40 protein-coding genes, 8 tRNA genes and 1 riboswitch are annotated in these 48,670 nt (G+C 32.9%); of the genes, 35 read left to right on the forward strand and 13 right to left on the reverse strand.

Going from position 1 to position 48,670, the window contains the following annotated elements; all coding sequences use genetic code 11:
• A partial coding sequence (locus BMX60_RS04315) for an ABC transporter ATP-binding protein (protein ID WP_091349535.1) occupies positions 1–1,588 on the reverse strand: 1,588 nt, incomplete at its 3' end.
• Complete coding sequence (locus BMX60_RS04320; RefSeq protein WP_177159699.1) at positions 1,585–3,234, reverse strand: ATP-binding cassette domain-containing protein; 1,650 nt, start codon at positions 3,232–3,234, stop codon at positions 1,585–1,587. The genes BMX60_RS04320 and BMX60_RS04315, both read right to left, overlap by 4 nt.
• Before the next feature lie 282 nt (positions 3,235–3,516).
• Here BMX60_RS04320 and BMX60_RS04325 point away from each other — a divergent pair.
• The 3 genes from BMX60_RS04325 to rnhA all read left to right on the forward strand — a co-directional run bounded on the left by BMX60_RS04325 (position 3,517) and on the right by rnhA (position 4,351).
• Positions 3,517–3,590: transfer RNA gene (locus BMX60_RS04325), tRNA-Gly, on the forward strand.
• Positions 3,591–3,607: 17 nt separating this feature from the next.
• Positions 3,608–3,684: transfer RNA gene (locus tag BMX60_RS04330), tRNA-Met, on the forward strand.
• 175 nt (positions 3,685–3,859) lie between these two features.
• Positions 3,860–4,351, forward strand: coding sequence for a ribonuclease HI (gene rnhA / locus BMX60_RS04335; protein WP_091349539.1), 492 nt, complete (start codon positions 3,860–3,862; stop codon positions 4,349–4,351).
• On the opposite strand, the gene BMX60_RS04340 is transcribed toward rnhA, so the two are convergent.
• Positions 4,343–4,900 carry a hemerythrin domain-containing protein gene (locus BMX60_RS04340; protein ID WP_091349540.1) on the reverse strand — a complete coding sequence of 186 codons (558 nt, stop codon included), beginning with the start codon at positions 4,898–4,900 and terminating at the stop codon, positions 4,343–4,345. The two genes, rnhA and BMX60_RS04340, sit on opposite strands and share 9 nt — an antisense overlap.
• 128 nt (positions 4,901–5,028) lie before the next feature.
• On the opposite strand from BMX60_RS04340, the gene BMX60_RS04345 reads away from it, so the two are divergent.
• From BMX60_RS04345 to BMX60_RS04360, 4 genes are all read left to right on the forward strand, one after another.
• Positions 5,029–6,273 (forward strand): aspartate aminotransferase family protein, encoded by a 1,245-nt coding sequence (locus BMX60_RS04345; protein ID WP_091349542.1) that lies wholly within the window; start codon positions 5,029–5,031, stop codon positions 6,271–6,273.
• An 18-nt stretch (positions 6,274–6,291) separates the two neighbouring features.
• Positions 6,292–6,726, forward strand: a complete 435-nt coding sequence (locus tag BMX60_RS04350) for a type II toxin-antitoxin system RatA family toxin (protein WP_091349543.1) — start codon at positions 6,292–6,294, stop codon at positions 6,724–6,726.
• 112 nt (positions 6,727–6,838) lie between these two features.
• The gene (ndk, locus tag BMX60_RS04355; protein ID WP_091349545.1) at positions 6,839–7,237 is read left to right on the forward strand and encodes a nucleoside-diphosphate kinase; all 399 of its coding nucleotides are present in this window, start codon (positions 6,839–6,841) and stop codon (positions 7,235–7,237) included.
• A gap of 81 nt (positions 7,238–7,318) precedes the next feature.
• The gene (locus BMX60_RS04360; protein WP_091349546.1) at positions 7,319–8,095 is read left to right on the forward strand and encodes a CheR family methyltransferase; all 777 of its coding nucleotides are present in this window, start codon (positions 7,319–7,321) and stop codon (positions 8,093–8,095) included.
• Positions 8,096–8,198: 103 nt separating this feature from the next.
• On the opposite strand, the gene BMX60_RS04365 is transcribed toward BMX60_RS04360, so the two are convergent.
• The 7 genes from BMX60_RS04365 to BMX60_RS04395 form a co-directional block, all read right to left on the reverse strand.
• Positions 8,199–8,274, reverse strand: a tRNA-Lys gene (locus BMX60_RS04365).
• Between the two features lie 4 nt (positions 8,275–8,278).
• Positions 8,279–8,354: transfer RNA gene (locus BMX60_RS04370), tRNA-Gln, on the reverse strand.
• Between the two features lie 8 nt (positions 8,355–8,362).
• Positions 8,363–8,448, reverse strand: a tRNA-Tyr gene (locus tag BMX60_RS04375).
• A gap of 15 nt (positions 8,449–8,463) precedes the next feature.
• Positions 8,464–8,539: transfer RNA gene (locus BMX60_RS04380), tRNA-Thr, on the reverse strand.
• Positions 8,540–8,547: 8 nt separating this feature from the next.
• Positions 8,548–8,624: transfer RNA gene (locus BMX60_RS04385), tRNA-Asp, on the reverse strand.
• Position 8,625: 1 nt separating this feature from the next.
• Positions 8,626–8,702, reverse strand: a tRNA-Pro gene (locus BMX60_RS04390).
• Positions 8,703–8,761: 59 nt separating this feature from the next.
• Positions 8,762–8,971, reverse strand: coding sequence for a hypothetical protein (locus BMX60_RS04395; protein WP_091349548.1), 210 nt, complete (start codon positions 8,969–8,971; stop codon positions 8,762–8,764).
• Positions 8,972–9,052: 81 nt separating this feature from the next.
• Here BMX60_RS04395 and BMX60_RS04400 point away from each other — a divergent pair, with 81 nt between their 5' ends.
• Entirely contained in the window at positions 9,053–9,673 is a 621-nt protein-coding gene (locus BMX60_RS04400) for a hypothetical protein (protein WP_091349550.1), read from the forward strand.
• A gap of 82 nt (positions 9,674–9,755) precedes the next feature.
• Entirely contained in the window at positions 9,756–10,127 is a 372-nt protein-coding gene (locus BMX60_RS04405; protein ID WP_091349551.1) for a hypothetical protein, read from the forward strand.
• A 35-nt stretch (positions 10,128–10,162) separates the two neighbouring features.
• Here BMX60_RS04405 and BMX60_RS04410 read toward each other — a convergent pair whose 3' ends face one another.
• Together BMX60_RS04410 and BMX60_RS04415 are read right to left on the reverse strand one after the other, a co-directional pair.
• Positions 10,163–10,381 (reverse strand): small, acid-soluble spore protein, alpha/beta type, encoded by a 219-nt coding sequence (locus BMX60_RS04410; RefSeq protein ID WP_091349553.1) that lies wholly within the window; start codon positions 10,379–10,381, stop codon positions 10,163–10,165.
• 153 nt (positions 10,382–10,534) lie between these two features.
• Positions 10,535–11,164 carry a YhcN/YlaJ family sporulation lipoprotein gene (locus BMX60_RS04415; RefSeq protein ID WP_091349554.1) on the reverse strand — a complete coding sequence of 210 codons (630 nt, stop codon included), beginning with the start codon at positions 11,162–11,164 and terminating at the stop codon, positions 10,535–10,537.
• A gap of 169 nt (positions 11,165–11,333) precedes the next feature.
• On the opposite strand from BMX60_RS04415, the gene surE reads away from it, so the two are divergent.
• The 19 genes from surE (at position 11,334) to BMX60_RS04510 (ending at position 37,380) form a co-directional block, all read left to right on the forward strand.
• Positions 11,334–12,107, forward strand: coding sequence for a 5'/3'-nucleotidase SurE (gene surE / locus BMX60_RS04420; protein WP_091349555.1), 774 nt, complete (start codon positions 11,334–11,336; stop codon positions 12,105–12,107).
• Positions 12,108–12,178: 71 nt separating this feature from the next.
• Complete coding sequence (deoC, locus tag BMX60_RS04425) at positions 12,179–12,865, forward strand: deoxyribose-phosphate aldolase (protein WP_091349557.1); 687 nt, start codon at positions 12,179–12,181, stop codon at positions 12,863–12,865.
• A gap of 114 nt (positions 12,866–12,979) precedes the next feature.
• The gene (locus BMX60_RS04430; protein WP_091349559.1) at positions 12,980–14,080 is read left to right on the forward strand and encodes an N-acetylmuramoyl-L-alanine amidase family protein; all 1,101 of its coding nucleotides are present in this window, start codon (positions 12,980–12,982) and stop codon (positions 14,078–14,080) included.
• Between the two features lie 65 nt (positions 14,081–14,145).
• Positions 14,146–15,258 carry a DnaD domain-containing protein gene (locus tag BMX60_RS04435; protein WP_091349560.1) on the forward strand — a complete coding sequence of 371 codons (1,113 nt, stop codon included), beginning with the start codon at positions 14,146–14,148 and terminating at the stop codon, positions 15,256–15,258.
• Entirely contained in the window at positions 15,258–16,256 is a 999-nt protein-coding gene (locus BMX60_RS04440; protein ID WP_091349562.1) for an ATP-binding protein, read from the forward strand. Before BMX60_RS04435 ends, BMX60_RS04440 begins: the two co-directional genes overlap by 1 nt.
• A gap of 18 nt (positions 16,257–16,274) precedes the next feature.
• The gene (locus tag BMX60_RS04445; protein ID WP_091349563.1) at positions 16,275–18,821 is read left to right on the forward strand and encodes a DnaB-like helicase C-terminal domain-containing protein; all 2,547 of its coding nucleotides are present in this window, start codon (positions 16,275–16,277) and stop codon (positions 18,819–18,821) included.
• A gap of 32 nt (positions 18,822–18,853) precedes the next feature.
• A riboswitch (M-box (ykoK) riboswitch) is annotated at positions 18,854–19,030 on the forward strand.
• A gap of 97 nt (positions 19,031–19,127) precedes the next feature.
• The gene (gene mgtE, locus BMX60_RS04450; RefSeq protein WP_091349566.1) at positions 19,128–20,483 is read left to right on the forward strand and encodes a magnesium transporter; all 1,356 of its coding nucleotides are present in this window, start codon (positions 19,128–19,130) and stop codon (positions 20,481–20,483) included.
• Between the two features lie 159 nt (positions 20,484–20,642).
• Positions 20,643–21,935 carry an asparagine--tRNA ligase gene (asnS, locus tag BMX60_RS04455; protein WP_091349567.1) on the forward strand — a complete coding sequence of 431 codons (1,293 nt, stop codon included), beginning with the start codon at positions 20,643–20,645 and terminating at the stop codon, positions 21,933–21,935.
• Between the two features lie 136 nt (positions 21,936–22,071).
• The gene (gene tdh / locus BMX60_RS04460; protein ID WP_091349570.1) at positions 22,072–23,139 is read left to right on the forward strand and encodes an L-threonine 3-dehydrogenase; all 1,068 of its coding nucleotides are present in this window, start codon (positions 22,072–22,074) and stop codon (positions 23,137–23,139) included.
• 13 nt (positions 23,140–23,152) lie between these two features.
• On the forward strand, positions 23,153–24,328 hold the full coding sequence (locus BMX60_RS04465; protein WP_091349571.1) for a glycine C-acetyltransferase: 1,176 nt from the start codon (positions 23,153–23,155) through the stop codon (positions 24,326–24,328).
• Between the two features lie 82 nt (positions 24,329–24,410).
• Positions 24,411–26,207 (forward strand): beta-propeller domain-containing protein, encoded by a 1,797-nt coding sequence (locus BMX60_RS04470; RefSeq protein WP_091349574.1) that lies wholly within the window; start codon positions 24,411–24,413, stop codon positions 26,205–26,207.
• Positions 26,208–26,331: 124 nt separating this feature from the next.
• Positions 26,332–28,173, forward strand: coding sequence for a 1,4-alpha-glucan branching protein GlgB (gene glgB / locus BMX60_RS04475; RefSeq protein ID WP_091349577.1), 1,842 nt, complete (start codon positions 26,332–26,334; stop codon positions 28,171–28,173).
• A 112-nt stretch (positions 28,174–28,285) separates the two neighbouring features.
• Positions 28,286–30,454 (forward strand): hybrid sensor histidine kinase/response regulator, encoded by a 2,169-nt coding sequence (locus BMX60_RS04480; RefSeq protein WP_091349580.1) that lies wholly within the window; start codon positions 28,286–28,288, stop codon positions 30,452–30,454.
• Between the two features lie 79 nt (positions 30,455–30,533).
• Positions 30,534–31,616, forward strand: coding sequence for a tRNA 2-thiouridine(34) synthase MnmA (gene mnmA / locus BMX60_RS04485; protein ID WP_091349582.1), 1,083 nt, complete (start codon positions 30,534–30,536; stop codon positions 31,614–31,616).
• A 19-nt stretch (positions 31,617–31,635) separates the two neighbouring features.
• On the forward strand, positions 31,636–32,658 hold the full coding sequence (locus BMX60_RS04490; protein WP_143055898.1) for an LCP family protein: 1,023 nt from the start codon (positions 31,636–31,638) through the stop codon (positions 32,656–32,658).
• A gap of 103 nt (positions 32,659–32,761) precedes the next feature.
• Entirely contained in the window at positions 32,762–33,223 is a 462-nt protein-coding gene (locus BMX60_RS04495; RefSeq protein WP_091349587.1) for a VanZ family protein, read from the forward strand.
• A 366-nt stretch (positions 33,224–33,589) separates the two neighbouring features.
• Positions 33,590–35,449, forward strand: coding sequence for a polysaccharide biosynthesis protein (locus tag BMX60_RS04500; RefSeq protein WP_091349618.1), 1,860 nt, complete (start codon positions 33,590–33,592; stop codon positions 35,447–35,449).
• A gap of 45 nt (positions 35,450–35,494) precedes the next feature.
• The gene (galU, locus tag BMX60_RS04505) at positions 35,495–36,406 is read left to right on the forward strand and encodes a UTP--glucose-1-phosphate uridylyltransferase GalU (RefSeq protein ID WP_091349590.1); all 912 of its coding nucleotides are present in this window, start codon (positions 35,495–35,497) and stop codon (positions 36,404–36,406) included.
• Positions 36,407–36,417: 11 nt separating this feature from the next.
• Positions 36,418–37,380, forward strand: a complete 963-nt coding sequence (locus tag BMX60_RS04510; RefSeq protein WP_091349594.1) for a polysaccharide biosynthesis tyrosine autokinase — start codon at positions 36,418–36,420, stop codon at positions 37,378–37,380.
• A gap of 62 nt (positions 37,381–37,442) precedes the next feature.
• Here BMX60_RS04510 and BMX60_RS04515 read toward each other — a convergent pair whose 3' ends face one another.
• Positions 37,443–39,560: a SpoIID/LytB domain-containing protein gene (locus BMX60_RS04515; protein WP_091349597.1), complete on the reverse strand. Its 2,118-nt coding sequence runs from the start codon at positions 39,558–39,560 to the stop codon at positions 37,443–37,445.
• Positions 39,561–39,760: 200 nt separating this feature from the next.
• Here BMX60_RS04515 and htpG point away from each other — a divergent pair, with 200 nt between their 5' ends.
• The 7 genes from htpG to BMX60_RS04550 all read left to right on the forward strand — a co-directional run bounded on the left by htpG (position 39,761) and on the right by BMX60_RS04550 (position 48,366).
• A complete protein-coding gene (gene htpG, locus BMX60_RS04520) occupies positions 39,761–41,629 on the forward strand; it encodes a molecular chaperone HtpG (RefSeq protein ID WP_091349600.1) in 1,869 nt (622 codons plus the stop codon).
• 97 nt (positions 41,630–41,726) lie between these two features.
• Complete coding sequence (locus tag BMX60_RS04525) at positions 41,727–42,338, forward strand: hypothetical protein (protein WP_091349604.1); 612 nt, start codon at positions 41,727–41,729, stop codon at positions 42,336–42,338.
• A gap of 96 nt (positions 42,339–42,434) precedes the next feature.
• Positions 42,435–43,421 carry a UDP-glucose 4-epimerase GalE gene (gene galE, locus BMX60_RS04530; RefSeq protein WP_091349606.1) on the forward strand — a complete coding sequence of 329 codons (987 nt, stop codon included), beginning with the start codon at positions 42,435–42,437 and terminating at the stop codon, positions 43,419–43,421.
• A gap of 7 nt (positions 43,422–43,428) precedes the next feature.
• Positions 43,429–44,430 (forward strand): LacI family DNA-binding transcriptional regulator, encoded by a 1,002-nt coding sequence (locus BMX60_RS04535; RefSeq protein WP_091349608.1) that lies wholly within the window; start codon positions 43,429–43,431, stop codon positions 44,428–44,430.
• Positions 44,431–44,593: 163 nt separating this feature from the next.
• On the forward strand, positions 44,594–45,769 hold the full coding sequence (locus BMX60_RS04540) for a galactokinase (RefSeq protein WP_091349610.1): 1,176 nt from the start codon (positions 44,594–44,596) through the stop codon (positions 45,767–45,769).
• Positions 45,770–45,782: 13 nt separating this feature from the next.
• Positions 45,783–47,312: a UDP-glucose--hexose-1-phosphate uridylyltransferase gene (locus tag BMX60_RS04545; RefSeq protein ID WP_091349612.1), complete on the forward strand. Its 1,530-nt coding sequence runs from the start codon at positions 45,783–45,785 to the stop codon at positions 47,310–47,312.
• Positions 47,302–48,366 (forward strand): aldose epimerase family protein, encoded by a 1,065-nt coding sequence (locus tag BMX60_RS04550; protein WP_177159700.1) that lies wholly within the window; start codon positions 47,302–47,304, stop codon positions 48,364–48,366. The genes BMX60_RS04545 and BMX60_RS04550 overlap by 11 nt, the downstream gene beginning before the upstream one ends.
• Positions 48,367–48,670 lie beyond the last annotated feature (304 nt).

Raw genomic sequence — 48,670 nt, forward strand, 5'->3', positions numbered from 1 at the left:
AAATTACCTTATCATAGGATATTTTTGTGTCATCAAAAAGTACATGGCTTACATTAACTACAGTGATATTTTCTAAACTTAATAAAGTTTTCTCAATCTCTCTAGCTACTTTTTCATCAAGACTGGCAAATGCTTCGTCTAAAAAGATGATATCTTTATTGGCAAGAAGACTTCTGGCAATAGCTATTCTACTTTTTTCACCGCCAGATATATTCTTACCATTGTCGTAAATTATTGTATCTAATTTATTTGGTAATTCTTCTACAAACTGGGTAAGCCCTGACCTTCGAATAGCTAAGTTAATCTCTTCATCACTATAATCTTTATAAAGGGTTAGATTATTTCTCAGCGTATCTTCAAAGAGAAAAACTTGCTGCTCTACATTTGCAATGATGTTAAAATAACTTTCTTTAGTTATATCTTTCAAGTCTAAATTATCAATAGTTATTACACCGTTAGATGGAAGAAAATATTTACGTAATAGTTTTAGTAAAGTGGATTTACCTCCACCACTGGGACCAACAATTAGATATTTCCCACCCTTTTTAAATTTTAAATTAATATTCTTTAAGATTAGATGATCATCGTATCCAAAGGAAACATCCTTTAATTCTAAGGTATCATTAAAAGAAGTAAGTACAATCTTCTCCTCGTATTGATTGTTATTTTTAAGGGTTTCTTCCATTTTTTTAAATAAAGATTTAACAGAAAATATTTTTGGCAACCATTCGGCAACTTGCATTAGAGGGTTAATGATTTTATCCATATTACTAATTATTAATACTACTCCACCGGCAGTCATATGACCTCTAATAGCCATAAAAATTACTACTGCGGCAATGCCAAAAAAGGAAAGAAGAACTGTAAAATGTTGGATTGCCAAGAAAAATGTATATATCTTATCAATAACATAACCTTTATATTGGATATCTTTACTTTTATTATAGAAATTGTCCTTAACTTTAGAACTAAGGTCATTGGCTTTAATAATAGAAAATGCTCCAAGAACTTCTCTAATATAGGAAGTATAATCTTCGAAAAGTTTAGATCTTTGAGCTTGATGTCTTTGAAGAGGTTTGCTTAAAAATATTGTTAAAATAGTACTTAATAAAGTAATGATAACTGCTAATAACAAGGCGAAGGGGCTTACAGAGTAAATAACAATTACAGCTACTAGGAAAGAAATAACATTCATGCAAACTTGAAAAATACCTTCAATATAATTGTTTTCAATTATATTCATATCATTAGTCATTGCTGAGATATACAAACCATTATTATCCCTTTGAAATTCACTAATATTTTTTTTGAAAACACTATTCATAAAAGCAAACTTAAGGGAAGAAAGTGTTTTGTATTTGTATAACCCTTTCGCAAAGGATAAAGCAAGATTGATAGGTAACAATGATATAGCTAAAAAAACTAAAATCTTTGCTTCATTAAAAAATAACATTTTATCTCCTGCTAATGCAGTATCAACGACCCTCATCATAAATATCGAAATGAATCCTTCAATAATAGAAGAGGCAGCACCGATTAAAACAGCTAAAATCAAAAATGGCCATTTGTTAAATACTGAATTTTTCATACGGCAATCTCCCCCCGAAAATATTCTTCACTGGTATATTTATTGATTTTCCCGTTAACTATTTCTAGAACATAATCGTATTTTTCTGTAATTCCTTGATAATAGCGATGGGAAATGGCGATAACGGTACTATCTAAAGAGAGAATAGTATTTTCGATACTCCTACCTAATTCTTCATTTAAACTTGAAGTCCCTTCATCAACGAACAATATCTCTGAATCTTTAATAATTGCCCTTGCTATCGAGATCCGCTGCCTTTCACCACCAGACAAATTTTTACCATTTTCTAAAATCATCTCATTTAAACCTAAAGCCTTTTTATTTATAACATCTTTTAAACCGGCGGCATCAATAGCTTTAACAATTTTCTCTTCTTCATAGTCTTTATAAAGGGTAATATTATTAATTATGGTATCTTCGAACAAGAAAACATCTTGATAGATAAAGCCAACCTTTTGATTGAGGCTATCTTCATTTATCTCTTTATAATCAATACCGTCAACGGTGATCATTCCTTGATAATCATCATAAATTTTAGAAAGTAATTTAATAAGGGTAGATTTGCCAGCTCCACTAGCACCTTTAATTAAGTATTTCTTTCCTTTTTCAATTGTAAAACTTACACCACGAAAAACTTCTTTACCTTCATAGTTAAAATATAAATCTTTGACTTCTATCAGGGATTGGAAGGAAAATTCTTTATCTCCAGAAGAGGCTGGAAGGATATCTTCATCGGACTTAGTTATTTTATTGTAGATATTGACTGAGGATTTGAGTTCATTTAACAATGGCAATAAGCGAACCATACTCCATACAGAATTGCTTGATAATTGAAACATAAATATCAGTCTTGTTAGGGACATATCGGTAGAGTGGAGGTTTAACAAATATATTAGTATAGAAACAACCACAAAATATCCCATCAAATTACTAACCCTAGCTTGGCCTTCGGTAAATACAGTATATTGGTACTTCCTTTTCTCTAGATTCTTTATTTTAAGTAGAGTTTTCTTTAGGAATCTATCTTCTATATTATTCAATTTTAAAATTTCTAAGCCGTTAAAGGTATTAGCAATATCTATTGAAAATTCTTCATTACTATTAGAAACTTTTTCTTGTAGTTCAACAGTTTTCTTTTCAAATAATTTTATAATTAAGAGTAAAAGCAATGAAATAAAAAGTATACCTATTGCAAACAAAAAGTCCATAAATCCTAATATAATTATTACGGCAACGAAGGTACCACCGGTAAATATAACATTGATTAGTTTTAAGAAAAAATTATTTTCAAAGATGTTAATATCATTGATTAAGTTAGATATATATGAGTCCTTTGATTTCATATTAAAGGTTTTATATGATGACTTCATGATTTTATCAAAGGCCTTAACTCGAACATCTAAAAGAGTATCCCGCATAAAAGAAATTCTCATAAAACGGGAGATAAGATACAGGACCGAACCTAAAGTAACAGCACCCAAAGAAACAAATACTACCTTAGTAAAGTGCTCTATAGTGGCAATTTCAATACTTCCTATCATTAAAGCCAAAGTAAAGTTAATAATCAATTGATCTGCTATAGGTATCATACAAGCTAAGATGTATAAAGCGAATCTGAATTTTCTCTTTAACAAAAGTTCCTTCACATTTCTCACCATCCAATCTTTAAAATTTTAATTATAAATTTAAAAATTTAAAACTTTACTTTAATTATACACATAAATCTTAAAATTTCAAGAGTTATTTTGAATATTTTTATTTATAAATTTAATAATTTTAAGTTTTTAATTAAAAATGTTAAAAAATAATAACACAGTGCTTTGTATTTGTAATGAATAAAAATTATTATACTAATTATAAAAAACTCTTGACTTGAAAATGAAAAAAGTATATAATTTATATTGCTGTGAGAGTTAAATAAGTTTTATGCGGGTGTAGCTCAATGGTAGAGCCCTAGCCTTCCAAGCTAGTTACGTGGGTTCGATTCCCATCACCCGCTCCAATTTTATTAATAAATATGGCGGCATAGCTCAGTTGGCTAGAGCATACGGTTCATACCCGTAGTGTCCGGGGTTCAAATCCCTGTGCCGCCACCAACAGGTATATTACATCCCTTAAGGGATGTTTTTTATTTTGTAACATAAAAATTTAAAAAGGGAATAGATTTAATTATGTAAAATAAAGAAAAGAGTCCCTAAAAAATAGAAGGGACTTTTATTTTTCGCAAAAAATGGTAAAATATATCTTAATAAAAGAAGGAGGGGGTTGTAGATGAAAAAAGTATATATTTATACCGACGGTGCATGTTCTGGAAACCCTGGACCGGGAGGATATGGGACAATATTAAAATACAATGAACATGTAAAAGAGTTATCGGAGGGTTACAAACTTACTACTAATAACCGAATGGAACTCTTAGCAGTTATTAAAGGGTTCGAAGCTTTAAAAGAACCTTGTGATGTAACTGTTTTCTCAGATTCTAAGTACATAGTTGATGCAATAAATCAAAAATGGGTATATAAATGGAAAAATCAAGGATGGATGAGAAATGGTAAGGAAAAAGCCTTAAATTCTGATTTATGGAAAAGGCTTTTACAATTGATGGAACCTCATAAAACCCAATTTCTTTGGGTAAAAGGACATGCAGGTCATCCTGAAAATGAAAGATGTGATTTTTTAGCTACAGAAGCTATAAAAAAACCACATCTTTTGGATGATGAAGAATTTATGAAAGAAAGATCAAAGGAAAATAGTTTATTTTAAACCTAGTTTTCTTTCAAATTCCTTTACCATATTTGTATATTTGAAAATAGCATTTTGACTGGTTTCTCTTTTTTCATATTCTTCTACCATCTCATGAAATTTCCTTAAAGTTTCAGGTTTAAGCTGTTTTTCTGCAAACATGAAAAGGGCATTATCTTCTTTATCAATATGACGATGTAAAAGGTCTGTGTAGCAGATGGCATTGGCGATTATATCTAATCTAGCTTCATCATCACCTTCTTCATGTTTTTTTAGAGCGTCTTCTAAATTCTTGATAAATAACCTACCTAAATCGTGTTCCGCATACATCCCACTTAACGGCGCTTCAACTAAATCTTTACCTAATTCTTCTGTCATTATTTGAAATAAGAATTCTTCTTCCTTACCATGGTGATGTTTATCGGCAAAATTTCTAACAAAGTCGATACAATCTCTAAACAACATATAATCTACTTTGTTATTTAAAACTTCTACACAAGCTGCCCTTATTATCCTAAGCATTCTCTTTATGTACTTATGTTCATCAATCATCAATTGAATACCATTCATACCTTAAACCTCCTATTTTTAATTTTATTATACACATAGTTTTCTTTTTCTATTATGATATTTATCACAAGTTTATTGTTTTTCAGGATTTAATTTATTTTAAAAATATATTGAGGGAGGAATTAAAAATGGATTATTTAGAAAAAACCCTTTATAATTATGAAAATTACGTAAACCCTGCTATGGCTAGGCTATTTCGCTTTATGGGCCTTGCTACAATTGAGGAAAAGGCTGAAGGAATCTACATAACGGATAATAACGGAAAAAAATACATAGATTGTATTGGTGGATATGGTTCAATTAACTTAGGTCATTGTAACAGAGAAATAATTGAAGCATGTAAAGAACAAATGGACAAAATGCCACTATCTTCTAAGGTCTTGATAAACTCTAAGCTTGCAGAACTTTGTGCTTTACTAGGTGAAATTACCCCAGAAGGTTTACAATACTCATTTATCTGTAACAGTGGAGCAGAGGCAGTAGAAGGAGCCCTTAAATTAGCTAAAATAGCTACTGGAAAAAGTGAAATTATTGCAACAAAGGGCGGTTTTCATGGTAAAACCTTAGGTTCTTTAAGTGCTACTGGTAGAGAGCTCTTTAGAAAGCCCTTTGAACCACTATTGCCAGGTTTTAAACATGTTCCCTTTGGTGATTTAAAGGCTGTGGAAGAAGCTATAACTCCAGACACTGCAGCGGTAATCATTGAAATTATTCAAGGGGAAGGGGGAGTTATTGTACCCCCTGAAGGATATATTGTAGGTTTGAGGGAACTATGTACTGAAAAGGGAGTATTATTGATAGTAGATGAAGTTCAGACAGGGATGGGTAGAACAGGAAAAATGTTTGCCTGTGAACATTTTAATATAATCCCAGACATCCTTTGTCTAGCAAAGGCGTTAGGTGGAGGGGTAATGCCAATAGGTGCATTCGTTTCTACAGCGAAACTATGGGAAAAATTTATTGAAGCTCCCTTATTACATACATCTACTTTTGGAGGTAATCCACTAGCTTGTACTGCAGCTATTAAAACAATAGAAATTCTCAAACGGGATAATATTATAGATGAGGTTTGGGAAAAAGGTCAATATTTTATCGATAAACTATTAAAACTACAAGAAAAATATCCTAATGTTATTAAAGAAGTTAGGGGAATGGGGCTTCTCATAGGTTTAGAGTTTAGCAAAGAAGGAATTGGTGGTATGTTAATGTCAGAAGTTATTGATAGGGGACTATTAGTAGCTTATACATTAAATAACGAAAAGATTATCCGGATTGAGCCACCATTAATTATAACTAGAGAAGAAATAGACAAGGTTGTGGAAATTTTAGACGAAGCTTTTGCCACTGTAGCTATGTTTGTTGAAGAATTATAAAATTTAGGAGGGGTAAAAATGCCTTTTGTAGAAACTAGTATAACAGTTAAAGGTAACATAGAGGAGATTTATCCAATAGTTAAGGATATGGAAAGTTATCCTAACTTTATGGAAAGTGTTAAATCGGTGAAAGTTATAGAAAGGGATGGAAATACCACCTTAACTAAATGGGAAACAGAGCTTAAAGGGAAGCCTTTCAATTGGGTAGAAAGGGATACCTTTTACGATGAAGATTATAGAATAACATATCAATTGGTTTCAGGGGATTTGAAGAAATTTGAAGGTCAATGGACATTGACAGAAACAGAAAAGGGAGTAGAAATTCACTTAACAGTAGATTTTGAATTTGGTGTTCCTATGATAGCTTCATTACTTAATCCTATAGCTAAATTAATTATCAAACAAAATTGTGATTCGATGCTTACCGCCATAAAACAACAAATTGAGGGTTAATTTGTCCTAATAGTTTATACCAATCGCAAAAATATTGCCCTTTATAATAGGAATAACCCTATTACAAAAGGGCAATTTATTTAATATAATCTTTTTAAGGATGGTGATGAAATTGGAGAGAAGTTTTGTAATGATAAAGCCTGATGGCGTTAAAAGGGGACTGATTGGGGAAATTATCAACAGGTTTGAAAGAAAAGGCTATATTATAAAAGATTTAAAAATGATGACTATACCAGAAACTTTAGCTGAAAAACATTATCAAGAGCATCAACAAAAACCTTTCTTTAATGAACTAATTCAATATATTACATCAGGGCCTGTAGTGGCGATGATATTAGAGGGAGAAAATTGTATTTCAGGGGTAAGGACAATTGTTGGCAGCACTGACCCAACAAAAGCAGCCCCTGGGACCATTAGGGCAGATTATGCTACTAATATCCGCTATAATGTTATTCATGCCTCTGATTCACCAGAAAGTGCCCAGCGGGAAATAGACTTGTTTTTTAAGTAGTATATTTTAAGTAATATATAGAAGGAATTCCTGTTATTTTGCCGAATTAAATAATAATCAAAATAACAGGAGGAGTAGCAGATGTTGTTAGAAAGAGAATATGTACAATTCTTAGAAAAAATCTACAAAAAAACAGGGCTGAATCTCAACCTATACAAAGAAAAACAAATGAAAAGAAGGATTGACACCTTAGTTCAAAAATATAATAAGAACACCTATGAAGATTATTATAACTTGATTTTAGGAAACAGGGAATTGTTTGACGAATTTATGGATAAAGTGACTATCAATGTCTCTGAGTTTTTCCGGAACTTAGAAAGATGGGAAGTATTGAAAAAAGAAATAATCCCAATCTTAAGGCAATATAATAAGGGAAAATTGAAGGTTTGGAGTGCCGCTTGTTCTACCGGTCAAGAGCCTTACTCCCTTACAATGCTTTTAACCAATCTAGAGATCCCCCACGAAATTTTAGCAACAGACCTAGATAAAAAAGTTCTAAGTAAAGCTAAAGAGGGAAAATATGATATTAAAGAAATTTCTGGGATACCTGAAATTTACCACCAATATTTAGTTAAAGAAAAGGATCAATTCAGGATAAATCCTAGTTTAAAAACAAATATCACCTTTAAAGAGCATAATCTTCTAACCAATGACTACCCAAAGGGTTTTGATTTAATCCTCTGTAGAAATGTAATGATATATTTTAAAGAAGAAATTAAAAAAGAAATTTATAGTCAGTTTAATCAATCATTAAATAGAGGGGGAGTATTATTTGTAGGAAGTACAGAGCAAATTTTCTTCCCGCAAAAGTTAGGGTTTAAATCAATTCAAACCTTTTTCTATCAGAAAATAGAATAAAAAAACACCTAATAGGGTGGAAAAGATAAGGTGTTGGTATTACCAACACCTTATTAGTAGATAAAATAAAAAAAGACCTAAATTTAGGTCTTTATATTCAAAATGGTGAGCCATCCGCGACTCGAACGCGGGACACCCTGATTAAAAGTCAGGTGCTCTACCGACTGAGCTAATGGCTCATAGTGGCTGGGGTAGCAGGACTCGAACCTACGAATGCGGGAGTCAAAGTCCCGTGCCTTACCGACTTGGCTATACCCCAACATTAGATGGTGGAGAGGACTGGATTCGAACCAGTGAAGGCGGAGCCAGCAGATTTACAGTCTGCCCCCTTTGGCCAACTCGGGAACCTCTCCATGTTAAAGAAAAAATGGAGCCGACGATGGGACTCGAACCCGCAACCTGCTGATTACAAGTCAGCTGCTCTGCCAATTGAGCTACGTCGGCATATTTAGTGGCGGAGCTGACGGGATTCGAACCCGCGATCTCCTGCGTGACAGGCAGGCATGTTAGGCCTCTACACCACAGCTCCATGGTCGGGGCGAAAGGATTTGAACCTTCGACCCTCTGGTCCCAAACCAGATGCGCTACCAAGCTGCGCTACGCCCCGACAACAATAACAAGTATAATACAAGACCAAATCAATGTCAAGTGTTTTTTTGAAAAAAATTAAAAGTTTTTTATAGCATCCCAGAAATTTGACCAAATTTCTCTATTAAATAAGGATGTAAAATTACCTTGATTATCTTTAGTAATTAAATAAATTCCTATTTGGAGACCAATAATAAAAAGGAGAGCTGCTATTACTGGAAACCAAGTATATTTAAAAAATTTAACAGTTCCTTGACTAACTACCACTTTAACTTTTTTCCGAACCACTTTACCCACACCTCCTGCTACTTAAATTATACATTATTATAATTATATATTACAAGAAATATTTAATAAGGGGAAAAACATATGAAAAAATTTTGTTCTATAATTATTTTATTGTTTTTATTAAATTTAAATACAGAATATATTGAGAGGGAAGAGATACCTAAAGATTTAGGCTTAAATGTCCTTGAAATTTATAATTATAAAGAAGAAATACTTATTTTCTTTGATGGGTACCACCAAAATGGTGTGATTTATTTCGGGGATTTTAAAGATATCCACTTAATCTACGATTTCAGTGATTTAGATTTTATATTGGTAAGGGATAATACTAGTAATGTAAAAAATCTCAATTTTTACTTTATAGGGCAAAGAACTAATATTGAATTACAAGATGAAGACAACAACCTAATAATTATTGATGAAAATACTATATTTTTAGAATTAAAAAGATTTAAGTTTATTATATCTAATGATTTAGTTTCTGTCCAACACCTTTACAAATATGATCCCCAATTCTTTATACTCAGTCAATTAACAGATATTACTAAGGTAATAGAAAGTTTTAGTGTTGAACAAATTTTTATTGTAAGTGAAGAGTATCCTTCAGAAAATAATCCTTTAGTTTCCTTGATACCTAAAGGTTATTATGTACAATTTATTTGCAATGAAAGTTCATATAAATATCAATTTAAGATGTATTAAAATAAAAACCCTACCTTTTAGGTATTTTTTAGCAAATTTTTAATAGTAATTTAATAAAAAAGGAAAAAGGTAGGGGAGAAAAATGATATTAAAGTTATTAAATGAATATGAATTAAGAATTGCAGAATACGATCAGTATTTAGTGGTTTTTTTCAAACAAAATCCAGATGTAATAATTGGTCGTCTAAAAGTAAAAAATACCCTTGAAAGGGAAGAACAAAAAGAAAGATTTAAACTAATGCCTGCAGATTTAGTAGATGATCGAATCTTAAGCCTCTTTGATGGAATACTGTATACAGGAGGGATAATATCTCCAGTAAGATGTATATATTGCCATAAAAAACTATATTTTGATGAATATACCTTAAAAAATAACTATACTATAGAGTGTTGTTATTGTCACAATGAAAATAAGATCCAGTTTTGTAATTCAATTAGTGACGTAATATTATAAAATAAAAGGGGAAGGGGAGAGCCCTTCCTGTAAAATTATAGCTTACCGTTTTCCATTAAATATTTTTCCGCATTTTTAATCATTACTTTAACCATAGCACCACCAATTTTACCGCCAATTTTCCCACACTCGTAGGAAGTCATATTAGCCCAACCTTGAGTTTCGATTTTATTTCTAATTCCCAACTGTTCAGCAATTTCATATTTAAACTGATCAAGGATTTCCTCTGACATAATTTTATTTCTCTTAGCCATAAATATCACCTCCTTTACTATTAGTTTTAGCATTAAATAATTTGCTATGTTAGTATATCTTTCTATAATAAGTGAAGGCTGCCAATAAACTTTAATAGGTGGAGTTGTTAGTCTCCACCTATTTTTAATCAATATCCTATACCAAACTTTTTGTTAACGTCCCATCCTTGGTGTCATATCTCTAATGATTTGAGCTATTTCATCTAAAGACTCACTGATTGGTCTGCCTTGCTGAATATTTCTTGAAATGTTTTCTATCCTATTGGTGATTTCAGGATCTGCTGTAACTAACGCTTCGCTGATTTCTGGGAATTCCCTTTCTACTTTATCAGCAATTTGTCTTTTCATTTGTTGTCCAGCAGCATTATCCCTATTTCTTGCCTGTTGTTCATTTCCACCCTCTATCCTTACACCAATTAGAGCCATATTTCCCATAACTACTGCAGTGGCTCTATCAACATTCTCCATCCTTGTTACCATTTGGGCTATCCTTTCAGCAGTATCATCAGCTCTATTATTTGCCCTTGGAGCAGGTGTAGGTGCTGGAGCCGGTGTTGGAGCTGGTGGTGCTGGCCTCATATTAGGAGTTTGTGGAACATTAGGATCGTATGGAGATGGATTTACTGGCGGTCTGTATGGATCTGGAGTTTGATCAGGTGGAACATTTGGTGCTGGAACAGGACTTGGTGCAGGAGCAGGACTTGGTGATGTTCTACATCCTACAACGGTAAATATCATCGCAAATACTAATAAACCAACCAAATAAAATTTGGTTTTATTCAAATAAAACACCTCCTTAAATTTTTTTTGCTTCTTCGTTAATATCTTTCCACTTGCATAAACAATATATACTTGACAAAATTAGTAGTTTTATACCTAAAAATCTATAATTTTACAAAAAAATTTTTTAATGATAAGATTATTAAAAGAGAAATTTGTAGAGGTGAAGGAAATGAATGTAATGATAACCAATGATGATGGCATTTATGCCAAAGGCATAGATGCTTTAGTAAAAGAGTTTTCAAAAAAAGGACACAAAGTCTTTGTAGTTGCACCTGAAAGGGAGCGAAGTGCCGTTAGTCAAGCAATAACTCTACATAAACCTTTAAGAATACAAGGGGTAGATAAATGGAAAGATATTGAAGCCTATGCGGTAAATGGTACTCCAACCGATTGCAGTAAATTAGGATTAACAGAATTAATAAAGGAACCAGTGGATGTAGTGGTTTCAGGAATCAATAAAGGCCCTAACTTAGGAACCGATGTTTTGTATTCTGGAACTGTTTCAGCAGCAATTGAGGCAACTATTATTGGGGTACCTGCTATTGCCATATCTTTAGTTGGACATAATAATGAACTTGACTATACCTTTGCTGCACAAGTTGCAGAAAAATTGGCTGTGGAACTATTAAAACAGGGAGTACCTAAAGATACTTTATTAAATGTCAATGTCCCCCATTTACCAAAAAATGAAATTAAAGGTGTTGCCATAACTTCTTTAGGACAAAGGAGATATGATAAACTCTTCCATAGAAGGGAAGATCCTAGAGGAAACGTGTATTATTGGATGGTAGGAGAGGTACAGGATTATATAGAAGATCAAAATACCGATGTGGCAAAAATTAAAGAAAATTATATCACTATATCCCCTATCCATTTTGATTTTACAAAATATAACTTAATAAATATGTTGGAAAATTGGCAGTTAGATGAAAAATTGTTTTAAAAACTATTGGAAAAAATCTCGAAAAGATATATAATAATGTTAGATGTCAGACAACTAATGGAGGGATTTTCATGGAAAAACACTTTGATAAAAATTTGGCTTCAATGATTGATCATACTTTACTAAAAGCACAAGCAGCAAAGGAAGAAATTATTAAATTATGTCAAGAAGCAAGGGAGTATGGTTTTGCTACTGTATGTGTAAATCCCTGCTACATAGAATTGGCTAAAAAAGAATTAACAGGAAGTAATGTGGGAATTACTACAGTAATTGGTTTCCCCCTTGGAGCTTCTACTACTGAAGTTAAGAGATTTGAAACAAAAGATGCATTAGATAAAGGGGCAACTGAAATCGACATGGTTTTGAATGTGGGAATGATGAAATCTGGGGATTATGATTATGTTTTAAATGACATTAAAGCTGTGGTAGAAGAGGCAAAAGGAAGGGGTATAGTAAAGGTAATCTTAGAAACCTGTTATCTCACTGAAGAAGAAATTGAAAAAGCTTGTCAGTTATCTATGGAAGCTGGGGCAGATTTCGTAAAAACATCTACTGGTTTTGGTACAAATGGTGCAACTGTAGAACACATTCAATTGATGAGAAAAACTGTTGGAGAAGATAAAGGAGTAAAGGCATCTGGAGGAATAAGAAACAAAGAAGTGGCTGAAGCAATGGTTAGAGCAGGTGCTAACCGTATCGGTGCCAGCAGTAGTATAGCTATTGTAGAAGGTAAGGAAGCTTCCCAAGGTACATATTAATTCCAAAGATAAACACTTAATAATCTCCTTAAATATAAAGGAGATTATTATTTTTTGTCGAATAATATATAAGGTTAAAGTTTATTATTAAAATCTAATTAGAAGGTGTAAACGATGAGAAACAGAAATTTATTCACTAGAAAAAGACCAACAAATAAGAAGAAGTTATTAACACTATTTTTCCTTTTAATATCTTTTAGTATATTTATTTTTCTACTATCTTTTTTAAACTCTCAAGAAGAATCTACTTCTTCTTTAAAGCGAAAATTAAAAATTCCTACTGACAGTAAAAATGTAGTACAGGAAATTCCTAAAACCGGGCTACCTCAGGAAAATTATTTTCTAGGAGTAACTGGTTTTCAAGAGGGAACAAATAACTTTATTAGATTTAACTTTACTAACCTAGAAAAAAGTGAAGTAAAGGTAGTAGACTCTAAGGAAAATATTAAAATTACAGTTACTAATGTACAAAACGCCGCAGAATTTTCTAATGGCTCCCATTTATTAAGCCATGTGACAATAGATGTCAAAGGGCAAACTATAACCTTCCTTTTAGATAAAAGACCTTTAGAGGGAAGGGGACAAAGGTATTTAATACAACAAGCCCCCCAATACATCCAATTTAAGCTTTTATCACCAGGCTTAGAAGGAAAAAGGATTGTCATAGACCCCGGACACGGCGGTATTGATCCAGGAGCCGTTGGTTCAACGGGGATAACAGAAAAAGAGGTGGTATTACCTATTGCACTTAAGCTTAAAGGGTTACTTGAAGAAAAAGGAGCAGAAGTGATTTTAACAAGATATTCCGATGAACGTCCTTTTCCAGGTACTTATCACAATGATTTAATAAAAAGGGTTGAATTTGCTGCCAACTTTAATGCAGATATGTTCATTTCCCTTCACAATAATGCCAATGATATAAAAAGTGTAAGGGGTATTGAAACACTGTACAATGCCAATACCTTTAATGGTTTACAGTCCAGAGAATTAGCTATCTTAGTACAACAACATTTAGTATCAGCATTTGGTGCTAGGGATCGGGGAGTGGTAAATCGCAATAGTATTCAACTTAGGGGAAAAAATTTCATATCTGTCCTTCCTGAAATCTTGTTTATTACTAATCCTGAAGATGAAAAAATAATTTTAAGGGCAGATTTTGCAGAAAAAGCGGCCCAAACTTTGTTTAATGCCATTAAAGAGTATTATTCAAACTAGACACTCCTAAGCTCCTTAATGTATAATTGAATTTCTAAAAGAGTTTTGGGAGGTTGAAAATAATTATGTTTATAACTAGGGGCAATTATAATGGGGATACAATAGTCAAATATCAACTATTAGAATTATATCAACCTTTATTGGGCTATGAGGCTATAGCCCTTTGGATATATTTAAAACATTGTATTAACAATAATTTAAACATGTCCTTTAAGGAAATTTATCAAAAATTACAAATGTCTGAGACAACTGGGACCATAGCCTTTAAGCTACTACTTAAATATCAGTTAATAAAACAAGAAAAGGATAAACTGGTTTTGTTAGAGCCCATGTCTTCAAACCAGTTTATTAAGTTTGTAAAAGATAATGAAAATATTGATATCGAAACGAAAAAAAGATTTTTTACTTTAGTAGAAAGTTATCTTGAACCGAAAGAAGAAGTTCTATTAGGTAATGAAGAAACTCCTTTTATCGAAAATAGTGATGAAATTACAGTAATTCAGCGTGAAGATGAGTTAGTAGCTCGCTTTATTAAAGAATGTAAATTTCATCCCACTAAACAATTGAGACAACTATTTGATGATTGGTTTTATCATATAAAAGATTTTAGGCTTTTAGAGGAATTATTAATTAGAACGAAAAATAAAATTGAAACTGATGGAATCAAGGGTTGTCCTAGTAAATATGCCGATAAAATTGTTAAAGAATGGCTATTGATGGGAATTAAAACTTATGAAGATTTAAATAAAAAAGATCAAGCATTTAAACAAAATTGGGAAGTTTATCGTATGGTAGAAAAGGAGTTAAATAAAGGGTATGATACTTTAACTCCTGAAGAAAAGAATATGATAAATCTTTGGTTAAAAGGTGATAAATCCTTAGAAGCCTTAAGTCCTACATTGATCCAAGAAACGATAAAACTGATAATAAGACATGGATTTTATAAGGGTAAAGGTTCTCCCACTGTTGCCTTTGTTAATAAAATAATCAATAAATTACAAAGGGCTAAGGTCAAATCATTACAGGAAGTGGAACAGTATCTTTTACCAAAAAGTAATAATAAAGAACCCTTAGAAAAGAAAAATTTCACCCACGAACACAGCAAATCTGACTTAGAAGAAGCTATTAGAAAAAAAACACTATTATCTTATGGCCTCAATGGGGAGGGAAATAATTGATGGAAGAATTGTATAATAAAATGTTAGATAGTGATAATTTTTTAATCAGACAAAAAATTGTAGCAAGCCATCAGAAAAATATTGAAAAACTTTATCAACAATTTCCTGACCTGAAAAAATTAGATACAGATATTGCTAATCTTCAAAAAGAGTATGCCATAGAATTAGCAAAAAAAATTAAGGGAGAACAATCCAAAGACCTTAAAACTCTACAGGAAAGATTAGATATCTTAGTTAGTCAAAAAAATCAATTCTTAAAAAACAATAATATTCCAGTTAACTATAAAGAACCCCAGTGGAAGTGCGGAAAGTGTCAAGATAGGGGAAAAATCTATACTTCTTTAGGAGTAAAGCCATGTGATTGTCAAGTTGATGATTCTTTGGTTTTCAAAAAAAGAAGGGCAGGTCTTACCCCGAAAATCCAAAACTCCACCTTTGAAAACACTAATTTTTTAAAATACTTACCAAATGATAGGAAAAATGCAGAAACTGTATATAAGGTAATTCAAAACTACTTAAATAAATTAGTTACTTATATTAAAAAAGGACAAGCCTTTCAAGAAGGAATTTTTATCCATGGCCAAACGGGATCAGGTAAAACCCATCTTTTAGGTTGTATAGCAAATTTTCTTATAGAACAGCAAATTGATGTTCTTTATGTGGTATATGCTGACCTCCTAGACAAAATTAGAGAAACATACAATGAAGAAGCTACAGAAACAGAGAGTGCCATATTGCGTAGGGTTACCTCAGTTTCTGTATTACTCATTGATGATTTAGGGATGGAAAAAAATTCTGAATTTGCCCAAAAGTATTTAGCCCAAATAATTGATCATCGTTACCGCAATATGTTACCAACAATTATAACTTCAAATTTCACCTTAACTGAGTTAAAAGAAAGAAGTAAAAATGATATGTATGGTGAAAGGGTAATTTGGCGGTTAGTGGAAATCAGTCATTTATTCCAGTTAACTGGAAACTTACGGAACACACTTTAATGGGGAGGAGGGTAAAACTTGAATTATGAAGCTATTTTAAATGAAATAAAGGATAAAATAGATATTGTAGATTACATTGGACAGTTTACAGAGCTAAAGAAAAGGGGAAACCTTTATCAAGGAAAGTGTGTTCTTCACAATGACAAAGATACCCCCTCACTAACGGTTTATGATGAAACCCAAAGTTTTTATTGTTTTGGTTGTAAAGCTGGTGGAGGAGTTTTAGACTTTGTAAAGGAATATTATAATTTTGATTTCAATGAAGCATTAGAATTCTTGGCGGAAAAAGCAGGGATTCAATTATCCCATATTGATTTATCAGTATATCGTAAAAAAAAGGCGAGGGTTCAACAAAATCAAGTACAACTAGAAGCTTCTAAAGAAGTTATGATCAAAACGGCAAATGTGGGTAAAGAGTACCTGAAAAGTAGGGGTATTACAGAACAAACGGTAAATGATTTTGAATTAGGATATGATGATAAAAACAATTCTATAGTAATTCCCATCCACGACGGTATGGGTAAAGTAGTGGGGTTTAGTAATCGGTTTTTAGATGAAGGGGTAGAACCTAAATATAAAAACTCTAGGAATGATGAAGTTTTCAACAAAGGGGAACTTTTATATAATCTCCATAGAGGTAGAAAACACCTAACCGATACCCTTTACGTAGTAGAAGGTTATTTCGATGTCATGAGTTTGTGGCAAAGTGGTTTTTTAAGTTCAGTAGGGATAATGAAGGATGTCCTTACAGAACAGCAAGGGAAAATAATTGCTAAGCTATGTAAAGGTAAACAATATAAAGCTGGAAAAACCATTATTTTAATTCCCGATAATGATTCTACTGGTATAAAAAGTGTTGAAAAAAATAAAAAAATATTATTAGATGAGGAACCTACTTTAGACATTCGGGTAGCCATACCAGAACATCCCTATAAAGATGTCAATGATATCTTAAAGGCTGAGGGAGAAGAGGGAGTTCAAAGGCTTTTAGAAAAGACCGTCTACGCCGATTACTTTATTTTAAAACATCTACTAAATGAGCAGAAAACCGTTGAAAAGGAATATTTAGTTGCTAAAGAATATATCACTCAAAATGTCTATAATGAAATGGTAGCAGAAGATTTAATTAAGTATCTGGCGGAGCGTTGGTCAAAAACAGTTTTACAGGTTAGAGAATATTTAGAAATCACAAAGGGAAAAACTAAAGGTAAAATGCCCCACAATACCTTTGTTGAGAAACAAGTGTTGGGAATACTATTGGAACACCCAGGAAAAATTGATGAAGTTGCCGATGTTTTAATTCCCGACCTCTTTTATAATAATCAAAATAGATATATCTACGAAATTATTCTCAATCAATATCAAAAAACAGGGGAAGTATCACAACTACATTTATATTTAGAACTGCAAAAAAGAGAAGCTGTAGATAATATTCAAAACTTATTTACCGAACTAACTTCAAATGCTCCACCACCTTCAGAACTCCATAAAGGAGTAGGAATTCTAAAAGATTTATACCTAAAGCGTAAGCTTTATAAAGCTGTAGAACAAATCGGAGATTTAGTTACTGAAAATGAAGAGGCATCTGTAGATAGTATTGCTTCTCAAGCTCAAGAACTAATTTTCCAAGCCACTGATATCAATACAAATCAAAAAACTATCTATGATATTAATGAACTACTTGCAAATAGGTTAGAAGAATATGTTAAGCGAAAGGAAGGATTAACTCCTAGGGGACTTCAGACAGGGTTTATGTCCCTAGATAGCTTAACAAATGGTTTTAAAAATAAACACTTAATAATTTTAGCTGCTGCTACTTCTACCGGTAAAACTGCCTTTAGTTTAAATATTGTAAGGAATGTAATTAAGAGAAAACTCCCTGTAGCTTTTATCAGTCTTGAGATGAGTGCAGAAGAAATTATGGATAGATTGATAATCCAAGAGTTAATGATCGATAACCAAAGGTATGAACGGGGAGAATTAGGTGATAAAGAATTTACAGAATTTGTTCAAAACCTTAACCTTTTATATAACTTGCCATTAAGAATCAGTGATGAAAGGGGTATAAATGTTTCCCAAATAAGGGCTAGATTAAGGAGAATGAAGGCCCAAATGGGAGGATTAGGCTTAGTTGTTATCGATTATCTTCAAACTATAGCCATCCCCGAAAATGCTGCTAACCAAACTACCGCTAGGGCAGTAGGTGAAATAGTCCTTCAGTTGAGGAATTTAGCTGCTGAACTAGATACTCCAATCATCCTGCTTTCTCAGATAAACCGTAGTTATTCCCAAAGACAAGATAAAAGACCTCAAGTTTCAGACCTTAGGGAATCTGGAAATATTGAGGAATTTGCCGATATGATAATTTTCCTATATCGCCATGCCCGAACTAGTCTTCAGGCCTTTGAAGAAGCAAAGGCTGAAGGAAGGGAAAATGAAGTAGAAATTATCGTAGCTAAAAACAGGACTGGTAAGACTGGAACTACTACTTTGATCTTTGATGACAGATATTTACGCTATATTGATCCTTTAGGAGAATCTTTAGAAAAAAGTGCTCCTAGGTAGTTGACAAATTATTTACAAGTGGTAAACTAAATATGTAACCTCGTTAGGTGAGGCTACTATATGAACATAGGCTACTGCCCAGAAATGTCTAGAGACACCAATGGGTAGAACAGGCACTGCCGAAATAAGGCATGCTTAATGTAGCTGAGTGTTATGTATTAACTACTCTACGTCATATAGTGCTGAAACTCAAACGTATGAGGTGGGTTAATTATGCTATGCATTTATTGCCTTCCTCAAATTGAGGAAGGCTTTTTTTAATAACACATAAGAAACTATGTGTATATTTTGAAAGGGGTGAGTTAAATGGCATTAGAAAAACAAGCATGGGAGAAAATATTACGCTATTTAAGGATAAGGGATAAAGAACGAACGGATCTACTAGACGATCTACTACCCCAAGATTTAGCAGAACAAATTTATAGTTTACCAAATCAAGAGAAAATAGAGATATTTGGTTTATTGAACAATGAAGAAGCAGCAATAATTTTAGGTGAAATGGAACTAGAACAACAAGCAAAAATAATTTCTCTGTTATCACCTAAAATTGCAGCAGATATTTTATCTGAAATGCCTTACGATGATATGACTGACCTTTTAGGTGAACTAAAAGAAGATCTGAAAAACAAAATTTTAGGCTACATGCAAAGTGATGATGCTGAAGAAGTAAGGGAACTGCTAGAATATCCAAAGGACTCTGCTGGTGGTATTATGACCACAGAGTTTATCGCCTTCAAAGAAACTTTAACTGTAAGAGAAGCTATTAAAGGATTAAGGGAACTAGCACCTTCGGCAGAAACAGCCTATTATATCTATGTCATTGACGAAGATGAAAGGTTAGTGGGGGTTGTTTCATTAAGGGAGTTAATTATCGCCGATGAAAACGAGATTTTAAGGGAAATAATGAGAACCAATGTTGTAAGTGTAGAAGCAGAAACTGACCAAGAGCAGGTTGCTCAAATGGTACAAAAATACAACTTCCTAGCAATTCCCGTTACTGATAAAGATAATAAACTACTAGGTATAATTACTGTAGATGATATCATGGACGTTATAGAAGAAGAAACAACTGAGGATATCTACCACTTAGTAGGTACTTCAGAAGTAGAAGGAACTACCTTAGTTGAAGCAAGACCTTTCTCCATTGCAAGAACCCGTTTACCTTGGTTAATTATATGTCTCTTAGGTGGATTGTTTTCAGGAAGTGTAATCTCCGTTTATGAAGAGACATTAGATGCCATCGTAACTTTGGCATTCTTTATCCCAGTTATTATGGATATGGGTGGAAATGTTGGTTCCCAATCTTCCACAGTTTTTGTGAGGGGAGTAGCCACTGGCGAAATTCCACCAAATAAGATGTTTAAGTATTTCTTAAAAGAAATTAAAGTGGGCCTTATTATGGGGATAATCTGTGGTATAACCATTGCTTTGGCTGCATCTTTATGGCAAGGTATGCCTATCTTAGGCTTAGTGGTAGGGATTTCTATGTTCTGTACAGTTACTTTGGCGGCAACTATCGGTACATTAATACCTCTAATCTTTACGAGATTCGGTATTGATCCTGCTGTTACAGCCGGTCCCTTTGTAACTACTATAAAAGATGTAACAGGGTTAATGATTTACTTCTATATCGCTACAGCTTTTATGGATTATTTAATGTAATTAAAAAGCACCTTCTGGTGCTTTTTCTATTGACATTAGTATGTCAAATATATACTATAATAGTATAAATTATCCAGGGAAAAATCCTGTGAAAGTTGTATTAAACTAAATTAAGTGATATAATTTACAGAATAAAACTTTGTAGTTGGAGGGTAGATTATGGTAGAAACAAGAATAGCTGATATAGCTAAATTTGAAGGACAAGAAGTAATAATTAAAGGGTGGCTTTATAACAAAAGGTCTTCTGGAAAAATCCTATTTTTACAAATCAGGGATGGTTCTGGGTTCATTCAAGGGGTAATGGTAAAAAACGAAGTAGGTGAAGAAATTTTCGAAAAAGCTAAAGAAATTACCCAAGAATCTTCCATTATCGTTTATGGTACAGTAAAAAGGGAAGAAAGGGCACCAAGTGGTTTTGAGTTAATACTAAAGGATGTTGAATTGGTTCACTTAGCCCCTACATATCCCATTGCCAAAAAAGAACATGGTGTGGATTTCCTAATGGATCATCGCCATCTCTGGCTCCGTTCTCCAAGACAAGTAGCTATTATGAGGGTGAGAAATACCATTGTCAATGCTACCAGGGAATTTTTTGATAAAAATGGTTTTACTTTGATCGATGCTCCTATTTTAACCCCATCTGCCTGTGAAGGAACTACTAACCTATTTGAAACTGAGTATTTTGATACTAAAGCATATCTATCTCAAAGTGGACAATTATACATGGAAGCTGCTGCTATGGCTTTAGGAAAGGTTTATTGTTTTGGACCAACCTTTAGAGCGGAAAAATCAAAAACTAGGAGACATTTAATTGAGTTCTGGATGATTGAACCAGAAATGGCCTATGTTGAATTTGAAGAAAACTTACAAATCCAAGAACAGTTTGTTTCATATATTGTAGAAAAAGTCTTAGAGAAAAACCTAGCAGATCTTAAAGTATTAGATAGAGATATTTCTAAGTTAGAAAATATTAAAGCACCTTTCCCCCGAATTACTTACGATGATGCCATTAAGTTGTTACAGGAAAAAGGTGAAGATATAAAATGGGGCGATGATTTTGGTGCACCCCATGAAACTATTATTGCTGAATCCTTTGATAAACCGGTATTTGTGACCCATTATCCAACTGAAATTAAAGCCTTTTACATGAAACCCCATCCTCAAAGACCAGAAGTGGTATTGGCAGCAGATTTAATTGCACCAGAAGGTTATGGTGAAATTATTGGTGGTAGTGAGAGAATTGCTGACTTAGATCTGTTACTAAAGAGGATTGAAGAACACAATCTCCCTAAAGAAGCCTATCAATGGTACATTGATTTAAGGACTTATGGTTCAGTCCCCCATTCTGGTTTCGGTCTAGGTTTAGAAAGAACTGTAGCCTGGATTTGTGGACTAGATCATGTCAGGGAGACAATACCTTTCCCCAGATTATTAAACAGACTTTATCCATAAGATGGAAACCGTGGGAAACCACGGTTTTTTTGTATATTCTCCTTCCTTAAAAAATATATAAAAATTAGAAGGGTTTTAATCTTCTGTGTTGAAAATATATTATGTACAATTATCCTCGGGAGGAGGTATCGGCGATATGTCTGAAATGATGAAGGTTGTGATGAAAACTAAAGGGGAAAGGGGAGCAGTATTAACTGTCAAGGAAATTCCTAAAATAGGGCCTAAGGAGGTATTAGTTAAAGTTTTGGCCACCAGTATATGTGGTACTGATCTTCACATATATAAATGGGATCAATGGTCGCAAAAACGAATAAAACCACCTTTAGTGGTAGGCCATGAATTTGCCGGTGAAGTGGTAGAGGTGGGTAGTGAAGTAGAAAATATCAAGGTGGGAGATGTGGTTTCTGCAGAAACCCATATCGTTTGTGAAGTTTGTGAACTGTGTCGGACTGGAAATGCCCATTTATGTGCAAATACTAAAATATTAGGGGTAGATACCCAAGGTACATTCGCTGAATACGTAGCTTTACCAGCAGTTAACGCTTGGGTAAATCCTAAAGGAGTAGATCCTGCTTTTCTCTCAATCCAAGAACCTTTAGGTAATGCTGTCCAAACTTTATTAGCGGGAGAAATTATTGGTAAAACCGTTGCTGTAGTAGGTTGTGGTCCTATCGGCATTTTTGCAGTTGCTGTGGCTAAAGCTGTGGGAGCAGCTAAAGTGATAGCCTTAGAAGTTAATGACTATCGCTTAAACTTAGCTAAAGAGCTGGGAGCAGATGTAATAATTAACCCTAAAAATGAAGACCCTATAATTAAAGTATTAGAAGAAACAGAAGGCTTAGGGGTAGATGTGGTAGCAGAAATGTCAGGAAACCCCACAGCTTTAAAGCAAAGTCTAAAATATGTTAAATTAGGAGGTAGAGTTTCTCTCCTTGGAATACCTGCTGAAGAAGTTTCAATAGATATCGCCAATGATGTTGTTTTTAAAGGGATCAACCTTCAAGGTATAGTGGGAAGGAGAATGTACGAAACTTGGTATCAAGTTAAAGGTTTAATACAGTCTGGAAAATTAAATCTCGCCCCTGTTGTCACCCATCGACTACCTTTGGAAGAATTCCAAAAAGGCTTTGAACTTATGGAATCTGGACAGTGTGGTAAAGTAGTCCTATATCCAGACATTAAAATTTTAGAACAGTATAAATAAGGAGGAAGAAATTATGAACCTATCCTTTTTAGAAGAAAAAATAGCTGAATTAAAAGAAGCAGGAGTCTATAGGAAATTACCGGTATTAGAAGGTCCTAACGAGGCTGAGATAATTTTGAATGGTCAGAGGGTAATTAACTTATCTTCCAATAATTATCTCGGTTTTGCCAATCATCCAAAACTTAAAGAAGCAGCTATAGAAGCAGTAGAAAAATATGGTGTCGGTGCTGGTGCAGTTAGAACCATTGTCGGTAATATGGATCTTCACGAAGAATTAGAAAAGTTATTAGCTCAATTCAAAAGGGAAGAAGCGGTAATGGTATTTCAATCAGGGTTTAACTGTAATGCCGGTACCATTCAAGCTATTGTAGAGAGGGGAGACTTAATTGTTTCCGATGAACTGAACCATGCCAGTATCATAGATGGTTGTCGCTTAAGTAGCGCCGATAAGACAATCTATAAACACTGTGATATGGAAGATTTAGAAAGGGTACTTCAGGAAAATAGAGAAAAATACCGGAATGTATTGATTATTACCGATGGGGTATTCAGTATGGATGGAGACATTGCCCCATTACCAGAAATAGTTAAATTGGCAGAAAAATATAATGCTTTAACCTATGTCGATGATGCCCACGGTTCTGGAGTATTAGGGGAAAGTGGACGGGGAACAGTAGATCACTTTAACCTTCACGGGAAAGTTGACTTTACCATCGGTACCTTATCGAAGGCTATTGGAGTTATTGGTGGTTATGTTGCAGGTAGTGAAGTGATGAAAGATTGGTTACTACACCGAGGTAGACCCTTGCTCTTTAGTACATCTCTACCACCAGCAGCGGTGGCACCTATTATAGTGGCGATAAAAGAACTTATGAGAACAACGGAATATACTGAAAGATTGTGGGATAATGCCCGTTACTTTAAAGCTGGTTTACAAGAACTAGGATTTGACTTAGGTAAAAGCCAAACTCCAATTACCCCTGTGATAATCGGCAATGAAGCTAAAACGATGGAATTTAGTCGCAAACTCTTAGAAAAAGGGGTATTTGTATCTGGAATTGTATTCCCTACAGTTCCAAGGGGAACCGGTAGAGTTCGTTGTATGGTAACAGCAGGGCATACTAAAGAACAATTAGATAAAGCTATTGCTGTTTTTAAAGAAGTGGGACATCAGATGGGAATAATTTAGTTAAAAAATTTATCTAGGATGGGAACTTTTATAAAAAACAAATCGTCTAAAGGGTACCAATAAATGTAAGGAGGAGAATAAAATGAAAAGGAGCTTGTCCTTATTAATCATAACAATACTTCTTTTATCTGTTGCAGGTTGTACTGAACCCACCAGTTCCCATACTAGTAATCCCTTACCAACGGTAAATAATTTGGCTAACCTTAATAGATTGCTTAAAAACAGTCAGCGCTATTGGGGGATTAGATTTGGTGCAGAGATTGCTTTAGATACTGCTGAAAAACAATCAAACACCAGAGACCACTCGTCAACTAATGTTCAAGTAAAAGGTATTGACGAAGGAGATATTATTAAAATAGATGGTGAATATCTGTACGGAATTGTAGGTAGCGAAATAGTAATTGTTCGCCTTTATCCAATTGAGGAAGGGGAAATAGTAGGGAAAATAACTTTCAAGGAAAATTTCCTTCCCCAAGAATTGTATATTGATGGAGATAAACTAGTAGTAATAGGATATAAATACGACTATTCAACATATGATAGGCCAGTTTTCCACGGCAGATGGTTTTATTATAGTGATTTTACTCAAGTTTATGTCTATGATATATCTAACCACGGAAAACCAAAGCTCACTAGGGAATTAGAAGTAGAAGGTCATATTTTATCTACTAGGTTGAAAGATTCTTACCTTTATTTGATTACTAACAAATACCTATGGTATACGGAAATTTCAGGAAACCCTGCTCCTAGGTATAAAGACTCAGCTAAAGGGGATGAAGAAGAACAAAAAAAATTAGAAGAGATCTACTATTTCCCACAAGGAGAACTTTCAGGTTTTATCAATATAGTAGCCCTATCTATTCAAGATGACAAAAAAGAAGCTACGATAGAAACCTTTTTAGGTAATGGGCAAAATATCTACATGTCCCATGAAAATTTATACATCGCCCTTACCACTGATAATTCTACAATAATTCACAAATTTGCTATAGATAAACAAAATATTTCTTATAAAGGTCGAGGTAAAGTTTCAGGTTGGGTATTAAACCAATTTTCTATGGATGAATACGAAGGTTATTTCCGCATAGCAACTACTAGTCATCGGAATGAATCATTAAACAACCTTTACGTTCTTGATCAAAATATGAAGACAGTAGGTAAACTGGAAAATTTAGCACCTACTGAACGAATCTATGCCGCAAGATTTACCGGTGAAAAGGCATATCTTATAACCTTTGAAATAATCGACCCCTTATTTGTCATTGATTTACAAAATCCCAGAGCCCCTAAAGTGTTAGGTGAGTTAAAGATTCCGGGGTTTAGCAACTATCTACATCCCATTGATGAAAATCACCTCTTAGGAATAGGAAGGGATACAACGGTAACAAATATTTGGGGAAGGGAAATGGCTATAGAACTAGGTATAAGACTAACTATTTTTGATGTAACAGATCCTAATAATCCTAAAGAAAAATTTGTAGAAACTATTGGAGGCAGAGGAACCTATTCAGAAGCTTTATACAATCATAAAGCAGTATATTATCATAATAATCGTTTAGCATTTCCAGTTTGGGAAACAAAAGAAATTGTCAACTCTCCATCTGGAAGGGATTCAGCAGTATCAAGTATAGATTATAATATTTCTTTTATTGGAGCATATATCTATGAAATAAGTACTGATAATGGATTTAAATTAGGAGCTAAAATTTCTCATTTTACAGCAGAACAGATGGAAAATCTCCATGAAAAATGGTATATTGATTCTAGTATTAAGAGAATTGTCAGCATAGAAAATTATCTCTATTCAATTTCAGATACTGAAATTCAAATTCACGATATTTCTAATTATCAAACAGTTAAAACCATAAAAATTCAATAAGACAAAAGTTTAAAGCAAAGGGAGAAAATTTAATGGCATGCTTTATCTTATTTAAAAGATAAGGCATGCCTTAAATTCAATTTACATATATATAATAATATATTTTTTCGAGAGGTGATAGGATATGGAAAATATGATAAGGGCTATTAATTTATTCCATCAAGGAGAAAACTTTGAAGCATATAAATTTTTTGGTGCCCATCTTAATGGGGAAGGGGTTACCTTTACTTTATGGGCACCTAGGGCTAGAGCAGTGGAGGTTGTCGGTAATTTCAATAACTGGGATGGAAATAACCATAAAATGAATAAAATTTCAGAGGGTGTTTGGCAAATTTTTATCCCTGGTTTAAAAGAATGGGAAATATATAAATACAAAATTTTAACAGAGGATGGAAATACGATCTTAAAAGCAGATCCCTTTGCTTTTTATTCAGAATTAAGGCCAAATACTGCCTCAGTTATAGTAAATTGGAAAAATTATCAATGGGGAGACGGTAGATGGCAGGAAAGGAAAAATAAAATCGATGTATACCAAGGACCCCTTTCCATATATGAAGTCCATTTAGGGACTTGGAGAACTAAAAATGGTAATTTAATGAACTACCGAGAAATAGCCCATGAACTTGTTCCCTATGTTAAAGAAATGGGCTACACCCATATAGAACTTATGCCGGTAATGGAACATCCCTTTGATGGTTCTTGGGGTTATCAAGTAACTGGTTTTTTCAGTCCTACCAGTAGGTATGGTTCAATTAAAGACTTAAAATATTTTATCGACTACTGTCATCAAAATGAACTTGGTGTAATTTTAGATTGGGTACCTAGCCATTTTTGTCGGGATGACCATGGATTAAGGATGTTTGATGGTAGCCCTTGTTTTGAAAATGAAAATCCGAAAAAGGCAGATAACCCTCAATGGGGAACTAGTAATTTTGATTATGGAAAAGGAGAAGTTGTAAGTTTTCTGATATCCAATGCCCTTTATTGGTTAAAAGAATTTCACGCCGATGGTTTAAGGGTTGATGCTGTAGCTAATATACTTTACTTAGATTTTTGCAAGGGTCCCCAAGATTTTATTCCCAATAAATATGGGTCCAATGAAAACCTAGAAGGAATAGAGTTTTTAAAAAAATTAAACACAGTGGTTAAAAACCACAGTCCCAATAGTTTAATGATAGCTGAGGATTCTTCCACTTTCCCTAAAGTTACAGGTACTGTTGAAGAAGGGGGATTAGGTTTTACATACAAATGGAACCTTGGATGGATGAATGATACATTAAATTATATGGCCCATCCTTGGCCAAGGAAGGCTGAAAAACATCATCAAATGACCTTTTCTCTAACTTACAGTTTTTTTGAGAAATTTCTTTTGCCTTTATCCCATGACGAAGTTGTCCATTGTAAAAAATCCTTGATCGATAAAATGGATGGAGATTATTGGCAAAAATTTGCCGCTCTTAGGACATATTATGGTTTTCAATACACCCATCCAGGGAAAAAACTATTATTTATGGGGGGAGAATTTGGGCAATTTATTGAATGGCGAGATTACGAAGAATTGGAATGGCATTTACTAAGGTTTGACCTCCATAGAAAACTACAAATTTATGTTAAAGATTTAAACCATTTTTACCAAAAGGAAAAAACCCTTTGGGAATTAGATTACGGATGGGATGGTTTTCAATGGCTAGAGGCTGATGACAAAGAAAACAGTATTTATGTTTATCAAAGAAGGGATTTGGAAGGAAATGTTTTAGTGGTCATCTGTAACTTTACCCCTATAGTACACCATAGTTACAGTTTTGGAGTAATAACTAATGGAGTATATGAAGAAGAATTTAATAGTGATTTAGAGAAATATGGAGGATCAAACTTATATAATGGTATTCCCCTTACTACTTCAAATAACATTTTGACTGCCTTGATACCACCACTTGCCATTATTTGTTTAAAGTTGAAAAAATAGCATTACTCAGTTTCGGTATAAAAAAATTTCGAGAATAGATTAATTTGATGCAGGAAAATTTAAAAAATTGTAGAATATTACAGTGGTATTTTATTAGTAGGGGTGTATCACAGTGGAAATAAGTGAATCAAAAATTAAAAGATGTTGGAAAAATTATTATCTTTTTTTAATTGTAGTTTATATTCTTATATTTTCTCTAACTATAAATTTTATTTACAGGGGGTTAGATTCTAGGGAAAGGCATATAGAATACATAGTGGCATTAGATTTATATAAATTAACTTGGGATGAAATAAATTTGAATGTCAAGAATTATATTATACAACAAGACCATAAATTTTTAGAAGTATACAATTATATTATAGATAACGATAAAGATATAGAACTGATAAAAAAACTATTAGATTTAGGTTTAACTAATGATGAAGAAATATTAGTTGAAGAGTTAATCTATCTAGGCAATCAACTAAAAGTCTTAAATAACCAGGCAATTGAAGAAGTTGAGGAAGCAAATTCAATAAATAAGTCTCCAGGGTTAGTACCAGTACAAGTAAATTTCCCAAATATGACAATTTTTACGAAAGAGTATCTCTATATATTAGAACAACATAGGGAAAAAATGATTCAATTAAAAAACTCCGTTGAGACAAGAATGATAGAACAAACAAATAAAAGACTTCTTTATTTAAAAATTTTTTCTTATCCTATTATCGCAATAGCATCAATTCTCCCTGCATTTATAGCATACCACTATCAAAAAACGAAAAAATTTAATGAAAGATTACAAATAGAGAAAGGATTGCAATCAATTACTTTAGAAAATATCGGTGATGGAGTAATTGCAGTAGATAAAGCTGGATTAATTACCATTTTTAATCCGGCAGCCCAATCAATTACTGGTTATACTTCAGCTGAAGCTATAGGTAAGCCTATAAACGAAATAATAAAACATAAAGAGAAAAATAAACATTTTTGTAATGTATTTGTTGAAGGGATCGGTTGTGAAGAAAAAGATGATACTAGAAGATTTTGGATAGTGGATAAATCAGGGAAAGAAAAATATATAACTAAAATTTGCCGGCAAATTAACAATGAAAGTAGTCCAATAAATATTGTATTTACAATTAGAGACATTACAGAAAAAGTTCTAATGGATAGGGAAAAGGAGCTAAGCCAAAGATTAAATTCTTTAGGTCGTTTGGCAGGTGGAATAGCCCATGATTTTAATAACTCCTTAACCATTTTAGGAGGAAATATTGATCTTTTTACCCTTTATTTAAAATCAGAGAACACCACAAAGTTATTACCTATATTAAACAACTTAGGGGGAGAAGTTAAGAGGGCAAAACAGCTCACTAGTAAACTTTTAACCTTTGCCAGGGGTGGCATGCCCATAAAGGAACCCTATAATTTAGAAGTAATGGTTAAAGAAGGAATGGATAGAGCATTAAAGGATAGTAAGATTATACCAGTTTTTCAAAATGATAATAAAGATTTGCTAATAAATGCTGATTCCGCCCAGATGATAGAGGTTTTTGAAAATATTATAAAAAATGCCAAAGAAGCTATGAACCCTGAAACAGATACTTTATGGATAGAAATTTCTCAAATTGAAATCGAAGAAAATAAAGAATATTTAACTTCAGGAAAATATGGTTTGATTACTATAAAAAATGATGGTGAAGAAATTCCTGAAGATGTTTTACCTAATATTTTTGATCCATATTTTAGTACTAAAGGAAATGAAGGTTTAGGTTTATCAACTTGTTATTCTATAATTAAAAACCACGGTGGATATATTCGGGTACAATCAAATGAAAATTATACTGTATTTTATATTTATTTACCAATAATAGAAGAAAAAAGGGAAGAAATTGTCCAATCTTCCACTATTGAAAAAGAAAACCTCTCTATCTTGGTAATGGATGATGAAAAAAGTATTAGAGAAGTCTGTGAAAATTTACTAATAGAACTTGGACACAGGGTAGAGACAGTAGAAAATGGTGAGATGGCTATTGAAAAATATCGAATAAAATGGGAAGAAAATGATCCCTATGATTTGCTAATCTTAGATTTATATATAGTAAATGGTTTAGGTGGTAAAGAGACTTTAAAGGAAATATTAAAAATAAACCCTCAAGCCAAAGCTGTTGTTTCTAGTGGATATAGTGATGATGGGGTTATGGCAAATTATCAAGAATACGGATTTATAGGGGTTTTACGAAAACCTTATGATTATCAAAAATTAAAGGACTTAATTATTAAAATTCCATTAACATAATAAACTACCCCTTGCATAATCACTAAAAATAGTGATATAGTAAGGGGTAGTACTTTTTTATTACCTAGGAGGAATAAAAATGGAAAAAACTAGAGTTGTTATAGGAATGTCAGGTGGAGTAGATTCCTCTGTGGCAGCTTTGTTGTTGAAAGAACAGGGTTATGACGTCATAGGTATTTTTATGAAAAACTGGGAAGAAAAAGACGAGTTGGGAGTTTGTACTTCCACTAAAGATTATGAAGATGTGAGAAAAGTATGTGACCAAATAGGTATACCCTATTATACAGTGAATTTTCAAAAAGAGTACTGGGAAAGGGTTTTTCAGTATTTTCTAGATGAATATAGAAAAGGAAGGACTCCAAACCCCGATGTAATGTGTAATAAAGAAATCAAGTTTAAAGCTTTTCTAGATTATGCATTAAAGATTGGTGCTAAATATTTAGCCACTGGCCATTATGCCCAAATAGATTATATAGATGGTGAATATAAGTTAAAAAGGGGAGCTGATCCAAACAAAGATCAGACGTATTTTTTAAATACCTTAGGGCAACAAGAACTATCTAAAACCCTCTTTCCTATCGGACATTTGCATAAAAGTGAAGTTCGGGAAATTGCTAAAAAAGCAGGTTTAGCTACAGCAAATAAAAAAGATAGTACAGGAATCTGTTTTATAGGAGAGAAAAACTTTAAAGAATTTTTAAGCACCTATTTACCGGCAAAACCAGGGGAAATGAGGACATTATCCGGCGAATATAAAGGGAAACACGATGGATTAATGTACTATACCCTTGGACAGAGAAAGGGTTTAGGAATTGGTGGTTCAGGAAATGGCAAACCTTGGTTTGTTGTAGGTAAAGACCTGAAAAACAACATCCTTTATGTTGAGCAAGGGGATGACCATCCAAAACTGTATTCTAAGGGACTATATGCTACCGATATCAGTTTTGTGACTGATAAAGAAATGCCAAAGGAGTTTGAATGTACTGTAAAGGTGCGCTACCGACAAAAGGATCAACCTGCTACTGTATATTTAACAGGAAAAGATACTTGTAAGGTGATGTTCCATCAACCTATGAGGGCTGTCACCCCAGGTCAAGCGGTAGTTTTTTACAATGGTGAATATTGCCTTGGTGGAGGAATAATTGACGAAACAATTGAATAATTTTGGGGGAGGAATTAACTTGAAAAGAAATACAAAAAACAAAAATAATAAGAAGAAAATTATCTTAATTATTATAGCAGCTCTATTAATACCTTTTTTGATTTACGGAGGCTCTTTTGCATATAGGCTATATAGTCTTTACAGTTCAATTTATCAACCCATCGATGATGAAGATTTTGAACCAATAGATCCTAATGATTTACTAGATGATGAAGAAATAGATGGGGAAGATGTACCACTAGACCAAGTGGAAAAATATAAATATGAAGATGACAAATATTATAACAAAGAGCGTTCACCTAAAGATCCTAATAAACTCAATATCCTCCTCATCGGTGTAGATTCTAGAACCATTGGAGGAGTTGGTAGAGCTGATTCTATCATGGTGGTACAGTATAACAAAAGCACAAAAAAATCTGCAATTCTTTCCATACCTAGAGATACCTTTGTAAGAATACCGGGAAGAGGATACGATAAAATAAACCATTCCTTTGCTTTTGGTCGAACAAGGCTTCTAAAAGAAACAGTGGAGAACTACTTGGACATCCACATCGATCACTATGTCCAAGTAGATATGCAAAGCTTTGTTAAAGCAGTGGATACCATTGGTGGTATAACTGTTAATGTACCAGAAGATATGATTGATTATAATGATAACGTACTTTTTAGAAAAGGAACCCATCACATGAATGGGGAACAAGTATTGAGATATGTAGGTGCCCGTAAACTAAAATCTGGTGGTGGTAGTGACTTTGGCCGTATTCGCCGCCAACAACAGGTTATAGCTATAATTTTGAATAAAATTATAAAGGAATACTCTTTAAATCAAACTTTAAAGGTAATGGAAGATATTAGTCCTTATATCAGGACAGACATTACTCCGATGACGGTAATAAACAACTGGTCAGCCTTTACCAGTTTAAATGTAAATGAGATAAAGATGGAAACACTAACAGGAACAGGGTTTATCCACAATAGAGTATTTTATCTCCGTATCCCTGTTTCTGAAGCTAGGGAAAAAATGGCTAATTTAACAGAGTAAGCTTTTTACAGTAGCTCTATAGCTACTGTTCTTTTTTGGTATTTGTTATAAATAAATTTGTGATATAATTTATAATTATTTTAATAAAAAGAGGGGTTTATTAATGACTGATAAATTGAAGGTAATAATTGCTTGGTTATTAGTTTTTATTTGGATGGCTATAATCTTTTACTTTTCCAGTCAACAGGGTGAAGAATCCTCTGAATTAAGCTCAGGATTAGTTCAAGTAGTTGTTGAGATTACAGAAAAATTAGTACCTAACACGGTAAATAGGCTAGATTATAACACTCTTCATCATTTCATAAGGAAACAAGGTCATTTTTTCATCTATTTTATTTTAGGGATATTGACTAGCAATGCTTTAACATTATCTAGAGTAAAGGGACAAAAAAATATTTGGCTGTCACTGTCAGTATGTGTTATTTATGCTATAACAGATGAAGTTCATCAAGTATTCGTTCCAGGCCGAAGTGGAGAAGTTAGGGATGTTTTGATAGATAGTATTGGAGCTTTTGCAGGAATTGTCATATACAGAAATTTAAGGTTTTTAAAAAAAGGATTTTAAAGTTATAGCTAAGTTAACTTAGAAAATTTTTAAATCCATTTTTTGACGGATTATTTTTTTCTGTTTTTGCAGGAAAGGAAGGGATTTTGTCGAATTTATATTTAGTTATTATTCTAAGATTAGAACATAAGGGAAAAATTCTAATAAGTTGGTGTATATAAAACCTGTAAAAGTAAGAGTTAATAAGTACTTTTGTTGAAAAAAGTTGATAAAATAATCTTGTAATATAGGACTTTAGTTGATAAAATTGAACTTAGGTTAAACTTTGTTTAATTTGTTAATGGAAATATATTATTTTAGGAGGAGGTTAATTTGGAAACAGTAGTTTATACAGTCAATGAAGGTCTAAAAAAATTAGTTAAAACTTTGTTAACTACATTAGATAATTTAACAGTTGTTCAAAGAAAGATAACTTTAGTTATTATTGATATTATACTAATTCAATTTTCATTAATATTAGCTTTGTATTTAAAATACGGTGGTGGATTTACCTTATCTAGATTATCTACCTTTTTCCTTTACTCAGCGATTGTTACAACTATAATGATAGCATCTTTATATATCAACAACATATATAATAGTTTATGGAGATTTGCTAGTATAGAAGAGTTAATTTTAGTTTTTAAAGGAACTACATTAGGTACGATAGTTATAGGAATAATAGGAAGCTTATCTTATCTAAATTTTGAAGTAACATTAGTTATGATTTTTTACCTTTTAAATATGGCCTTTATTGGAGGATCTAGATTTTCTTATAGACTTTTAAGAAGAGCTTTTCAATCATATAAAAAAGATTGCCTGCCACCTACTAGGGTAATGGTAATTGGAGGTGGTGAAGCAGGGGCAATGCTAATAAAAGAATTATTACATAGTAGAGAAATTAATAAAAGACCAATAGCTATAATAGACGATAATCCTTGTAAAAAAAGTTGCTTAATTCATGGTATACCAGTAGTAGGGGACAGAAATGAAATCACTTCTAAAGCTAAAGAATTGGCCATTGATGAGATTATAGTTGCGATACCATCAGCCAATAAAAAAGAACTTAAAGAAATCCTTAACTTGTGTAAACAGACGAAATGTAAGATAAAAACATTACCTGGAATTTATGAAATAGTAGATGGTAAAGTAAGTGTAAGCCATATTAGAGATGTAGAGATAGAAGACTTACTAGGTAGAGAACCTGTAAGTGTTGATTTAAAAGAAATCAGTGGTTATTTAAAAGATCAAGTTGTATTGGTAACAGGGGGCGGTGGGTCAATTGGCTCAGAACTCTGTCGACAAATAGCTTCCTTTGAACCTAAACAGTTAATTATTTTAGATATTTACGAAAACAATGCCTATGAAATTCAACAAGAGCTTATTAGGAAATATAACAACAAAATTAATTTAGAGGTTATAATCGCTTCTATTAGAGATAAAAAGAGGATGGAATATATTTTCCAAACCTTTAGACCACAAATAGTATTCCATGCCGCTGCCCATAAACACGTACCTCTTATGGAAAAAAGCCCAACGGAAGCTATTGAAAACAACGTTTTCGGCACTTTAAATGTAGCCGAATGTGCAGATAAATTTGGTGCAAAAAGATTTATACTAATCTCAACTGATAAAGCAGTTAATCCTACAAACATTATGGGAGCGACAAAAAGATTAGCAGAAATGATTATTCAAACCTTAGATAAAAAAAGCAATACTAAATTTGCAGCTGTTCGTTTTGGTAATGTATTAGGAAGTAATGGTAGTGTGATACCTCTATTTAAAAAGCAAATAGCAGAGGGTGGACCGGTAACAGTTACACATCCAGAAATAAATCGCTATTTTATGACTATCCCGGAAGCTGTCCAACTAGTTATTCAAGCTGGGGCTATGGCTAAAGGGGGAGAAATCTTTGTATTGGATATGGGTGAACCGGTAAAAATAGTAGACCTTGCCTATGACCTAATTAAATTATCAGGTTTAGAGCCAAATGTTGATATAAAGATTGAGTTTACAGGATTAAGACCAGGAGAGAAACTCTATGAGGAATTACTGATGGCAGAAGAAGGACTGCAAAAAACTGAACACAATAAGATTTTTATAGGAAAACCTCTAGATCTAGATTTTAATAAACTTCACATGGAATTAACATTCTTAAGAAAAATTCTAATGGATGGAGAAGTAAATCAAATTACTCAACTAATGACTCAAATTGTACCTACTTACAAAAGGGTAGAAGGATTGTAAATATTATATCTATATAAAAAGACGTAAAGAAAGGGGCTAAGAATGATGAGTGTCCGTAAAGCAATTATACCAGCTGCAGGTTTAGGTACCCGTTTTTTACCTGCAACAAAGGCTCAGCCTAAAGAAATGCTGCCTATAGTTGATAAACCAACTCTGCAGTATATCATAGAAGAGGCTGTCCAATCGGGAATTGAAGAAATTTTGATTATAACAGGAAGAAATAAAAAAAGTATAGAGGATCATTTTGATAAATCAGTAGAACTGGAGTTAGAACTTGAAAGTAAAGGAAAACATGATTTATTAGAAGAAGTTAGAAGAATTTCAGATATGGTTAATATTCACTACATACGACAAAAAGAACCAAAGGGTCTTGGTCATGCAATTTATTGTGCTAAGAGTTTTATTGGAAATGAACCCTTTGCTGTTTTATTAGGGGATGATATCGTTTACCATCCAGAAAAACCTTGTTTAAAACAAGTGATTGAAGCTTATGAAGAATATAAAACTACAATTTTAGGGGTACAGGAAGTAGCTAGAGAAGATGTCAACAAATATGGCATCATCGATGGAAAACATATAGAAGATAGAGTTTATAAAGTAAAAGATTTAGTGGAAAAACCTACTGTAGAAGAAGCTCCCTCTAATGTAGCTATTTTAGGAAGATACATAATTAGTCCTGCAATCTTTGGAATACTAGAACATACAAAGCCGGGAAAAGGTGGAGAAATTCAACTTACTGATGCATTAAAGGAGTTAGCTCAAAAAGAAGCAATGTACGCTTATAATTTTGAAGGTAGAAGGTATGATGTTGGAGATAAATTAGGCTTTCTAGAAGCTACAGTAGATTTTGCCTTAAGGCGTGACGACTTAAGGGAAGGTTTCTTAAAATATCTTTTGACAAAGGTTAAAATTATTAATAAAACAGTTTTTGAAGAAGTAGCAATAAGTGATAATTAGGAGGTTAGCCAATGGAAAGAGAATATTACAATGAAGAAATAGAGATAAAAGAGATGATTTTTGTAATAGTAAAAAGATTAAAGTTAATATTATCGGTTATCATTTTGACCACTCTTTTTGGAATTATTTACTCGTTTATTTATAAAAATAATATAAAATTAAATATAGCTATATCTTTTGTTTTAGGTTGTATGTTAAGTGTATTTATTGTTTTTATGATTGAGTATTTTAAAAATACCATTAACTTTAAATCAGATGTAATAAAACATTTAGGATTAAAAGTTATTGGTGTAATTCCAAGATTGCCAGAAAGTAAAAATGCAATAGAGAATAAATTTGTTTTTGAATGTATTAATATGATTATAAGTAATCTTAACATAAATTTTAACAGCAAAGTATTAACTTTTACTAGTTCTGGTCCAGAAGAGGGTACTACAAAAACTATTCTTAATATTGGAAAACTACTTGCTAAAAGAGGCAAGAAAGTTGTTCTATTAGATTGCAATTTAAGAAATCCCAAAATTCACGAAAACTTTAACTTATATAATGATAATGGACTTATAGAGATAATTAAAGAAAATGTTAACTATAGTGAAAGTGATATTTGTAAAAAAACAAATATAGATAATTTATGGTTTATAAATTCTGGTGTAAATACAGATAATCCGTTAAAAATATTAGAGTCAGAGAAGTTAAGAGAATTTATCGATTATTTAAGGGATAATTTTGATTATATTTTAATTGATACTCCTCCTGTATCTATTGTTACCGATGCTTTAATTTTATCTAATATTTCTGATGGAACTATATTAATTTGTGCATCGGAAAAATCTGAGATAGAATTGGCAAAAAGAAGTGTAGATTTATTAAAAGAAGTAAAAGCTAATATAGTTGGAGTTATTTTAACTAATGTAAGTAAATATAACCCTGAGAAATATTATAAATTTGAAAAATCAGTGTATTATAAATCGTAAAAAAGAAAAAGGGCTATCGGGAAGTAGTTAATTATATACTTTCCCCGACAGTCCTTTTCATTTTATTCAACTGGAAACTTTTCGATAGAGCCTACTGTCTTTTGTAGTATTAGAATAGCATCTGACACATCAATTCTGCCATCACCATTAACATCTCCAACTTTATATAAAAGATCTGACTTAGGATAATCTCCTACGATATATCTTAAAATGATAATAGCATCACTGACATTAACATTACCATCACCATTAACATCACCGAATTTATGTAGGTATACAGTCCACTCTCTAATACTACCATCAATACCTGTAACTTTATAAATAACTGGTTTAGAAAAATCATTGATTGTTTTTCCACTTTCTTGTAGAACATTATTAACTTCTGCCTTAGCTCCTTCAGACAATTGGAAAGAAGCTATTAATTTTGTAAGATCTGTTTTAGCTGGCATTTTTATAGATACAGTGTTGTTTTCATTATCGATAATTGTATTGCCAATTTGATTTGGAATGCTAAAACTAATTATTTTTGTCAACTGTTCAGATGGATCAATTGCACCAGATCCATCTCCAGGTTTAGGGGGAAGGGGAGGAACATCGGTATTTAAATGGGTTAAAGTTGTACCTACGAAGTAAAAGGCAAGAATTTGATCATATGTTTTGTTATGGGCTGCTGCCATTTGTTGAGCACCCCTTTGGCTCATACCTACACCATGGCCGAACCGTCCTGCAGTTATGTAAAAACCGCCTTCAGTTTGTTCTACTCCCCTCATCCTTGTGTTAGAACTTAAATAAGGGTGTTCGTTAGTAAACCCATTGCCAGCTGGGATCATTAATTGGATGGATACATCTAAATCCCTTTGTTCAACAGTTTCTAATTCATATTGGATAGTAATATTAGCATTGGCTGTTACGTAATTTCTACTTCCGGTTCCTGGCCACCTTTCTAAACCATTCTCTAAATTGTTAACAGAGATTATTTTAATATCATTAGCTTTTTCAATAGGTATACCTAATTTTTCAAGCTCAATAAAAGCTTGTTTTTGTAAGTCATAAAGGACTGGATTGGCATATAAGTATTTACCATTAGGAATCACCAAGGACAAAGTTCCTGAGATATAGGCTTCTTTCCCTTGATAGAGGATTTTATGCCAAGTTTGACCTATCTCATTTTGTAATGTATCTATCCATTGAAAAGCACTATATAGTGGAGCTGTACCTAAAATAGAATGATTAGTCCCAGGGCCAGAACGTATATTGACATTACTATTAGTCTTTACAACTATTACTGCACTATCACCTGGTAAAGATATGGCTTTATGTTCAGAATCTTCTACTTGTTTTGGTACATAAAATCTATGATAGATACTTTGTGGATTTTCTAAGTCATAAGGGTCATCTTTTTGAACAAGATACGGCAAACTAGCGTTGACACTGGAGCCACCACCCCATGCGTTCCCTGGAAGCTCAGTTTGTCCACCATTTGAAGCTGAATAAAAGGTGTCGATAATAACACCATTGTAGGTGAGGACTTGTCCCTTTGTTTCATTAACTGCTTGAATAACCCTACCGAAAGCAGGGTTATATCCCCGATAAACTTGATGCTGTGGTGTATCTAAAATATCAAAATCTGAACTGGAACTTGCTGACATAATTTTTTTAATAGCATAGCCTCTGGCGGCAACTGCTTGGGCCTTTAAAGCTTCTAGAGGGAAAGAATTACCCATTTCATAAGCTACAACTCCATAAAGATACTGTTCTAAAGGAACATGATTTACTACCCTTAAATTCTTCGTTTGGGTATTTACAGTAAAGCGGATATTCCCTAAATAGGGAACATCTCCATGATCTGTACCTCTAACTGTTAAAATACTGTCTTCAGAATGCCTTACAAAGGTTAATGAATTTCCAACTATTTTATCAACATTAGGTCCTAATATTCTTACTCTGTTATCTGAAGTAACAGAAATAAAATAATTTCCATTTGCTAAAGAAATAGATGGATCTTCCGAAATAGAATAAACCCCATTGATAGTAATAGGGACAGTTGAATTATTTATAGAGATAAGTACTCTGATAATACTGTAATCCTTAGCGGCATAAACGGGAAAATAAGGGACTAAAAAATACGTTAGCACTACTAATAGGACAAAAATAGAAATTCTTTTTAATAATTTATTCATTCCTCTCCCCCCAATATAATTCCTTTATATTTTAATGATAAAGTGAAAGGCTAAATAAGTCAATTAAATTAAAATATTTATTTTTAGGACAAAAGCACTAGATATATTCTAGCCCTTGACAAAAAGTTCAGATTTGGTAAATTAATATTAGCACTCTTTTCTTTAGAGTGCTAACTATTTTGTAGGAAGGAGTGTAAGTGATGGTAAAAAAAGAATTTAAAGCAGAGTCCAAGAGATTGTTGGATTTGATGATCAACTCTATTTACACTAATAAAGAAATCTTCCTAAGAGAGCTTATCTCCAATGCCAGTGATGCCATTGATAAAATGTATTATAAAGCTTTAACAGATGAAAACATTACTTTTAATAAGGATGATTACTACATTAAAGTTATTCCTGATAAAACTAATAGAACATTAACTATTTTTGATACAGGAATAGGTATGACAAAGGAAGAGTTAGAGGAAAACTTAGGTACTATTGCTAAAAGTGGTTCTTTCGATTTTAAAAAAGAAATTGAATTGAAGGATGGTTATGATATTATTGGCCAATTTGGAGTAGGATTTTATTCAGCCTTTATGGTTGCCGATACTGTAACTGTCATTAGTAAAGCCTTTGGTGAAAATCAAGGATACAAATGGGAATCATCGGGAGCTGATGGCTATACCATTGAACCCTATGAAAAAGAACTAGTAGGTACTGAAATAATCCTTAAATTAAAAGAAAATACCGATGATGAAAATTATGACGAGTTTTTAGAAGAGTGGAAACTTAAAAGTATTATTAAGAAATACTCTGATTTTATTAGATACCCAATTAAAATGGATATTAAAAAGGAAGTTGAAAAAGAGGGGAAAAAAGGAGAATACGAAGAAGTAATTGAAGAGCAAACAATAAATAGTATGGTTCCCCTTTGGAGGAAAAATAAAAATGAATTAACTCCAGAAGACTATGAGAATTTTTATAGAGAAAAACGATATGGTTTTGATAAACCTTTAAAATATATACATATGACAGTCGATGGTGCCATACGCTTCAACTCAATTTTATATATACCGGAACATGTACCCTATGATTTTTACACCAAAGACTATGAAAAAGGTTTAGAACTTTATTCTAAAGGGATCTTAATAATGAATAAATGTCCTGATTTGTTACCAGACTACTTTAGTTTTGTTAAGGGTATGGTGGATTCTGAAGACCTCTCTTTAAATATCTCTAGGGAAATCCTTCAACAAGATAGGCAGTTAAGGATAATAGCCAAAAGGATTAAAGATAAAATAAAGAATGAACTATTAGGATTATTGAAAACTGATAGGGAAAAATATGAAAAGTTCTTCAAAAGTTTTGGCCGTCAACTTAAATACGGGGTTTATGAAAACTTTGGTCAAAACAAAGAAGATTTACAAGATTTGTTGATGTTTTACTCATCTACAGAAAAGAAACTAGTAACATTAGAAGAATACATCTCAAGGATGAAGGAAGAACAAAAATATATCTATTATGCTAGTGGTGAATCTGTAGAAAGAATCGAGAAAATGCCTCAAATAGAAGTCTTAAAGGAAAAAGGTTATGAAATTTTATTCTTTACCGATGATGTTGATGAATTTGCTATCTGGATGTTATTTAGTTACAAAGATAAAGAATTTAAATCTGTCTCTTCCGGTGATTTAGGTATTGAAGAATTGGATAAACAAGGAGAAGAAAAGGAAGAAGAGGCAATCTTTAAAGCCATCAAAGAATTACTAGGAAATAAAGTTAAAGCTGTAAAACCTTCTAAAATCCTAAAAACCCATCCTGTTTGTTTGACAGCAGAAGGTAATATTTCTATAGAAATGGAAAAAATCCTGGCCAATTTACCTAACAATCCCGAAATAAAAGCACAGAGGGTTTTAGAAATCAATACTAATCATAAAGTATTCCAAAAATTAAAAGATACCTATAATAATAACAAAGAGAAATTTGATTTATATGTAAAGGTTCTCTATAATCAAGCATTATTAATAGAAGGATTACCTATAGAAGATCCAGTTGAATATACAAATAATGTTTGTGAACTTATTTTTTAAAAGTGCCTTCAAAGGCACTTTTTTTAATAAAAAACCTTGATTAGAACATATGTTCTTGTTATAATATAAATAATAAATTAAAAAGGAGATGGAGGGTGTGGAGTTATTACTAAAAGAAATTCTGACAGAAGTTAGGGGCATAAAAGTTGATGTATCGGGGTTAAAGGAATATATGTCTAATCTTAAAAACGATATGACGGGATTAAAACAAGATGTAGCTAATCTAAAAGATGATGTAACGGGATTGAAACAAGACGTAGCTAATCTAAAAGATGATGTAACGGGATTGAAACAAGACGTAGCTAATCTAAAAGATGATGTAACGGGATTGAAAAGAGATGTTGCTAATTTAAAAGACGATGTATCTGGTTTGAAACAAGATGTTACTATTTTAAAAGATCATGTTGCTGAACTTAAGACAGATATGAATTTAGTTAAAGCAAATATTACAGTTCTCAATACTGATATTGATGTTATTAAAGGAAATATAGTGCAATTACAGCAAGGTTTTACCCGTTTAGAAAAACAACAATTACAATTTGCTGAGAAACAAATTCAAATGGATAAAAAGTTAGATATTATATATATGCAAACAGCAAATTTAACTGAATTTAAAACAAATCTAAGTAAGAATATCGACTATTTGCTGCTTGAAAATGCCAAAATAAAAAGGGAAATCCACTTTATTAAAGAATCAATAAACAAATAAAATTTCAATCCTAACTGGATTGATTTTTTTTATAACTTGTAATTTATTAGCAAAAAATGTAATATAAAAATATACTAATTATTAGAGGTGATTTATATGGCTGTTTTAATTACTGGAGGGGCAGGGTATATCGGCTGCCATACTGTTAAGTATTTTTTAGAACAAGGGGAAGAAGTAGTAGTTGTAGATAACTTACAAACTGGCTATAAAGAGGCAATTAGGGGAGTTAAATTATACCAAGGAGATATCCGGGATAAAGATTTTTTGAAGGAAGTTTTCCGAAAAGAGAATATCGATGGAATAATCCACTTTGCTGCCAATTCCTTAGTAGCTGAAAGTATGGTAAAACCCTATGAGTACTATCACAACAACGTTTATGGAACATTATGTCTATTAGAAGTAATGAAGGAATGTGATGTAAAAAAAATCGTCTTTTCTTCAACGGCTGCTACCTATGGTGAACCTCAAAATATCCCAATATTAGAAGATGACCGGACTAATCCTACAAACACCTATGGTGAAACTAAGTTAGCTATGGAAAAAATGATGAAATGGTTTGATAAAGCCTATGGAATAAAGTACGTTTCCTTAAGATACTTTAATGCCGCTGGTGCCGATCAAAGTGGTACAATTGGGGAATACCACATGCCAGAAAGTCACTTAATTCCCCTAATTTTACAAGTACCCCTTGGAAAAAGGGAAGAAGTATATATTTTCGGTGATGACTATCCTACAAAGGATGGAACTTGTATTAGGGACTATATCCATGTAGTAGATTTAGCTGCTGCCCACCATTTAGCTTTAGAATATTTGAGAAAGGGAAATCCTAGTGATATTTTCAATTTAGGAAATGGCAATGGTTATTCTGTAAAAGAAGTTATAGAAGTTGCAAGAAAAGTTACTGGCCATCCTTTACCGGCAGTTGTCAAAGAAAGAAGGGATGGAGATCCTGCTGTTTTAATCGCTTCTTCGGAAAAAGCTAAAAAAGTATTAGGTTGGCAACCTAAATATTATCAACTAGAAAAAATAATCGCCGATGCTTGGAATTGGCACAGTAAAAATCCCAATGGATATAATTCATAGGTGAAACATGGCTACAATTAAAGATATTGCCAAAAAGGCAGGAGTTTCTCCTTCCACCGTATCCCGGGTATTAAATAATGACCCTTCATTAAATGTAACTCTTGAAACAAAAAGAAGAATTATGGAAATAGCAGAAGAATTGCAGTACACAAAAATGGTAAAATCTCCATTGCAAAAAAAATACGGAAAACCTGTAATTGGGATTTATCAATGGTTTTCCCAAAGTAGCGAAATGTTAAGTCCCTATTACCTGGCAATTAGGATGGGCATTGAACAACAATGCCATCTTAATAACATTGAAGTTAAAACCATCTTCAAAGGTGATAGTAGGTCATCTATCGATTCCTTCAGTGGTGTAGATGGAATAATAGCCATCGGTAAATACTCGGAGGAAGAAGTAAAAAATTTAGCCCAATATAGTAAAAATCTGATTTTCGTCGATAGTTCTCCCGACGATAAGGTGTTTAGTTCAGTTGTTATTGATTTTTATAAAGCGGTAAAAGAGGTCCTCTATTATTTCAAAGATATAGGTTACCAAAATATCGCCTTTTTAGGTGGCAGAGAAACAGTAGGAGATGGTATATCTATCATCGACAGTAGAGAAAAGTACTTTAAAGAGATTATGAAAGAACTCAATTTATTTAATGAAGAGCTAATTAAGATAGGTTCCTTTACCTACGAATCTGGGTATAAAATGGCATTAGAGCTATTAGAAGAAAATAAAGAAATCCATGGAATTTTTGCCGCAAATGATGCAATAGCCATTGGAGCTATAAAGGCAATAGGGGAAAAGGGCCTCCAAATTCCTAAAAACATTGGAATCATTGGTTTTGACGATATTCCCGCTGCCCCTTATGTTACTCCTCCTTTATCGACAATAAGGGTTCATAAAGAATACATGGGCTTAACAGCAGTTAAATTGTTGATGGAACAATTGCTTGAAGGAGTTAATATACCTAAAAAAGTAATTATACCTACAGAATTAGTATTAAGGGAAACTACCCCATAACTACTCTACAGGAATAAAAGTAATAGAAAGATAAGCAAGGATTGTTAACTTCACAGTCCTTGCTTTTATTTTTCTTAATTTGCATAAAATTTTGCATTGACCATTTAGTAAAAGTTTACTAAAATGTATTTAGAATATTTTTTAAAAACAGGAGGACCTAATAATGTTAAAAGTGGATGATTTAAAAGAAAAGTTTTGGCAAATTTTCGGAAGGGATGAAGAATTGCAGGTCTTTTTTGCCCCTGGGAGGGTAAATATCATTGGAGAACACATCGATTATAACGGAGGATTAGTTTTTCCCTGTGCTATTCATCTAGGGACTTATTTGGTCTTGAGAAAAAGGGATGATAATAAAGTATTTGCTTATTCTGCTAATTTCCCCCAAAAAGGAATAATTGAAGAAGATTTATCTAATTTACAATATAATCCTTCTAGAGGTTGGTTTAACTATGTAACGGGGATCTTTTATACATTACAAGAAAAAGGCTATCCATTAAGACATGGTTTTGATTTATACTTTTATGGAGATTTGCCTAATGGTGCGGGATTGTCTTCCTCTGCTTCTATAGAACTGGTAACAGCCTATGCTTTAAATAAAATATACTCCTTAGGAATTGACAAAGTAGAACTAGCTAAACTTTGCCAGGAATCGGAAAATAGATACAATGGAGTGAATTGTGGGATAATGGACCAATTTTCCGTAGGGATGGGAAAAAAGGATCATGGTATCCTGTTAAATTGCAATACCCTTGATTATGAATACATACCCTTTGAATTAAAAGATCAATCCCTTGTCATAATCAACAGTAATGTCCAGCGGAGTTTAGCAGATTCTAAATACAACGAAAGGCGGAGAAGTTGTGAAAAAGCTCTAAAAATTTTACAAAGACACTTAGAAATATCCCATCTTTGTGAAGTTACCCCAAGGGAATGGGAAGATTTACAAAGGTTAATCGATGACGAAGAAACGAAAAAAAGGGCAAATCACGCCATTATGGAAAATCAAAGGGTTAAAGATGCAGTAGAAGCTTTAAAAAAGGAGGATTTAAAAAAATTAGGGAATCTATTATACAAATCCCACTATTCATTACAAAAAGATTACGAAGTAAGTGTTGAACAACTAGACTTACTAGTAGAATTAGCAAAAGACTATCCCGGAGTTTGGGGGGCAAGGCTTACAGGGGCAGGTTTTGGTGGTTGTACAATCAATATTGTTGATGACCAAAGGGTAGAAGGATTTATTCAATTCATAGCGGAAAATTACCATAAAAAAACAGGGTTAAAACCCAGTAGTTATATTACCAAAATTTATGAAGGAGTTAAAGAATTAGAAAAATAGAGGTGGTGACAATGTGTTAGAACTATCTATTGAAAAACTATTGCTATTTGGAAAAAGTAGAGGTTTTTTTAAAGAAGAAGATGAGAGGTATGTGAGAAATAGGATTTTAGAAATCTTAGATTATCACGATTATTCACTACCGGAAAACATCATCCCTAAATTACTCCCCGATGAAGGTAAAGAAGATATTTTAGCAGAAATTATCCAGTGGGCAGTAGATAGGGGAATAATCGAAAGTGATTCCTCCCTCTATAGTGATATGTTAGATTCTGCCTTAATGGGAGCTATGCTCCCTAGACCATCGGAGGTTATCGAAAATTTTAATGACCGCTATCGCCAATCCCCTAAAGAGGCCACCGATTATCTATATAACTTGAGTATCGATAGTAATTATATCCGGAAAAGTAGAACAGATAAAAATATTAGCTGGGTCCATAACTGCCAATATGGTGATATCCAGATAACCATCAATATATCCAAGCCAGAAAAGGATATTAAAGAAATCCAAGCTGAAAAAAATGCTCCTAAAACCGGCTATCCCTTATGTCTCCTTTGTCCTGAAAATGAAGGTTACAAAGGAAGATTAAATCACCCGGCAAGGCAAAACTTAAGGATTATCCCTTTAATTTTAGGGGGAGAAAAATGGTTTTTCCAGTATTCACCATATTTATATTATGATGAACATTGTATTTTATTAAACGAAAAACACACCCCTATGGTGATAGAGGAAAAGACCATTATCAAAATGTTAGATTTCTTAGACCTTTTTCCCCATTATTTCGTAGGTTCCAATGCCGATTTACCTATTGTCGGTGGTTCTATTTTACACCACGATCATTTTCAAGGGGGAAATTATACCTTTCCAATGGAAAGGGCTCCATTGAAGAAGAAATTATCCTTTCCCCTTTATCCTAATGTTAAAGGTGGTATCTTAAAATGGCCCCTATCGGTGATCCGACTAGAAAGTAATGATAGAAAGGCTTTGCAAACTATAGCTGGGGAAATCATAGAGGCTTGGAGAAGTTACAGTGACGAAAAGGCAGAAATTTTACCCTTTACCAAAACTGAACCCCACAATACGATAACTCCCATTGCCAGGATTGCCAATGGCTGTTATCAACTGGATTTAGTTTTGCGAAATAATCGCTGTAATGAATTCTACCCTGAAGGAATTTTTCACCCCCATCGAGAAATTCACAATATAAAGAAAGAAAATATAGGACTAATTGAAGTGATGGGACTGGCGGTTTTACCTGGCCGGTTAGTAAAAGAAATGGAACTAATAGAGAGATATTTACTTCAAAGGGAGATTACCCTGGAAGAACAAAAGTTACTGGATAAACACCTGGATTTTTGTAAAGAAATAGCGGAAAAATACCCTAAAATCGAAGAGAAGGAATTAAAAACCATCATTAAAAAAGAAATAGGGGAGAAGTTTGTAGAAGCTTTAAAACATTCAGGGGTTTATAAAGATGACCAAAGGGGATTGAAACACTTTATAAAATTCATTTCATCTATAGGGGGAGTTGTCCTTGAAAATTGATAAAAGTTTTTATGGAGAGGTGGAAGGTAGGAAGGTCTTTCAGTATTCCCTAAAAAATTCAACTGGAACAGAGCTGATAGTTTTAAATTATGGTGCTATAATCAACAAATTATTACTCCGGGATAGAAAGGGAGAATTAGCCAATGTAGTTTTAACACTACCGGATTTAGAATCTTACCAAAAAAATCCCCATTACCTAGGTTGTGTTATAGGTAGATATGCTGGAAGAATTAGAAAGGGCCAAATAGTCATCGATAATCAAAATTATCAACTTTCCCAAAATGAAGGGGAAAACACCTTACACGGCGGATTTCTTGGTTTTGGAAGGGTAATTTGGGAGGCAGAAACAAGGGTTTTAGGAGACTATGGAGAAATCCATTTGACTTATCGAAGTCCCCATGGGGAAGAAGGGTTTCAGGGAAATTTAAATTTGACCGTTATCTATCGATTAAATGAAAGGGATAATTTAGAAATAACTTATAGAGGAATTAGTGATAGAAATACCTGTCTTTCACCGACTAATCACAGTTATTTCAACCTTTCTGGAAAAGTTCAATCTGTAGAAGAGGATTATTTAAAAATCTACAGTAACCAGGTTTTAAAAAGTAGGGAAGATTTAACAGCTGAGAAAGATTTGGTAACTATAGAAGAATTAAACATTCAAGGACCTTATATTAAAATCAAAGAATACATGGATCTTTTAGAAAAAATTAGTAATTTCCGGGGTATAGATCACACCTTTTATGTAGGGGATAAAGGGGGAGAATTGGTAAAAATCGCCGATTATTACCATCAACCTAGTGGCCGGCTACTAGAAGTTTATACTAATCATCCCTATATCAACATCTATTCTGGGAATTTCCTCAACCCTTCTGTAACTTTAGAGGGGGGATCCAGGGCAGTGGCCTATGGTGGAATCTGTTTTGAAACCTGTGAGCAACCTAATGCACCCCATTGGGGGTTAGGTATTCTACCTCAAGGTGTCCTTTATCAAAAAAAATGTCTTTATAAATTTAGTGTAAAAGGTAATGTAAAAAGTTCTATGAAAAAATAGATTAAATACCACACGAACAGATTAGCATAAAGAAAAATAACGTAATCGCTCTTGACAAACAGTCTTAAAAGGCTAATTCAAAGATAACAAGGGCGAAGGGAACAAAAGAAAGGCATAACAAATAAGCCCTTGACGTTACCAATTTTAGCCTTTTAAGACTTCGGTTTGTCAAGAGTTCGCAAGCCGATTACTAGTTCCTGCCCGGGCTCTGCTAAACAAAAGCTAGGCTGTTTCTTCTGTAATCCATTGTTGGGCTAATTTAATAAGTTTTGCCCACTTTGCAGGCATAGTAGGAAGGTTACTA

Origin of the sequence: Anaerobranca gottschalkii DSM 13577, from assembly GCF_900111575.1 — a bacterium.
GTDB lineage: Bacteria > Bacillota > Proteinivoracia > Proteinivoracales > Proteinivoracaceae > Anaerobranca > Anaerobranca gottschalkii.

What these genes read in the sequence shown, in the direction of transcription:
- rnhA (WP_091349539.1), top strand. Translation starts at nt 3,860, where the DNA reads ATGAAAAAAGTATATATTTATACCGACGGTGCATGTTCTGGAAACCCT.
- BMX60_RS04340 (WP_091349540.1), bottom strand. Translation starts at nt 4,900, where the DNA reads ATGAATGGTATTCAATTGATGATTGATGAACATAAGTACATAAAGAGA.
- BMX60_RS04345 (WP_091349542.1), top strand. Translation starts at nt 5,029, where the DNA reads ATGGATTATTTAGAAAAAACCCTTTATAATTATGAAAATTACGTAAAC.
- BMX60_RS04350 (WP_091349543.1), top strand. Translation starts at nt 6,292, where the DNA reads ATGCCTTTTGTAGAAACTAGTATAACAGTTAAAGGTAACATAGAGGAG.
- BMX60_RS04360 (WP_091349546.1), top strand. Translation starts at nt 7,319, where the DNA reads ATGTTGTTAGAAAGAGAATATGTACAATTCTTAGAAAAAATCTACAAA.
- BMX60_RS04400 (WP_091349550.1), top strand. Translation starts at nt 9,053, where the DNA reads ATGAAAAAATTTTGTTCTATAATTATTTTATTGTTTTTATTAAATTTA.
- BMX60_RS04405 (WP_091349551.1), top strand. Translation starts at nt 9,756, where the DNA reads ATGATATTAAAGTTATTAAATGAATATGAATTAAGAATTGCAGAATAC.
- BMX60_RS04410 (WP_091349553.1), bottom strand. Translation starts at nt 10,381, where the DNA reads ATGGCTAAGAGAAATAAAATTATGTCAGAGGAAATCCTTGATCAGTTT.
- surE (WP_091349555.1), top strand. Translation starts at nt 11,334, where the DNA reads ATGAATGTAATGATAACCAATGATGATGGCATTTATGCCAAAGGCATA.
- deoC (WP_091349557.1), top strand. Translation starts at nt 12,179, where the DNA reads ATGGAAAAACACTTTGATAAAAATTTGGCTTCAATGATTGATCATACT.
- BMX60_RS04430 (WP_091349559.1), top strand. Translation starts at nt 12,980, where the DNA reads ATGAGAAACAGAAATTTATTCACTAGAAAAAGACCAACAAATAAGAAG.
- BMX60_RS04435 (WP_091349560.1), top strand. Translation starts at nt 14,146, where the DNA reads ATGTTTATAACTAGGGGCAATTATAATGGGGATACAATAGTCAAATAT.
- BMX60_RS04440 (WP_091349562.1), top strand. Translation starts at nt 15,258, where the DNA reads ATGGAAGAATTGTATAATAAAATGTTAGATAGTGATAATTTTTTAATC.
- mgtE (WP_091349566.1), top strand. Translation starts at nt 19,128, where the DNA reads ATGGCATTAGAAAAACAAGCATGGGAGAAAATATTACGCTATTTAAGG.
- asnS (WP_091349567.1), top strand. Translation starts at nt 20,643, where the DNA reads ATGGTAGAAACAAGAATAGCTGATATAGCTAAATTTGAAGGACAAGAA.
- tdh (WP_091349570.1), top strand. Translation starts at nt 22,072, where the DNA reads ATGTCTGAAATGATGAAGGTTGTGATGAAAACTAAAGGGGAAAGGGGA.
- BMX60_RS04465 (WP_091349571.1), top strand. Translation starts at nt 23,153, where the DNA reads ATGAACCTATCCTTTTTAGAAGAAAAAATAGCTGAATTAAAAGAAGCA.
- BMX60_RS04470 (WP_091349574.1), top strand. Translation starts at nt 24,411, where the DNA reads ATGAAAAGGAGCTTGTCCTTATTAATCATAACAATACTTCTTTTATCT.
- glgB (WP_091349577.1), top strand. Translation starts at nt 26,332, where the DNA reads ATGGAAAATATGATAAGGGCTATTAATTTATTCCATCAAGGAGAAAAC.
- mnmA (WP_091349582.1), top strand. Translation starts at nt 30,534, where the DNA reads ATGGAAAAAACTAGAGTTGTTATAGGAATGTCAGGTGGAGTAGATTCC.
- BMX60_RS04495 (WP_091349587.1), top strand. Translation starts at nt 32,762, where the DNA reads ATGACTGATAAATTGAAGGTAATAATTGCTTGGTTATTAGTTTTTATT.
- galU (WP_091349590.1), top strand. Translation starts at nt 35,495, where the DNA reads ATGAGTGTCCGTAAAGCAATTATACCAGCTGCAGGTTTAGGTACCCGT.
- BMX60_RS04510 (WP_091349594.1), top strand. Translation starts at nt 36,418, where the DNA reads ATGGAAAGAGAATATTACAATGAAGAAATAGAGATAAAAGAGATGATT.
- BMX60_RS04515 (WP_091349597.1), bottom strand. Translation starts at nt 39,560, where the DNA reads ATGAATAAATTATTAAAAAGAATTTCTATTTTTGTCCTATTAGTAGTG.
- htpG (WP_091349600.1), top strand. Translation starts at nt 39,761, where the DNA reads ATGGTAAAAAAAGAATTTAAAGCAGAGTCCAAGAGATTGTTGGATTTG.
- galE (WP_091349606.1), top strand. Translation starts at nt 42,435, where the DNA reads ATGGCTGTTTTAATTACTGGAGGGGCAGGGTATATCGGCTGCCATACT.
- BMX60_RS04535 (WP_091349608.1), top strand. Translation starts at nt 43,429, where the DNA reads ATGGCTACAATTAAAGATATTGCCAAAAAGGCAGGAGTTTCTCCTTCC.
- BMX60_RS04540 (WP_091349610.1), top strand. Translation starts at nt 44,594, where the DNA reads ATGTTAAAAGTGGATGATTTAAAAGAAAAGTTTTGGCAAATTTTCGGA.